43 protein-coding genes and 1 pseudogene (1 of these 44 running past the window's edge) are annotated in these 57,671 nt (G+C 75.2%); 25 read left to right on the top strand and 19 right to left on the bottom strand.

Going from position 1 to position 57,671, the window contains the following annotated elements:
- On the bottom strand, positions 1-1,770 hold the 5' portion of the coding sequence (locus DT076_RS00220) for an ATP-dependent DNA helicase UvrD2 (RefSeq protein WP_233493542.1). It extends 402 nt beyond the left edge of the window; only the first 1,770 of its 2,172 coding nucleotides appear in the window; the start codon lies at positions 1,768-1,770; its stop codon lies off the left edge, out of view.
- A gap of 53 nt (positions 1,771-1,823) precedes the next feature.
- Positions 1,824-2,066 carry a mycoredoxin gene (locus tag DT076_RS00215; RefSeq protein ID WP_114124658.1) on the bottom strand — a complete coding sequence of 81 codons (243 nt, stop codon included), beginning with the start codon at positions 2,064-2,066 and terminating at the stop codon, positions 1,824-1,826.
- 144 nt (positions 2,067-2,210) lie between these two features.
- Here DT076_RS00215 and recC point away from each other — a divergent pair, with 144 nt between their 5' ends.
- Genes recC through DT076_RS00190 form a run of 5 tightly spaced genes read left to right on the top strand, consistent with a single transcriptional unit; the run spans position 2,211 to position 12,757 of the window.
- On the top strand, positions 2,211-5,642 hold the full coding sequence (recC, locus tag DT076_RS00210; RefSeq protein WP_114124657.1) for an exodeoxyribonuclease V subunit gamma: 3,432 nt from the start codon (positions 2,211-2,213) through the stop codon (positions 5,640-5,642).
- Positions 5,639-9,028, top strand: a complete 3,390-nt coding sequence (locus tag DT076_RS00205; RefSeq protein ID WP_114124656.1) for a UvrD-helicase domain-containing protein — start codon at positions 5,639-5,641, stop codon at positions 9,026-9,028. The genes recC and DT076_RS00205 overlap by 4 nt, the downstream gene beginning before the upstream one ends.
- On the top strand, positions 9,025-10,962 hold the full coding sequence (gene recD / locus DT076_RS00200) for an exodeoxyribonuclease V subunit alpha (RefSeq protein WP_114124655.1): 1,938 nt from the start codon (positions 9,025-9,027) through the stop codon (positions 10,960-10,962). The genes DT076_RS00205 and recD overlap by 4 nt, the downstream gene beginning before the upstream one ends.
- Positions 10,963-11,019: 57 nt before the next feature.
- Positions 11,020-11,547, top strand: coding sequence for a MarR family winged helix-turn-helix transcriptional regulator (locus DT076_RS00195; protein ID WP_158547999.1), 528 nt, complete (start codon positions 11,020-11,022; stop codon positions 11,545-11,547).
- On the top strand, positions 11,540-12,757 hold the full coding sequence (locus tag DT076_RS00190; protein ID WP_114124653.1) for an MFS transporter: 1,218 nt from the start codon (positions 11,540-11,542) through the stop codon (positions 12,755-12,757). Before DT076_RS00195 ends, DT076_RS00190 begins: the two co-directional genes overlap by 8 nt.
- A gap of 4 nt (positions 12,758-12,761) precedes the next feature.
- Here the strand turns inward: DT076_RS00190 and nudC are convergent, their stop codons facing one another.
- Genes nudC through DT076_RS00175 form a run of 3 tightly spaced genes read right to left on the bottom strand, consistent with a single transcriptional unit; the run spans position 12,762 to position 20,247 of the window.
- Positions 12,762-13,634, bottom strand: a complete 873-nt coding sequence (nudC, locus tag DT076_RS00185) for an NAD(+) diphosphatase (protein ID WP_158547998.1) — start codon at positions 13,632-13,634, stop codon at positions 12,762-12,764.
- A 56-nt stretch (positions 13,635-13,690) separates the two neighbouring features.
- Positions 13,691-16,975 (bottom strand): ATP-dependent DNA helicase, encoded by a 3,285-nt coding sequence (locus tag DT076_RS00180; protein WP_158547997.1) that lies wholly within the window; start codon positions 16,973-16,975, stop codon positions 13,691-13,693.
- On the bottom strand, positions 16,972-20,247 hold the full coding sequence (locus tag DT076_RS00175) for an ATP-dependent helicase (RefSeq protein WP_233493541.1): 3,276 nt from the start codon (positions 20,245-20,247) through the stop codon (positions 16,972-16,974). Before DT076_RS00175 ends, DT076_RS00180 begins: the two co-directional genes overlap by 4 nt.
- Before the next feature lie 82 nt (positions 20,248-20,329).
- Here DT076_RS00175 and DT076_RS00170 point away from each other — a divergent pair, with 82 nt between their 5' ends.
- Together DT076_RS00170 and DT076_RS00165 are read left to right on the top strand one after the other, a co-directional pair.
- Positions 20,330-20,689, top strand: a complete 360-nt coding sequence (locus tag DT076_RS00170; protein WP_233493540.1) for an MGMT family protein — start codon at positions 20,330-20,332, stop codon at positions 20,687-20,689.
- A gap of 191 nt (positions 20,690-20,880) precedes the next feature.
- Positions 20,881-21,084, top strand: coding sequence for a cold-shock protein (locus DT076_RS00165; protein WP_114124648.1), 204 nt, complete (start codon positions 20,881-20,883; stop codon positions 21,082-21,084).
- A gap of 95 nt (positions 21,085-21,179) precedes the next feature.
- On the opposite strand, the gene moeB is transcribed toward DT076_RS00165, so the two are convergent.
- Entirely contained in the window at positions 21,180-22,364 is a 1,185-nt protein-coding gene (moeB, locus tag DT076_RS00160) for a molybdopterin-synthase adenylyltransferase MoeB (RefSeq protein WP_114124647.1), read from the bottom strand.
- A 39-nt stretch (positions 22,365-22,403) separates the two neighbouring features.
- Entirely contained in the window at positions 22,404-23,135 is a 732-nt protein-coding gene (locus tag DT076_RS00155; RefSeq protein ID WP_114124646.1) for a VOC family protein, read from the bottom strand.
- Positions 23,136-23,183: 48 nt separating this feature from the next.
- Between DT076_RS00155 and DT076_RS00150 the strand changes: the two genes are divergently transcribed.
- The 12 genes from DT076_RS00150 (at position 23,184) to DT076_RS00095 (ending at position 36,952) form a co-directional block, all read left to right on the top strand.
- Positions 23,184-23,795: a TetR/AcrR family transcriptional regulator gene (locus tag DT076_RS00150; RefSeq protein WP_114124645.1), complete on the top strand. Its 612-nt coding sequence runs from the start codon at positions 23,184-23,186 to the stop codon at positions 23,793-23,795.
- Between the two features lie 69 nt (positions 23,796-23,864).
- Positions 23,865-25,298 carry a hypothetical protein gene (locus DT076_RS00145; RefSeq protein ID WP_114124644.1) on the top strand — a complete coding sequence of 478 codons (1,434 nt, stop codon included), beginning with the start codon at positions 23,865-23,867 and terminating at the stop codon, positions 25,296-25,298.
- Complete coding sequence (locus DT076_RS00140) at positions 25,295-26,272, top strand: glutamate ABC transporter substrate-binding protein (protein ID WP_114124643.1); 978 nt, start codon at positions 25,295-25,297, stop codon at positions 26,270-26,272. The genes DT076_RS00145 and DT076_RS00140 overlap by 4 nt, the downstream gene beginning before the upstream one ends.
- A gap of 76 nt (positions 26,273-26,348) precedes the next feature.
- Positions 26,349-28,697 (top strand): serine/threonine-protein kinase, encoded by a 2,349-nt coding sequence (locus DT076_RS00135; RefSeq protein WP_114124642.1) that lies wholly within the window; start codon positions 26,349-26,351, stop codon positions 28,695-28,697.
- Positions 28,698-28,746: 49 nt separating this feature from the next.
- Positions 28,747-29,895, top strand: a complete 1,149-nt coding sequence (locus DT076_RS00130; RefSeq protein ID WP_114124641.1) for a protein phosphatase 2C domain-containing protein — start codon at positions 28,747-28,749, stop codon at positions 29,893-29,895.
- A 100-nt stretch (positions 29,896-29,995) separates the two neighbouring features.
- Positions 29,996-30,877: an FHA domain-containing protein gene (locus DT076_RS00125; RefSeq protein ID WP_114124640.1), complete on the top strand. Its 882-nt coding sequence runs from the start codon at positions 29,996-29,998 to the stop codon at positions 30,875-30,877.
- An 86-nt stretch (positions 30,878-30,963) separates the two neighbouring features.
- Complete coding sequence (locus tag DT076_RS00120; RefSeq protein WP_114124639.1) at positions 30,964-31,188, top strand: DUF3107 domain-containing protein; 225 nt, start codon at positions 30,964-30,966, stop codon at positions 31,186-31,188.
- A 4-nt stretch (positions 31,189-31,192) separates the two neighbouring features.
- The gene (locus DT076_RS00115) at positions 31,193-31,885 is read left to right on the top strand and encodes a ferritin-like fold-containing protein (protein ID WP_114124638.1); all 693 of its coding nucleotides are present in this window, start codon (positions 31,193-31,195) and stop codon (positions 31,883-31,885) included.
- Between the two features lie 404 nt (positions 31,886-32,289).
- Entirely contained in the window at positions 32,290-33,729 is a 1,440-nt protein-coding gene (locus DT076_RS00110; protein ID WP_199538902.1) for a DEAD/DEAH box helicase, read from the top strand.
- Positions 33,726-34,565: a DMT family transporter gene (locus DT076_RS00105; protein ID WP_325048348.1), complete on the top strand. Its 840-nt coding sequence runs from the start codon at positions 33,726-33,728 to the stop codon at positions 34,563-34,565. The genes DT076_RS00110 and DT076_RS00105 overlap by 4 nt, the downstream gene beginning before the upstream one ends.
- A gap of 48 nt (positions 34,566-34,613) precedes the next feature.
- Positions 34,614-35,675, top strand: a complete 1,062-nt coding sequence (locus DT076_RS00100) for an LLM class flavin-dependent oxidoreductase (RefSeq protein ID WP_114124636.1) — start codon at positions 34,614-34,616, stop codon at positions 35,673-35,675.
- Positions 35,676-35,716: 41 nt separating this feature from the next.
- Positions 35,717-36,952, top strand: a complete 1,236-nt coding sequence (locus DT076_RS00095; protein ID WP_114124635.1) for a Gfo/Idh/MocA family protein — start codon at positions 35,717-35,719, stop codon at positions 36,950-36,952.
- Here the strand turns inward: DT076_RS00095 and DT076_RS00090 are convergent.
- Positions 36,940-37,821, bottom strand: a complete 882-nt coding sequence (locus DT076_RS00090) for a PHP domain-containing protein (RefSeq protein WP_114124634.1) — start codon at positions 37,819-37,821, stop codon at positions 36,940-36,942. The genes DT076_RS00095 and DT076_RS00090 overlap by 13 nt on opposite strands.
- A 46-nt stretch (positions 37,822-37,867) precedes the next feature.
- Entirely contained in the window at positions 37,868-42,787 is a 4,920-nt protein-coding gene (locus tag DT076_RS00085) for an NAD-glutamate dehydrogenase (protein WP_233493539.1), read from the bottom strand.
- A gap of 150 nt (positions 42,788-42,937) precedes the next feature.
- Here DT076_RS00085 and DT076_RS19245 point away from each other — a divergent pair, with 150 nt between their 5' ends.
- Entirely contained in the window at positions 42,938-43,411 is a 474-nt protein-coding gene (locus DT076_RS19245) for a DUF2505 domain-containing protein (RefSeq protein WP_114124632.1), read from the top strand.
- Between the two features lie 6 nt (positions 43,412-43,417).
- Here the strand turns inward: DT076_RS19245 and DT076_RS00075 are convergent, their stop codons facing one another.
- The 6 genes from DT076_RS00075 to DT076_RS00050 are packed head-to-tail and all read right to left on the bottom strand — an operon-like array spanning position 43,418 to position 48,565.
- Complete coding sequence (locus tag DT076_RS00075) at positions 43,418-43,696, bottom strand: hypothetical protein (RefSeq protein ID WP_114124631.1); 279 nt, start codon at positions 43,694-43,696, stop codon at positions 43,418-43,420.
- Complete coding sequence (gene pruA, locus DT076_RS00070) at positions 43,693-45,360, bottom strand: L-glutamate gamma-semialdehyde dehydrogenase (protein WP_114124630.1); 1,668 nt, start codon at positions 45,358-45,360, stop codon at positions 43,693-43,695. Before pruA ends, DT076_RS00075 begins: the two co-directional genes overlap by 4 nt.
- Positions 45,361-45,375: 15 nt before the next feature.
- Complete coding sequence (ku, locus tag DT076_RS00065) at positions 45,376-46,434, bottom strand: non-homologous end joining protein Ku (RefSeq protein ID WP_114124629.1); 1,059 nt, start codon at positions 46,432-46,434, stop codon at positions 45,376-45,378.
- Positions 46,435-46,493: 59 nt separating this feature from the next.
- A complete protein-coding gene (locus DT076_RS00060; protein ID WP_147264018.1) occupies positions 46,494-47,000 on the bottom strand; it encodes a DUF6912 family protein in 507 nt (168 codons plus the stop codon).
- A gap of 45 nt (positions 47,001-47,045) precedes the next feature.
- Entirely contained in the window at positions 47,046-47,606 is a 561-nt protein-coding gene (locus DT076_RS00055) for a histidine phosphatase family protein (RefSeq protein ID WP_114124627.1), read from the bottom strand.
- Positions 47,603-48,565, bottom strand: coding sequence for an acyltransferase domain-containing protein (locus tag DT076_RS00050; RefSeq protein WP_114124626.1), 963 nt, complete (start codon positions 48,563-48,565; stop codon positions 47,603-47,605). The genes DT076_RS00055 and DT076_RS00050 overlap by 4 nt, the downstream gene beginning before the upstream one ends.
- A gap of 42 nt (positions 48,566-48,607) precedes the next feature.
- Here DT076_RS00050 and DT076_RS00045 point away from each other — a divergent pair, with 42 nt between their 5' ends.
- Positions 48,608-50,116, top strand: a complete 1,509-nt coding sequence (locus DT076_RS00045; protein WP_407642690.1) for an aminopeptidase P family protein — start codon at positions 48,608-48,610, stop codon at positions 50,114-50,116.
- Positions 50,113-51,183 carry a magnesium/cobalt transporter CorA gene (corA, locus tag DT076_RS00040; RefSeq protein ID WP_114124624.1) on the top strand — a complete coding sequence of 357 codons (1,071 nt, stop codon included), beginning with the start codon at positions 50,113-50,115 and terminating at the stop codon, positions 51,181-51,183. The genes DT076_RS00045 and corA overlap by 4 nt, the downstream gene beginning before the upstream one ends.
- 12 nt (positions 51,184-51,195) lie before the next feature.
- On the opposite strand, the gene DT076_RS00035 is transcribed toward corA, so the two are convergent.
- Positions 51,196-52,209 (bottom strand): hydroxyacid dehydrogenase, encoded by a 1,014-nt coding sequence (locus DT076_RS00035; RefSeq protein WP_233493538.1) that lies wholly within the window; start codon positions 52,207-52,209, stop codon positions 51,196-51,198.
- Positions 52,206-52,709: a general stress protein gene (locus DT076_RS00030; protein WP_114124623.1), complete on the bottom strand. Its 504-nt coding sequence runs from the start codon at positions 52,707-52,709 to the stop codon at positions 52,206-52,208. The genes DT076_RS00035 and DT076_RS00030 overlap by 4 nt, the downstream gene beginning before the upstream one ends.
- A 57-nt stretch (positions 52,710-52,766) precedes the next feature.
- On the opposite strand from DT076_RS00030, the gene DT076_RS00025 reads away from it, so the two are divergent.
- The 3 genes and pseudogenes from DT076_RS00025 (at position 52,767) to DT076_RS00015 (ending at position 55,875) form a co-directional block, all read left to right on the top strand.
- Positions 52,767-54,086, top strand: a complete 1,320-nt coding sequence (locus DT076_RS00025; RefSeq protein ID WP_114124622.1) for a magnesium transporter MgtE N-terminal domain-containing protein — start codon at positions 52,767-52,769, stop codon at positions 54,084-54,086.
- Positions 54,061-54,558, top strand: a pseudogene (locus tag DT076_RS00020) (DUF1003 domain-containing protein); the annotation flags it as partial. The gene DT076_RS00025 and the pseudogene DT076_RS00020, both read left to right, overlap by 26 nt.
- A 132-nt stretch (positions 54,559-54,690) precedes the next feature.
- Entirely contained in the window at positions 54,691-55,875 is a 1,185-nt protein-coding gene (locus tag DT076_RS00015; RefSeq protein WP_199538853.1) for an Mrp/NBP35 family ATP-binding protein, read from the top strand.
- Positions 55,876-55,902: 27 nt separating this feature from the next.
- Here DT076_RS00015 and DT076_RS00010 read toward each other — a convergent pair whose 3' ends face one another.
- Both DT076_RS00010 and DT076_RS00005 read right to left on the bottom strand, forming a co-directional pair.
- Complete coding sequence (locus tag DT076_RS00010) at positions 55,903-56,340, bottom strand: twin-arginine translocase TatA/TatE family subunit (RefSeq protein ID WP_158547996.1); 438 nt, start codon at positions 56,338-56,340, stop codon at positions 55,903-55,905.
- Positions 56,341-56,349: 9 nt separating this feature from the next.
- A partial coding sequence (locus DT076_RS00005; protein ID WP_114124619.1) for a S1C family serine protease occupies positions 56,350-57,671 on the bottom strand: 1,322 nt, incomplete at its 5' end.

The following is a 57,671-nucleotide window of genomic DNA, read 5'->3' as shown; positions in this document are numbered from 1 at the left end:
CGAGGCCGGCAGCACCGGGGCCAGGAACCTCGACGGCGCACGCACCGCACCACCGCTGCTGCGGCTGCGCGCCCAGGAGATCCGCAGCCGCTCCCGCGCCCGGGTGATGCCCACGTAGAGCAGCCGCCGCTCCTCCTCCACGTCGGCCGGTGACTGCGCCAGCACGAACGGCACCGTGCCCTCCTGGACGCCGACCAGCGCGACGGCGTCCCACTCCAGGCCCTTGGCCGCGTGCAGCGTGGACAGCGTGACGCCGTGCGCGATCGGCGCGTGCTGGGCGGCCGCCCGCTCCTCCAGCTCGGCGACCACGTCGGCCACGGTGCTGCCCGCCCCGGAGCCGACCACGTCCTCGGCGACCCCGAGCAGCGCCTGCACCGACTCCCACCGCTCCCGGGCCGCACCGGCCCCGCGCGGCGGCTCCGGCGTCCAGCCCGTCCCGGCCAGCACGTCGCGCACCTGGCGCAGCACCTCCCCCGCACCCTCGGCCGACGGGTCGCCGGCCAGCGCCCGGGCCGCGGCCCGCAGCGCCCCGAGCGCCTGGCGCACCTCGGCCCGCTCGTAGAACCGCTCCGCCCCGCGCACCAGGTAGGGCACGTCGCGGTCGGCCAGGGCGGCCTCGTAGGCCGGGGACTGGGCGTTGATCCGGAAGAGCACCGCCATCTCGCGCCAGTCCACCCCGGCCTCGTGCTGGGCGCGCAGCCACTCCGCGACCTGCTCGGCCTCGGCGGCCTCGTCGTCGGCGACCGCGAGCTCGGGTGCGGGCCCGGGCGGACGCTGGGCCTGCAGGGTGACGGCTTCCAGCCGGCCGGACGCGTCGCCGGCCGGGCGGGCCGCCATCACCTTGTTGGCGATCTCGACGACCTGCGGGGTGGAGCGGTAGTCGCGCACCAGCCGGACCACGGTGGCGCCGGGATGGCGGCGGGCGAAGCCGGTGAGGAAGTCGGCGCGCGCGCCGGCGAAGGAGTGGATGGTCTGGGCCGGGTCGCCCACCACGCAGAGGTCGTCGCGCTCGCCCACCCACAGGCGCAGCAGGCTCTCCTGCAGCGGGCTGACGTCCTGGTACTCGTCGATCACCACGTGCCGGTAGGTGCGGCGCACCTCGTCGGCCACCTCGGGGTGGTCGGCCAGCAGCGAGACGGTGCAGAGCAGGATGTCGTCGAAGTCGATCCGCTCCCGCTCCCGCTTGACCTCCTCGTAGCCGGTGAGCACCCGCGCCACGGCGGCCGGCTCGAGCCCGGCCACCTCCCGGCCCCGCGCCACCGCGACCGCCGGGTACTCCTCGGGCGAGACGTTGGACACCTTGGCCCACGACACCTCGCCGAGCAGGTCGCGCAGCCGGCCGGTGTCGCCACCCAGCTGCAGCCGGCCGGCCGCCTCGGCGACCAGCCCCATCCGGTTCTCCGCGATCGGCGGCAGCGCGGCGCCGGTGACCTTGGGCCAGAAGTACTGCGCCTGCCGCAGCGCGGCGGAGTGGAAGGTGCGGGCCTGGACGGCGGTGGCCCCGAGCGCGCGGAGCCGGCCGCGCATCTCCCCGGCGGCGCGGGTGGTGAAGGTGACCGCGAGCACGCTGTTGGGCGGGTAGGCCCCGACCGCGGTGCCGTACGCGATGCGGTGCGTGATCGCGCGGGTCTTGCCGGTGCCGGCCCCGGCGAGGACGACGACCGGCCCGGTCAGACTGGTCGCGACCGTCCGCTGCTCGGGGTCGAGGGCGGCCAGCAGCCGCTCCGCTCCGGCGCCGTCCGGGGCGCGTCCGGGGTCGAGATCCACCACGGCGACCACCCTACGGAGCGGCACCGACAACCGGCGGCCGTCACCGCCGAGGGCTACAGCGAGGCGAGCTTCGCCGCCACCTGGGCCGCGCTCGGGTTCGTCATGGCGGTGCCGTCGGCGTAGACCAGGGTGGGCACCGTTCGGTTGCCCCCGTTGATCTCGGTGACGGTGTCGGCGGCGGCCGGCGTGCGCTCGATGTCCACCTCGTCGTAGCCGATCCCCTGCCGGTCCAGCTGCGTCTTGAGCCGGGCGCAGAACCCGCACCAGCTGGTCGTGTACATCGTGATCTGGCTCATGCCTGCCTCGTCCTCCTCGGCTCGACGGGACGGGTCGGACCCGCCCCTGCTACCGGCACAACCCGGCCGGGCCGAGGAGGATTCCGTCCCGGCCGTCCGCTCGGGCGGAAACTGTCGGCCGGCTTCCCTAGGGTGGGTCCGACCATGAGCCAGCCCGCCCTCGACCTCCTCCTCGAGCCCGACGCCGACGCCCCGACGCCCGGCGCCGGCAGCGACGCGCCCCCGGGCCTGCGGGTGCACTCCGGGCCCCGGGCCGACGTCCTCGCCGGGGCGCTGGCCGAGCTGCTGGCCGAGCCGATGGACGACCCCTTCGCGACCGAGGTGGTCTCGGTGCCCACGCCCGGGGTGGAGCGCTGGCTGGCCCAGACCCTGGCCGAGCGGCTGGGTCCGGCCGGGGACGGCGTCTGCGCCGGGGTGGCCTTCCCGGGTCTGGACGCGCTGCTGGAGGAGGTGGTCCTCGAGGCCACCGGTGCCGACGACCGGACGGGCGACCCCTGGCACCCCCGGCGGCTCGTCTGGTCCTGCCTGCGCACCTTCGAGACCGTCGCGGCCGAGCCCTGGTTCGCCCCGGTGGCGACCCACCTGCGCGGGGCGGCCGACACCGACGAGCTGGTCGGCAGCGGGCGGCGGTGGAGCACCGCCCGCCGGCTGGCCCGGCTCTTCGCCTCCTACGCCGCCGAGCGCCCCGCCATGGTGGACGCCTGGCGGGCCGGGCGCGACGTCGGATCCGACCTCGCGCCGGTGCCGGACGACCTGGCCTGGCAGCCGCGGCTGTGGCGCGCCCTCGCCGCCGAGGTCGGCACCCCCGACCCGGCGCAGCGGCTCTCCCGGGCCGTCACCGCGCTGCGCGAGCGGGGCCCGGCGAGCACGCTGCCGCGGCGGCTGTCGGTGTTCGGCCCCACCCGGCTCAGCTCCCGCCAGCTGCAGCTGCTGGAGGCGCTGGCCGCGCACCGGGAGGTGCACCTGTGGCTGCCCTTCCCGCTGGCACCGGTGACCCGCTCCGGTCCGCCCGGGCTGCGCGCCGACGACCGCAGCCGGGGACGGCACCGGCTCACCGACCGGCTGGGACGCGACCAGCGCGAGCTGCGCCAGGTGCTGGCCACCGTCCCCACCCGCCACGTCGACCACCCCGCCCCGCCGGCCGAGCCGACCACCCTGCTGGCCCGGCTGCAGGCCGACGTGCTCGCCGACGCACCGCCGCGCCCGCCCGTCGAGCGCGCCGTGTGGCGTCCCGACGACACCTCGGTGCAGCTGCACTCCTCCCACGGCCCGGACCGCCAGGTCGAGGTGCTGCGCGACGTGCTGCTGGGCCTGCTCGCCGACGACCCCACCCTCGAGCCCCGCGACGTCGTCGTGATGTGCCCCGACATCGACACCTACGCGCCGCTGATCCAGGCCTGCTTCGGGCTGGCCGTGCACGACGCCGACCTCACCGCCCACCCGGGGCACCGGCTGCGGGTGCGGCTGGCCGACCGCTCGCTGCGCCAGGTCAACCCGCTGCTGGAGCTGCTGGTGGCGGTGCTCGACCTCACCGTCTCCCGAGCGCCGGGCACCGCGTTGGCCGACCTGGCCGCGACGCCGGCGGTGGCACGCCGGTTCCGCTTCCGCACCGACGACCACCGCCGGATCGCCGAGCTGCTGGAGCAGTCGGGGGTGCGCTGGGGGCTGGACCACCTGCACCGTGGGCAGTTCGGGATGTCGGCCTTCCCGCAGAACACCTGGGCGGCCGGGCTGGCCCGGATGCTGGCCGGGGTGGCGATGAGCGAGGACGGCCAGCCGGTGCTGGGCACCGTGCTGCCGCTGGACGGCGTCGACTCCTCCGAGGTCGAGCTGGTGGGCTCGCTGGCCGAGCTGGTGAGCCGGGTGCGCCGGGCTGTCACCGCCTTCTCCCGGCCCCAGCCGATCACCGGGTGGGTGGCGGCCTCCCGGGAGGCCCTGGAGGCGCTGGTCGCCGTCGGCCCCGACGAGCAGTGGCAGCTCGGGCACGCCTTCGCCCAGCTCGCCGACCTCGTCGCCGACCTCGACCCAGAACGAGCGCCGGAGCTCTCGCTCGCCGACTTCCGCGGGCTGCTCGACGACGACCTGCGCGGACGTCCGACCCGCGGCAGCTTCCGCACCGGCGCGCTCACCATGTGCACCCTGGCGCCGATGCGCGCCGTCCCGCACCGGGTGGTCTGCCTGCTCGGCCTCGACGACGGTGTCTTCCCCCGCCCGGGCGGCGTCGACGGCGACGACGTGCTGGCCCGTGCCCCGCTGGTGGGCGACCGCGACCCGGTCAGCGAGGACCGCCAGCTGCTGCTGGACGCCGTGCTCGCGGCCCGGGAGACACTGGTCGTGGTGCACGGCGGCACCGACCCGCGGACGGGCGCCCGCCGGCCGGACGCGGTGCCGCTGCGCGAGCTGCTGGACGCCGTCGACGAGACGGTGCGCCCACGGCAGCAGGACGGCCCGCCGGTGAGCGAGCGCATCCGGGTGCGCCACCCGCTGCAGCCGTTCTCCCCCGCCAACTTCCTGCCGTCGGCCGGCGGCGGCCCACCGCTCAGCTTCGACCCGGTGGCGCTGCGCGGGGCCCGGGCCAGCCTGGGCCCACGCGAGCCCGCCCCCGAGCTCGACCTCGCCGCGCTGCCCGAACCGACGCCGCCCGACGTGCTCGAGCTGACCGAGCTCAAGCGGTTCTTCGACCACCCGGGCAAGGAGTTCCTGCGCTCCCGCGTGGGGCTCTACCCCGACGAGCAGGAGGACGGCCACGGCGAGGAGATCCCGATCGAGCTGGACGGGCTGCAGCGCTGGGCGGTGGGCAACCGGGTGCTCGCCGGTGCGCTGTCCGGCTCGGACTGGGCCCGGCTCAAGCGGGCCGAGCAGCTGCGCGGCGCCGTCCCGCCCGGCGCGCTGGGCGAGCGGCTGCTGGAGAGCGTCCGCGCCGATGTCGACGCCGTCCTCGGCGCGGCCCGGGTCGACGTCACCGAGATCCCGGAGACGGTGGAGGGCCGGCTCACCCTGGACGTCCCCGTCGCGGGCGGGAGCCGCCAGGTGGGCCTCAGCGGCGCGGTCACCGGCGTCCGGGGCTCCTACATCACCGCGCTGCAGTTCTCCAAGCTGCGCCCGCGCTACCAGCTGCGGCTGTGGCTGGACCTGCTGCTGCTGGCGGCCGCCCGGCCGGAGGTGGACTGGCGCGCCCGCGGGGTCGGTCCGGCGGACCGCTTCAACCCGCCGCTCGAGCTCGGTCCGCTGCCGCCCGAACGTGCCCGCACCCTGCTGACCCGCCTGGTCGGCATCGCGCTGGACGGCCGCCGCCGGCCCGCGCCGCTGCCGGTCGACCCGGCCGCCGCCTACGCCCGCGCCCGGCGCGGCGGGCTGGACGACGACGGCGCGCTCGGCTCGCGCCAGTGGGAGGGCACACTGCGACTCGGCTTCGCCGACGAGGCCTGGACCCGCACCATCGGCAGCTCCCGGGCTGACCTGCTGGCGGTGGACGCCGAACCCGCCGAGCGCGAGGCGACCGGCGTCCGGCACCGCTTCGGGGCGCTGGCGCTGGCGGTGTGGGAGCCGCTGCTGGCGCACCGGGAGGCCCGGTGACGACCCCGCTGCCCGATCTGCCCGCCTTCGACGTGTGCGGGCCGCTTCCCGAGCGCACCTGCGTGCTGGAAGCCAGCGCCGGCACCGGGAAGACCTACACCATCGCCGCGCTCGCCGCCCGCTACGTCGCCGAGGGCCGGTTCCGGCTCGGCCAGCTGATGATGGTGACCTTCAGCCGGGCCGCCAGCCAGGAGCTGCGGGTGCGCACCCGCGAGCGGCTGGAGAGCACCCGGGCCGCGCTCGCGGCCGCCCTGCGCGGGGAGCTGCCTGCCGGCACCGACGAGGTCGACCGGCTGCTGGCCACCGGCCCGGTCGAGGAGCTGCGGGCCCGTCACGAGGCGGTCGCCGACGCGCTGTCGGACTTCGACTCCGCCACCATCGCGACCACCCACGAGTTCTGCCAGCGGATGCTGGACTCCCTCGGCGTGCTCGCCACCCACGACCCGGACGCGGTGCTGGTGGAGAACCTCGACGAGCTGGTCCGCGAGGTCTGCGCGGATGAGTACCTGCGGCGGTTCGGACGCCTCGACGGTGACGGCGCCGCACGTCCGCCGTTCTCCTTCGCCGACGCGATCGAGGTGGCCACCGCGGTGGTGCAGGCGCCCGGGCTGACGATCGTGCCGGCCGACGACCCGTCCCCGCTGGTGCGGGAGCGGGTCGAGCTGGCGCGGGCGGTCCGCGCCGAGGTGGAGCGCCGCAAGCGCCGGCGGCGGGTGTACACCTTCGACGACATGCTCACCGGGCTGGCCGACACCCTCGACCACCCCGACCACGGGGAGGCGGCCTGCGGCCGGCTGCGCGAGCGGTACCCGGTGGTGCTGATCGACGAGTTCCAGGACACCGACCCGGTGCAGTGGCGGCTGGTGCGCCGGGCCTTCCACGGCCACAGCACGCTGATCCTCATCGGCGACCCGAAGCAGGCGGTGTACGCCTTCCGCGGCGCCGACGTGCACTCCTACCTGGAGGCCGTCACCGAGGCCCACACCAGCTCCACGCTGGCCCGCAACTGGCGTTCCGACCCCGACATGGTGCGCGCCGTGCTCGCGCTCTTCGAGGGCGGCGCGCTGGGCGACGACCGGATCCTCGTCCGATCGGTCGAGCCGGGCCTGACCGGGTCGCGCATCCGCAGCGTCAGCGGACGCCACCCCACCGTCCCGCTGCGGCTGCGGGTGCTGGAAGGCGATCCGCAGCGGGTCGGCCCGGTCCGCGAACGGATCCGTGACGACCTGGTCGCCGAGCTGCGCACCCTGCTGGCCGGCGACGCCGAGCTGCGGGTCGACGGTGGGGACTGGCGGCCGGTGCGGGCCAGTGACGTGGCCATCCTGGTGCGGGCCAACGAGCGGGCCGAGCAGCTGCGCGAGGCGCTGGCCGCGGCCGGGGTGCCGGCGGTGGTCAACGGCAGCCAGTCGGTGCACCGCTCCCCCGCCGCGCACGACTGGGCGGTGCTGCTGCAGACGCTGCTCGAGCCGCACCAGCGCTCGGTCCGGGAGGCCGCGCTGACCTCGCTGGTCGGCTGGAGCCTGGACGAGCTGGCCGCCGCCGACGACCAGCAGCTCAACGACCTGCGACGCCGGCTGCGGGTGTGGGCCGGTCTGCTGGAGCACCAGGGGGTGGCGGCACTGGTGGAGGCCATCTCCAGCGAGCAGCGGCTGGCCGAGCGGCTGCTCTCCCGTCCCGGCGGGGAGCGGCTGCTGACCGACCTGCGGCACGTGGCGGAGGGGCTGCACCAGACCAAGGTCCGCGACCACCTGGGCACCGCCGCCCTGCTGGAGTGGCTGCGCACCCGGATCCGGCAGGCAGCCGCCGACGGCGACGAGCGCTCGCGACGGCTGGAGACCGACGGCGCCTGCGTGCAGATCCTCACCTACCACCACAGCAAGGGCCTGCAGTTCCCCATCGTCTACCTGCCCTCGGGCTGGGACCGGCACCTGCGCGACGACGACGGCCGGGTGCTGCGCCTGCACGCGCCCGACGGCGAGCGGGTGGTCGACGTCGGCGGTGAGCAGGCCGAGGGCCGCCGCGAGCGGTTCCTGTGCGCCCGGGAGGAGGACTCCGGGGACGACCTGCGGCTGCTCTACGTCGCGATGACCCGGGCGCAGTGCCAGGTGGTGGCCTGGTGGGGCTCGGCCAGCCACAACACGCCCTCCAGCGCGCTGCACCGGCTGCTGCAGCGCGACCCCGCCGCGCTCCACCCGGCCAGCAGCTACCCCGCCGACGCCTCCCCGCTGCAGCTGACCGGCCACCCCCGCCACCTCGTGCGCGCCGAGCCGGTGGCCCCGCGGGGCGGCGGCGTCGCGGCCGACCCGCCGGCGGCCCCGGCGTCCCTGGGCGTGCGGGTGCTGGAGCGTGAGCTCGACACCGACTGGCGCCGGACGTCCTACACCGCGCTGACCGCCGCGGCGCACCACGCGCCGGTGCCGGTGGCCGGGGTGGGCAGCGAGGCCCCGCCGCACAAGGAGCCGGACGAGCCGGAGCCGGCCACCCCCGCCCCGGACGCGCTCGGGGCTGGCGTGCCGGCCGCAGCCGTCCCCGCCGAGGCCGACCAGCCCTCGCCGCTGGCCGACTTCCCCGGCGGGGTCGCCTTCGGCTCGCTGGTGCACACCCTGCTGGAGTACGTCGACCCGGCCGCCGACGACCTGGTGGACGCGCTGACCGGGCTGGCCGCCCGCGAGCTGCAGCGGCTGCCCGCCACCGGGTTCGGGGCACGGCAGCTGGCCGAGGCGCTGGTGCCGGCGATGCACACCCCGCTCGGCCCGCAGGCCGACCACCGCACGCTGGCCTCGGTCGCGGCGACCGACCGGCTGCCCGAGCTCGACTTCGAGCTGCCGCTGGGCGGTGGGCACCAGCCGGTCGAGGTGGCGGCCACCCTCGCCGACGTGGCCGAGCTGGTCGACCGGCACCTGCCCGCCGACGACGTGCTCGCCACCTACCCAGCGGCGCTGCGCGACCCGGCACTCCAGACCGAGACCCTGCGCGGGTTCCTCACCGGCAGCATCGACGCGGTGCTGCGGGTCGGGCCGGACCGCTCCCGGCACCTGGTGGTGGACTACAAGACCAACTGGCTCGGCCCGCGCGAGCAGCCGCTGCGGGTCGGGCACTACAGCCGGCAGGCGATGGCCGAGGCGATGATCGCCTCGCACTACCCGCTGCAGGCGCTGCTGTACTCCGTGGCGCTGCACCGGTTCCTGCGCTGGCGGCTACCCGGCTACGACCCCGACCAGCACCTGGGCGGCATCCTCTACCTCTTCGTCCGCGGCATGGCCGGGGAGGCGACGCCGCTGAGCGACGGGCTGCCCTACGGGGTGTTCGGGTGGCGCCCGCCGTCGGCGCTGGTGCTGGAGCTGTCCGACCTGCTGGCCGCCGGACCCGGGAGGAGGACGCCATGAGCGCCACGGTGGAGGAGGTCGCCGTCCGCGCGACCGGCGTGCTGGCCGAGTTCAACGCCCGCGGGGTGCTCTCGGTGGCCGACGTCAACGTCGCGCTCACCCTCAGCCGGCTGTGCGGCGAGGCCGACCCCGACGTCCAGCTGGCCCTGGCGCTGACGGTGCGCGCGCTGCGGGGCGGGTCGGTCTGCGTCGACCTGACCACGGTCGACGCGGAGGTGTTCGAGGTCGACGAGGCCACCGTGGAGACCGCCACCCTCCCCTGGCCCGAGCCCACGGCCTGGCGGGAGAAGCTGCGGCAGAGCCCGGCCGTGCGCTACCGCGAACCCACCGCGGAGGGCCCGGTGCCCGGGGAGCCGCGACCGCTGCTGCTGCACGGCGACCTGCTCTACCTCGACCGCTACTTCGCCTCCGAGGAGTCGGTCCGCGACCAGCTGGTGCGACGCCGCGAGGCCACCCCACCCGCGGTCGACCCGAAGCAGCTGGCCGGGCTGCTCGACCGCCTCTTCGACCGCGACGGGCTCGAGCCCGGGGAGCCGAACTGGCAGCGGGTGGCCGCCGCCAGCTGCGTGCTGCACTGGGTGTCGGTGATCGCCGGCGGGCCCGGCACCGGCAAGACCACCACCGTGGCCAAGGTGCTCGCCACCCTGCAGGCCTTGCACGGCGGCCGGCTGCGGATCATGCTGGCCGCCCCCACCGGCAAGGCGGCGGCCCGGCTGGAGGAGGCGGTGCGCACCGAGTCGGCGCGGCTGCCCGCCGACCTCGCCGCACCGGTGGCCGACCTGCGGGCGGCGACCCTGCACCGGGTGCTGGGCTGGCGACCGGACTCGCGCACCCGGTTCCGCCACGACGCCGGCCACCCGCTGCCCTGGGACGTGGTGGTGCTGGACGAGATGTCGATGGTCTCGCTGCCGATGATGGCCCGGCTGCTCGAGGCCACCCGCAGCGGCACCCGGGTGGTCCTGGTGGGCGACCCCGACCAGCTCACCTCGGTGGAGGCGGGCGCGGTGATGGCCGACGTGGCCGGCGCCGCCGCGGCCGCCCCGGCGCTACGGCCCGACGACGTCCGGTTGACCGCGCTGCAGCAGGCCCGGGCCGACGACCGCCCCGACGCCGACGGGGCGCGGCCGGCCGAGGTGGAGCTGGCCCCGGTGGCCCGCGGGGTGGTGCAGCTGCGCCACACCTGGCGGTTCGGTGCCGAGATCGGCGCCCTGGCCGACGCCCTGCGTGCGGGACGGGCCGATGACGCGGTGGCGGTGCTGCGGGCCGGGGGGCAGCACCTGTCGTGGGTGGAGACCGACCTCGCGGCCTCCGCGGTCGGGGGTGATCCGCTGGCCGGGCTGGAGCCGCTGCGGCAGGCGGTGCTGCGCTCGGGGCGGGCGGTGGACGCCGCCGCGCGCGCCGGCCGGGCCGCCGAGGCGGTCGAGGCGCTGGAGCAGCACCGGGTGCTCTGCGCCCACCGCGGCGGGCCCTTCGGGGTGGCCCGGTGGAGCCGGGTGGTCGAGGGCTGGCTGGCCGAGGCCGTCGAGGGCTACGGCGAGGGCGGCGAGTGGTATCTGGGCCGACCGCTGCTGGTCACCGCCAACGATCCCGACATCGGCCTGTACAACGGCGACACCGGGGTGGTGGTGAGCACCGGGCGTGGGCTGCAGGCGGCCTTCTCCCGCGGGCGGGAGCCGGTGCTGCACCCGCTGATCCACCTCGACGCGGTGCAGTCGGTGCACGCCATGACGGTGCACAAGGCCCAGGGCAGCCAGTTCGCCCAGGTCACCTTCGTGGTGCCACCGCTGGACTCCGCGCTGCTGACCCGCGAGCTGCTCTACACCGCCGTCACCCGTGCCCGGGACCGGGTCGAGGTCATCGGCACCGAGGACGCTCTGCGCCGCGCGGTGGAGCGCCCGGCCAACCGGGCCTCCGGGCTGCGCCACCGCCTGTAGCCGTCACCTCTCCGACGAATGGTTGCTTGCGTCAGTCAAGTAGCGCAGGATGGCGCCATGGCCCGTCTGGAGAACCTGCTCGGCGCCTCGGCGCTGGCCCTGACCGACCGGCTCGTCGCCGCCGAGCCCGAGGGCGCCCCCACCACCGGCCCGACCGAGCGCGCCGCCCTGGTGACGCTGCTGGCCCACCCTGACCAGCCGGTGTCCTGGCTGGGTGCCGTGCTCGGGCTGACCGCCTCCGGGGTCACCCGTCTGGTCGACCGGCTGGTGGCCGCCGGCTCGGTCACCCGGGTGGCCGGCACGGACGCCCGCAGCCGCCGGGTGCGGCTGACCGACGTCGGCCGCCGGCGCGCCGAGGCGGTGCTGCACGCCCGCGAGGCGGCGCTGGCCGACGTCGTCCGCGACCTGTCCCCCGCCGACCGCGCCGAGCTCGAGCGGCTGCTCGGCCTCCTCGTCGGCGGGCTGACCGAGGAGCACCTGCCCGCCCTGCGGCTCTGCCGGCTCTGCGACCGGGACGCCTGCGCCTCCGGCGGCGTCGGGTGCCCGCTCGCCCACACCACGCCGGCCGAGGTGGCCCGTGGCTGAGACGACGGTGCAACCGACCGCGCAGCGCGGCCGGCCGCTCGGCCGCACCGTGCTGCCGGGCGCGGCCATGGTCGCGGTCACCTTCGGCCTGGCCCGCTACGGCTACGGGCTGCTGCTGCCCGAGATGCGCGCCGAGCTCTCGCTCAGCCCCGGGGCGGCCGGGCTCATCTCCTCGGCCTCCTACGCCTCCTACCTCCTCGCCAACCTCGCCGTGGTCGGCGTGAGCGGACGGTTCGGGCCGCGGGTGGCCGTCGGGCTCGCCGCCGGCACGGCCGCGGTCGGGATGGCCCTGGTCGCCGTCGCCACCAGCACGCCGCTGCTCGCGCTGGGGGTGCTGGTCGCCGGGGCGGCCGCCGGGTTCGCCTTCCCGCCCTACGCCGACCTGGTCGCCCGCGACGTGCGGGAGGAGCGCCGCGACGTCGCCTGGTCGGCGATCAGCTCCGGTACCGGCTGGGGGGTCGCGCTGGCCGGACCGGTCGCGATCCTGGCCGGTGCCCACTGGCGGACGGCCTGGCTGGTGTTCGTCGGGCTCGCGGTGGTGGTCGGCCTCGCCGCGGTGCTGCTCGCCCCCGGTCGCAGCCGGGCCCCGCTCCGCCGCCCCCAGCTCAGCTGGACCTGGTTCCTCTGCCCGCGCTCGGGGCCGCTGCTGCTCTCGGCGGTGCTGGTCGGCACCGGCAGCGCGGTCTGGTGGTCGTTCAGCGTGGACGCCCTGCGCGACGCCGGCCTGGACCCGACGGCGGCGCGGGTGGTCTACGCCGTCTGCGGCGTCGCCGGGGTGGTGGCCTCGCTCAGCGGGGTGGTGCTGTCCCGGACGGGACTGCGGGTGGGGTACCTCACCGCCTGCGTCGCGCTCGCGGCCTCGCTGGCCCTGCTCGCCGTCGGCACCGGGCAGCTGCCCGTCGCGCTCGCGGCCGCCGTGCTCTTCGGCACCTGCTACAACGCCGTCATCGCCGCCCACGGCATCTGGAGCTCCCGGGTCTTCGCCGACCACCCCGCCGCCGGACTGGCCGCCGTCAACAGCGCGCTGACCGTCGGCACCCTGCTCGGTCCGGTGCTCGCCGGTCTGGCGATCGCCCAGGTGGGCTACGGCTGGACCCTGCTCGGGGCGGCGGTGGTCGTCCTGGCCGCCCTGCTCTGCAGCCCGCCCGGACGCCGCCGGCAGCAGGCCCTGGCCGGGCACCACTGCCGGGCCACCCCGGTGCGGCCCTGAGCGGTCACCCGTCCCCGAGCAGCCGCCCGTCCAACCACGCCCGGATCATCCGGGAGGCGATCGAGGAGCTCATCGGCAGCACCAGCGACCCGTCGGCCACCGCCTGCTGCACCTCCTCGCGGCTCCAGAACCGTCCGGTGACGAGCTCGTCGCCGTCGACGGTGACCTCGCTGGAGGCCGAGCGGGCGGTGAAGCCGAGCATCAGCGACCGCGGCACCGGCCAGGGCTGGCTGCCCCAGTACCGCAGGTCGGTGAGCTCGACGTCGGCCTCCTCGAGGATCTCGCGGTGCACCGCCTGCTCCAGCGACTCCCCCGCCTCGACGAACCCGGCGAGGATCGAGGCGCGGTCCTCCGGCCAGGACGCCTGCCGGGCCAGCAGCAGCCGGTCCTCGGGGTCGACGACGGCGACGATCACGGCCGGGTCGGTGCGCGGGAACAGCTGCTCCCCGCAGCGGGTGCAGCGGCGCGAGGAGCCGCCGTGGAGCACCGTCGTCGGCGCCCCGCAGACGGGGCAGTGGGCGGCTTGGCGGTGCCAGTTGACCAGCGAGACCGCGACCGTCGCGAGCTCGCGCTCCTGCTCGTCCAGCTGGTGGCCCACCGTGCGGAGGCTGCCGGTCTCACCCTCGGGCAGCGACAGCACGGTGAACACCGGCACCTCGGCGACCGTGCCCAGCAGGTAGTGCCGCTGCGGGTCGAAGGCGACGAACGGCCTCGGCAGCCGCAGCCGGCGTCCGCTGTCGCAGGTGTAGAACTCCCCGGTCTCGGTCACCTTGAGCAGACGGGCGTTCTCCTGCTCCCACAGCCGGGCCAGCCACTCCGGGCTCTGCCGGTGGAGGGGTTGGCGGTCCAGCGCGCTGCCTGCGGCCCAGCTTCTCACCGGCGCAAGGGTAGTGCCGCGACCGCGTCCGTCCCACTCGGCGCCGACCACCCCGCTCACCCTGCGGGAGCGGTGATCTCGGGCAGCGGGTCCACCACCTCCAACCGGTCCTCGCGCACCCAGTAGAAGGCGGCCCGCACCCGCTCCGGCGGGACGCCGGCCAGCTCGGCCCAGGCCGCCCGGTAGACCGCGAGCTGGCCCGGGTCGGCCAGGTGGTGCCGGCTGGTCTTCCAGTCCACCACCAGGCAGCACGGCTCTTCCCCGTCCGCTCCCGCACCGGCGGTGTCGTGCGCCCCGTCGCAGTAGACGGCGTCGATCCGTCCGCGCACCAGGTGCCCGGCCAGCCGGGTGGTGAAGGGCAGCTCCAGGTGGGTGGGCCGCCGCTCGGCGAACTGGCCGGCCGCGAAGGCCCGGCACAGCTCCTCCAGCTCCTGCTCACCGGCCAGCCCCTCGTCCACGCTGCCCGGCACCTCGTCCAGGTCGACCAGCGCGGTCGCACCGAGGAACTGCTCGACCCAGCGGTGGAACCGGGTGCCGAGCCCCGCCCCGGGCGAGGGCGGCCGCGGCATCGGCCGGACCAGCGCCGCCGCGAACTCCTGCGGGTCGGCCCGGGCCCGCAGCAGCTCGGTGGCGGTCAGCGAGGTCGGCAACCGCACCTCGCGGCGGCGTCGGCGTCCCTCCCCGACCTCGGTCACCAGCCGCTCCAGGTCGGCGTCCCAGACCGCCAGCTGCTCCTCCTGGTCGAGCAGCAGCTCCGGCGCGGTCTCGGGCTCGTAGCTGCCGGTGCGCCGGAACCGCTCCCGCGCCGCGGCCACGGCGCGGGCGGCCTCACGGCGGCGCGCCAACGCGTCGGGGTCGAGCGGGGCCGGCCAGGGCACCGGGGTCGCCTCGACCGTGAGCGGGTTGACCGCCCCGGGCTCGGGGTCGGGGGCCACGTGCAGCAGCCGCCCCTGCCGCTCGGCCTCGGCGCGGATCGCGGTGAAGTAGGTCGAGGGCCTCCGCGGCTTCTGCACCCCCTCCCGCCAGCGGTGCACCGAACCGACCAGCACCCGCTTGGCGCGGGTCGCGGCCACGTAGGCCAGCCGGTCCTCGGCCTTGAGCGTCTCGGCCTTGAGGTCCTGGGCGTAGCGGGTGAAGGCGGCGTTGCTCACCTCCTCCAGCTGCGGGATCGCCTCGGCGTCGCCCCGCAGCTCGGCCGGCACCACCGCCGGGTTGGTCACCCAGTTGTCGGTCACCCGGTCGCTGGGGAACACCCCCTCGACCAGTGCGGGCAGGTACACCTGGCTCCACTCCAGCCCCTTGGCGCGGTGCACGGTGAGCAGCTTGACCGCGTCGGCGTCCGACGGCACCGCCTGGTCCAGCCCGGTGCCCTGCTCCAGCTCGGCCCGCAGGTAGGCGAGCAACCCGCTGAGCGAGGCGTCCCCGTCCACGTCGACGTAGCCGGCCACGGCGTCGAGGAAGGCGGCCAGCTGGTTGCGCCGCTGCGAGCGGTCCAGCTCGGGGGTGGCGACCAGCTCGACGTCGAGCCCGAGCGCGCCCACCACCCGCCGGGTGAGGTCGAGGACCGGCTCGTCGACGTGGGCGCGCAGCGCCGCCAGCTCGCCGGCCAGCCGCGCAAACCGCTGCCGCGCCTCCTCCGAGTACGGGCCGTCCCCGGGGTCGGCCAGGGCGTCGGCGAGGCTGGTGATCTCGGTCGGGTCGACCTCGGCGACCGCCTCGTCCAGCGCGTCCAGCACGGCGTCCACCCCGGTGCCGCCCGGCCGGCCCGCCCGCTCGGTGGACAGCTCCTGGGCCCGCGCCCCCAGCAGGGCCAGGTCGCGGGCGCCGATCCGCCACCGCGGGCCGGTGAGCAGCCGAACCAGGTCGGGGTTGGCGGTGACGTCGTCCAGCACCGCCAGGGTGCTCACCACGTCGGCCACCTCCGGCAGCGTCAGCAACCCGCCGAGACCGACCACCTCCGCCGGCACGTCCCGGCTGGTCAGCTCGCCGTAGAGCGCGGCGATGTCGGCGTTGCGCCGGGTCAGCACGGCGATGTCGGACCAGGCCGCCACCTCCTCGGCCTCCCGTGCGGCCACCACCTGCTCGGCGATCCAGGACACCTCCTCCGGCCAGGTGTCGAAGGTGGCCGCCCGCACCTGGCCCGCTCCCGCGCTCTCCGGCGCCCGCAGGATGGTGTCGGTCAGGTCGACGCCGGAGTCGCCGCTGCGCAGCGGGACGGCCAGCACGTTGGCCACGTCGAGGATCGTCTGCCCCGAGCGCCGGTTCACCGTCAGCGCGAACGACCGCGCCGGCCGGCCGTCCCGGGTGCGGAAGGTGTCGGCGAAGGCGGTGATGTTGCTGGCCGCCGCCCCCCGCCAGCCGTAGATGGCCTGGAACGGGTCGCCGACCGCGGTCACCGGGTGCCCGCGGCCGTCGGCGGCGTCGCTGCCGGAGAACAGCCCCTGCAGCAGCCGTGCCTGGGCCGAGGAGGTGTCCTGGTACTCGTCGAGCAGCACCACCCGGTACGAGGAGCGCAGCTGCTCCGAGACCTCGGGCACCTCCGCGGCCAACCGGGCCGCGACCGCCATCTGGTCGGCGAACTCGACCACCCCCAGCCGCTCCTTGAGCGCCTGGTAGTCCCGCACCAGGCTGGCCAGCTCGAGCCGCTCCTCCAGCCGCACACCCGCGGCCCGCACCGCGGCGTAGGGACGCCCGCCGCGCGCCAGCGGGGCCTCGGCCAGCGCCAGCCGGGTCTCGCGGGCGTGGGCGTCCAGGTCGGACGCCTCGACCAGGTGCGAGCGCATCTCCGCGTCCAGCCGCAGCACCCGGTCGGTGACGGTGCCGGGGCGGAACCGGCTGATCTGCTCGAACGGCCCGGCCGCTGCGCGCACCACCCGGGAGGCGAGCCGGTAGCGGGTGGCGCCGGTGATCATGGTCGGCTCGGACTCCACCCCGATCCGCAGACCGTGCTCCGACACCAGCCGGGCGGCGAAGGCGTCGTAGGTCATGATCACCTGCTCACCGGCCTCGTCCACGCCGCTGGTGTCGAGCACCCCGGCCCGCGACAGCGCGGCCCGCACCCGGGTGGACAGCTCGGCCGCGGCCTTGCGGGTGAAGGTGAGCCCGAGCACCTGCTCGGGCCGGACCTCTCCGGTGCCGACCAGCCAGACCACCCGCGCCGCCATCACGGTGGTCTTGCCCGACCCGGCCCCGGCGATGATGACGCCGGGCTCCAGCGGCGCGGTGACCGCCTCCAGCTGCTGGTCGGAGAAGGCGATCCCCAGCGCCTCGCAGAGGTCGTCGGGCCCGCGCAGCCGGCGCGGGGTCAGCGCCCGGGGAGCGGGGGTGCTCAGCAGGGTCACCGGACCACCTGCCCGCCCCGGCTGACCGCCGGGCAGCTCGCGGTGAACGCGCACCAGCGGCACGACTCCCCCACCTGGGCGTCGAACCGCTCGGCCCGCACCAGCGCGGCGGCCTGCGCCAGCCGGCCGTGCACCCAGGTCGGCCACGGCTGCGGTCCGGAGCCGGGCGGGTGCGGCTGCTCGTCCAGCGACGGCTGGGAGACCACCACCGGGTACGGCTCGCCGTCGCCGTCCTGCTGGCGCAGGAACACCAGCTCGGCCCCGGCCAGCGCCCGGGTGGGGGCGACGGCGTCGAAGGCGCCGTGCTGGGCGGCCAGCTGGTAGACGCCGAGCTGGTCCATCGAGGCCACCTCGGCCGGGCGCACCGCGCGGCGGGAGGTCTTGAAGTCGACCACCTGCAGCCGGCCGTCGGCGGTGAGCTCGAGCCGGTCCACCGAGCCGGTCAGCACCACCCGCTCCACCCCGACCGGCACCTCGACCTCGAAGCCGACCTCGGTGCCGAGCAGCGAGCGGGTGGTGGCGCGACCGGCCCAGCCGAAGTAGCGCTCCAGCGCGAGCTCGGCCTCCAGCCGTTCACCGGCCTCCATCCACTTGGCGTCGAAGCCGATCTGGCTCCACACCCGGTCCAGCTGGGCGCTGACGTCGGGAGCCCCGATCGTCTCCCGGGCGGCGTGCTCGACCAGGACGTGCACCACCGAGCCGACGCTGGCCGCCGTCCCGCGTCCCGGCTCGGCCCGGGCCCGCCGGGTGAGGAACCACTGCCGCGGGCACTCCAGCAGCGCGGCCAGCGAGCTCCCCGAGACCCGCACCGGCGCGGTCTGCGGCGCCACCGGGCGGTCGGCCCGGGTGAGCTCGTCCATCCCCCACCAGCGTCCGGGCTCGGCGGTGGCGGCCACCGGACGTCCGTCGTCGTCGGTCGCGTCGGCCAGCCGGGCCAGCCGGACCGCAGCCGCCTCGCGCAGCGCCGGGGGCCTGTCGGGGTCGACGCTGACCCGGCGCAGCTCCCCGACCAGACCGGCCAGGGTGAGCGGGCGGCGCGGACGTCCGGTGACGCTGCGCACCGGGACCCGCAGCTCGTCGAGGAACCTCGAGGGCTGGTCACCCTCGCCCTCGGTCCCGGCCACCGCGGTGACCACCAGCCGGCGCCGGGCCCGGGTGCAGGCGACGTAGAACAGCCGGCGCTCCTCGGCCAGCCGGCTCCGGCCGGGGGCCGGCTCGCCCAAGCCCTCCGGGCCGAGCCGGTCGGCCTCCAGCAGCGACCCACGGCGGCGCAGGTCGGGCCACACCCCCTCCTGCACCGAGGCCACCACCACCAGCGACCACTCCAGACCCTTGGAGCGGTGGGCGGTCAGCAGCCGGACGGCCGACCCGCGCAGGTCGGCCTCGCGCTGGGTGTCGGCGGGGATCTGCTGGCCCTCCACCTCGGCCACGAACCCCTCCACGCCGCGGGTGCCCACCACCTCCTGGGAGCGGGCGGCCAGCTCGAACAGCGCGCACACCGCATCCAGGTCGCGGTCGCTGCGCCGAGCCTGCTCACCACCGGCCGCGGCCCCCCGGCGCAGCCGCTGCGGCCAGTCGGTGCCGCTCCACAGCTCCCACAGCGCCTGCTCGGCGGTGCCGCCCCCCGCGACCACCTGCTCGGCGCGGACCAGCAGGCCGGCCAGCCGTCGGGCCGGGCCCACCTCGGGCATCGGCTCCAGCTCCTCCAGCAGCGCCGGCTCGACCAGGGCCTGGCGGAGCAGGTCGGCCGACGGCCGCGGCAGCGCCGCTCCCGCCAGCTCGGCCCGCTCGACCTCCCGCAGCGCGCGTCCCAGCCGCCGCAGACCCAGCCCGTCCAGCCCACCCAGCGGTGAGAGCAGCAGCCGCGACGCCTCGTCGGCGTCCAGCCGGAGCCCGCCCCCGCCGGCACCGCGCCCGGCCACCTGCAGGGCCAGCAGCAGCGGGCGGACGGCCAGCTCGGCCCCCAGCGGGATCTCGTCGCCGGCCACCTCCACCGGCACCCCGGCCGCGGTCAGCGCCCGGCTCAGCGGGGGTAGCCCGAGCCGTCCGGAACGCACCAGCACCGCCATCTCCGACCAGTCCAGCCCGTCGCGCAGGTGGGCGGTGCGCAGCAGGTCGGCGATGTGCTCGGCCTCGGCCCCGACCGAGTCGAAGGTGCACACCTCGACCCGTCCGGCTCCGACGCCGTCGTCGGCGACCTCGGGGTGGCGGAAGGCGCGCACCTCCTCGGCGGGCACCCCGGCCGGCACCGGCAGCCGCTCGGCCACCTGCCGGGTGGCGTGGGCGATCCGGCGTCCGAACCGTCGGCTGGTGCCGAGGGCCAGCACCGGCGCGGGCGCACCGGAGCGGGTGCGGAACCGCTCAGGGAAGTCGGCCAGCATCCGCGCCTCGGCGCCGCGGAAGGCGTAGATGGACTGGTCGGGGTCGCCGAAGACGACGAGGTCGCGGCCGTCCCCGGCCAGGGAGTGCAGCAGCTCGACCTGCGCGGGATCGGTGTCCTGGTACTCGTCGACCAGCACCCCGGACAGCTCGGTGCGCAGCCGCTCCCGCACGTGCGGGTCGGTGAGCAGGATCCGGCTGCGGTGGACCAGCTCGGTGTAGTCGATCACCTGCTCGGCATCGAGCACCGTCAGGTACTCCTCGAAGAAGTGGCCCAGGGCCACCCAGTCCTCCCGACCGGCCGCCTCGCCGGCGGCGACCACCTGCTCGGGATCCATCCCCAGCTGGCGCGCGCGGGCCACGACGGCGCGGACCTCGGCGGCGAAGGCGCGGGTGCCCTGGGCCTGGGCGAAGGACGGCGGCCAGACCACCTGCTCGGTGCCGGCCAGCACCTCGCGCACCCGGAACTCCTGCTCGGGTGCGGTGAGCAGACGCAGCTCGTGGCCGTAGACGTCGACGTCGCCGAAGCGGCGCACCAGCGCCAGGCAGAAGGCGTGGAAGGTCATCGCGGTCGGCGTCACCGTGGAGCGACCCAGCCGGGCGGCGATCCGGCGCCGCAGGTCGGCCGCGGCGCGCCGGGAGAAGGTCAGCACCAGCACCTGCCCGGCGTCGGGAGCGGTCTCCAGCCGCTGGGCGCAGGCCTCCACCAGGGTCGTCGTCTTGCCGGTGCCGGGACCGGCGAGCACCAGCAGCGGACCGTCCCGGTGCTCGACGACCGCGCGCTGGCGCACGTCCAGCGGCGGTCCGACGGGGTCGGGGGTGGCCGGCGGCAGCAGCCGGTAGCGCTGCTCGCCCCGCGACGCCGCCTCCGGCACGGCACTCGTCTCACTCACGCCCGCCATGCAACCAGACCCGACCGACAGCCCGGGCCATCCGGTCGGCGGGACGTGGAGAGGGCGGTGGTTGGATGGGCGGGTGCCCCAGCTCTCCCCGCCGCCGGATGCCGGCCCGAGCGGTCAGCGCGGACCGGTGGACGACGCGTTCGTCGAGGCGGTGCTGGCCGTGGTCGAGCGGGTGCCGCCGGGCTGCTTGGTGACCTACGGCGACGTGGCCGAGCTGGTCGGGCGCGGCGGTCCCCGCCAGGTGGCGGCGGTGATGTCGCGGGCGGGCGCCCCGGTCGCCTGGTGGCGGGTGGTGCGGGCCGACGGGCGGCTGGCCGACCCGGTGCGGGAGCGGGCCGTGCCGGAGCTGCTCGCCGAGGGGGTGCTGGTCCGCGACGGCCGGGTCGACCTGGCCCGGCACCGCTGGCGACCCGACGCCTCGAGCTGGACCTGAGCAGGTTTCTCCGCGTGTTCACCCCCCGCCCGGGTTCCGCACCGGCCGGACATGTGACAGTCTGGTCGTACTGAAGCAAGACGGCTGTGTCGTGGTGAAGGCTGCGTCCGCGGTGGTTTGCGAGGGCGTCGCCCATCAGTCCCGGGCAGTGAAGTGCCGTCCGGAGCAGTTCGTGAAGAAAGAGAACGTTCATGGCACAGGGAACCGTCAAGTGGTTCAACGCCGAGAAGGGGTACGGCTTCATCGCCGTCGACGGTGGGGGCGCGGACGTCTTCGTCCACTACTCCGCCATCGACTCCCACGGCTTCAAGACTCTCGATGAGGGTCAGCGCGTCGAGTTCGAGACCACCCAGGGCCCGAAGGGCCCGCAGGCAGACCGGGTCTCCCCGCTCTGATCTGAGTCACACCCCCAGCAGCACCCGCTCCGCCCCCGGCTCCCGGCCGGGGGCGGAGTGCTGTCCGGGGTGAGGACCCGACGTCCGGGAGCACCTCAGGCGTCGTAGCCGAGGAGGCCGCCGGCCAGGTGGTGCACATCGGTCCAGCCGGCCTCCTGCAGCCGCCGCAGGCTCGCCTCGGAGCGGGCACCGCTGCGGCAGTACAGCACCACCGTCCGGTCGGCGGGCAGCTCCGACAGCCCGGCACCGGAGTCGATGGTCGCCTTCGGCACCAGCACCGAGCCCTCGATCCGGCTCACCTCCCGCTCGGCCGGCTCCCGCACGTCCACCAGCACGAAGTCGCGCTCACCGCGCTCCCGCTCGGCCAGCCAGCGCCGCAGCTCCGCGGCGTCCAGGGTGGGCACCGGCGCGGGCGTGGCGGCCGGCAGCCCGCAGAGCTCCTGGTAGTCCTGCAGCTCGGTGATGGTCGGGGCGCTGCCGCAGAGCGGGCAGTCCGGGTCGGCGGCCACCTCCAGGGTGTGCCAGGACGCCGCCAGCGCGTCGTGCACCTGCAGCCGTCCGACCAGGCTCCGCCCGGCGCCGGTGATGAGCTTGACCGCCTCGGCGACCTGGGCCGAGCCGACCGCGGCGCAGAGCACCCCGAGCACCCCGCCCTCGGCGCAGCTGGGCACCATCCCCGGCGGCGGCGGCTCGGGGAACAGGCAGCGGTAGCACGGCCCGTGCCCGGCCCAGAACACCGACACCTGGCCGTCGAAACGGAAGATCGAGCCCCACACGTAGGGCACGCCGACCAGCGCGCAGGCGTCGTTGACCAGGTAGCGGGTGGCGAAGTTGTCGGTGCCGTCGAGCACCAGGTCGTACTGGCCGACCAGCTCCAGCGCGTTGTCGCGGGTGAGCCGTTCGCGGTGCGCCCGCACCTCCACGTGGGGGTTCCACTCCGCGACCGAGTCGACCGCGGAGTCCACCTTGTGCCGGCCGACGTCGGACTGGCCGTGCACGATCTGGCGCTGCAGGTTGGACACCTCCACCCGGTCGTCGTCGACGATGCCGAGGACGCCGACGCCGGCGGCGGCCAGGTAGGCCAGCGCGGGCGAGCCGAGGCCGCCCGCCCCGACCACCAGCACCCGGGCGCTCTTCAGCCGGCGCTGCCCGACCAGCCCGATCTGGGGCAGCAGCAGGTGCCGGTCGTAGCGCACCAGCTCGGCCGGGGTGAGCTCGGCGGTCGGCTCCACCAGGGGTGGCAGGGACCCCTCGGCGAGGTCGCGGCTGGGCGCGGTCATCGGCTCCTCCTCCATCGGCTCGCGGACGCTGGGGCCGGGTCAGAGACTACGCGCGGGCAGCAGGCAGAGCTCGTTGCCCGACGGGTCGCGCCAGCAGCTCCACGGCAGCTCGCCCCAGTCGTGCTCGAAGCGGCTGCCGCCCAGCTCGAGCACCCGGGCCCCGACCTCCACCGGGTCGTCGCCGGTCTCCAGCCGGACGTCCAGGTGCATCCGGTTCTTGCCCTGCTTGGCCGCCGGCTCGGGGCAGAACGACAGCAGCGGCCCGCGTCCGGACGGGTGGCGCAGCAGCCACTCCCCCTCCGAGCCGGGCCCGGTCCAGCGCTGCCAGCCGGTCAGCGCCGACCAGAACCGCAGGTCGACCTCGGGGTCGGCGGAGTCGAGCGGGATCTCCCCCAGCGGTCCAGCCCCGGCGTGCCGGGTGCGTGGGCCGATCACGCAGAACGGGTTGCCCTCGGGGTCGGCCAGCACCGTCCACGGGACGTCGGGGCCCTGGCCGATGTCCAGGGGTCGGGCGCCCAGGTCGACCAGGCGGCGCACCACGGCCTCCGGGTCGTCGCCGCCGGCCAGGTCGAGATGGAGCCGCAGCGGTTCCGACGGCGGCTCGGGCACCCGCTGCAGGCACAGGTCGAGGGTCGGTCCGCCGGGCACCCGCAGCCGCGACTCGTGCCCGCCAGGCTCGTCGCCCAGCGGCTCCAACCCGAGCGCGGCATCCCAGAACCGGCCGAGGGCGGCCGGGTCCACGGCGTCGAGGACGATGTTCTCCAGGTGCACGGATCCCACGCTACGCCGGGCCGCCGACGGTGCGGATACCCTGCTCCGATGGACACCGCACGAGCCCAGCGCCTGCCCCGCGACCAGCGCCGGGCCCAGCTGCTCGACGCGGCCTACGAGGTGTTCAGCACCCGCGGCTACCACAGCGTCGCGATGGACGAGGTCGCCGTCGCCTCCGGGGTGTCCAAGCCGGTGCTCTACCAGCACTTCTCCTCCAAGCTGGAGCTCTACCTGGCGCTGCTGGACCGGGCCTGCTCGGAGCTGGTCGAGCTGGTCGCCGGAGCGGTCGCCTCCAGCACCCACAACCGCGACCGCGTGGCCGCGGCGATGGGCGCCTTCTTCGGCTTCGTGGCCCAGCAGCGCCGCAGCTTCCGCTTCGTCTTCGAGTCCGACCTGCGCACCGAGCCGGAGGTGGAGCTGCGGATCCGCGCGGTGCACACCGAGCTGGCCGCGCTGATCGGCGCGGTGATCGCCGCCGACACCGACCTGCCGGTGGCCGAGGCCGAACTGCTCGGGCTGTCGCTGATCGGGATGGCCGAGACGAGCGCCCGGTTCTGGGCGGCCGCACCGGGCCAGATCAGCCAGGAGCGGGCCGTCGAGCTGGGCAGCAGCCTGGCCTGGCGGGGCATCCGCGGTTTCCCACGCACCACGGCCGGCTGAGCCCCTGCGGCACACTGTGCGCGGGCACGACGAGCCGGGCGCGGAGCCGGGCGGGGAGGAGGAGCGCGGGTGAGCCAGCACCAGCCCTCGGCGCGTCCCACCCCGCGGCGGGCCGCGACGGCCCCGACCGCGCCGGGCTCCCCCACCGCACCGACGACCGTGCCGAGCACCCGCGCCGTCCCGCCGCCTCCGGCGCTGACCAGCGTGCCGGACTACCTCCAGCAGCGGGTGGCCTTCCCCAGCCGCCCCGCGCCGGTGCCGCCGCGGGTGATCACCGAGCCCGGGCGCACCCGCGGGGTCGGCAGCCGGCTGCAGACGATCAGCTCCCCGCGACTGGTGGTGGCCCTGATGACGCTGTGCACGACGGTGGTGCTGCTGTTCGGGCTGACCGTCGCCACCGTGCTGGTGCAGACCGCGGGGGCCATGCAGCGGGCCGGGCACAACGCCGAGCAGCTGGTGCGGGTGCAGAACATCGAGTCCCAGCTGCTGCGGGCCGACGCGCTGGCCACCAACGCCTTCCTGGTCGCCGGCCTGGAGGACGCCGGTTCGCGCCGCCAGTTCGACGAGGCCCTCGCCGACGCGAGCACGCTGCTGGTGGAGGCCGGCCGGGCCCAGCCGGCCGACCAGGAGGCGCTCCAGGTGGTCGCCGCGGAGCTGACCCGCTACGCCGCCTCCGCCGCGCAGGCGCGGGCCAACAACCGCCAGGGCTACCCGGTCGGGGCGTCCTACCTCGGCCAGGCCAGCACCCGCCTGCGGGAGACCGCGGTGCCCGCGCTGGAGGCGGCCGCGCGGGCGAACACCGGACGCCTGGTGGCCGAGGCGCGCAGCGGCTCGGTGCTGCTCGTGGTCGTGGCGGGGACGTCGACCCTGGCCGTGCTGGCGGTGGCCGGCATCCTGCTGGCCCGCCGGTTCCACCGGACCTTCAACCTCGGGCTGGTGGCGGCCGCGGTGCTGGTGCTGGTCGCCACCGCGGTGGCCGCCGGCACGCTGGCCGCGGTCTCCAGCCGGGTCGACGACCTCGAACGGGCCGAGCTGAGCACCGTCCGCCACCTCTCGGCCGCCCGCGCCGGTGCCTTGGACGCCAAGGCGCTGGAGAGCCTCACCCTGGTCGCCCGCGGCTCGGGTGGGGCGTTCGAGGAGGCCTGGCAGCAGCAGGCCGACGCGGTCGCCGACGCCCTCGAGCAGGCCGGCACCCCCGACCTGGCCGCGGCCTGGCAGCGCCACGTCGAGGCCCACGCCGGGATCCGGACGCTGGACGACGCCGGCGACTGGGCGGCGGCGGTCCAGGCCGCCACCGCCGACGGCCCGTCCAACCGCACGGCCCAGGAGTTCCAGGACCGGTTGGCCCCGGTGCTCGGCGGCGACGTGGTGCAGGTGGTCGACCGGCTCGGCGGGCAGACCCTCGGACTGGTGATCGCCGCCGGGCTCACCGGTCTGCTGGTGCTGGGGGCCGGCACGGCGGTGCTGGCCGGCCTGGAGCAACGCCGACGGGAGTTCCTGTGAACCGGCCGGCCCGGCGTCGCGGCCGACCGGCCGCGATCCTGCTCGCGCTGCTGCTCACCGCGTGCGCGCCGGCCTACGCACCCACCCCGGTGCCAGCTCCGCCCGCCAGCCCGACCCCCACCCCGGTTCCCAGCACCTCGCCCCGCAGCGCGCCGGACTGCGAGGACCCGCTGGCCAGCTACGCCCCGCCGCGGAGCAACCCCGAACCCGGCGAGATGCCGGCGGGCTCGACCATGGCCGAGATCGCCGCGCGCGGCCGGCTGGTCGCCGGGGTCTCGGCCGACACCTACCTGATGGGCTCGCGCAACCCCACGACCGGCGAGATCGAGGGCTTCGACATCGACCTGGTGAAGGCGGTGGCGGAGGCCCTGCTCGGCGAGGAGGACGCCTACGAGCTGCGGGTGATCACCGCCGCCGAGCGGATCCCGGTGCTGGAGTCCGGGGAGGTCGACCTGGTCGCGCGCAACATGACGATCACCTGCGAGCGCTGGGAGTCCATCGCCTTCTCCGCCGAGTACTACCGCTCCGGGCAGAAGGTGCTGGCCCGGACCAGCTCCGGCATCGCGAGCCCCGACGACCTCGCCGGACGCCGGGTCTGCGCCCCGGAGGGCACCTCCAGCCTCGAGCGGCTGCGCACCGAGCTGCCCGAGGCCGAGGCGGTCGCGGCCGCCAACCACACGGGGTGCCTGATCCTCTTCCAGTCCGGCGAGGTCGACGCCATCACCGGCGACGACACGGTGCTGGCCGGGCTGGTGGTGCAGGACCCCTACGCCGAGGTGCTCGACATGGAGCCGCTGTCGGCGGAGCCCTACGGCCTGGGCTTCAACGCCGAGCAGACCGACCTGGTCGCCTTCACCAACCGGGTGCTGGCCGACCGGATCGCCGACGGCAGCTGGGAGGACAGCTACGACCGCTGGCTGCGTCCCTCCCTCGGCGAGGCACCCGACCCGCCGGACCAGGTGTACGGCCGGTGAGCGCGAGCGCACCGACCTGGCCCCCGACCGTGGCCGCGGTCGGGGCCGCCGTGGTGGAGCAGGAGGAGGTGGCCCGATGAGGTGCGCCCGGACCGGCTGCACCGGCACCGTCGTCGACGGCTGGTGCGACGTGTGCGGCAGCCCGGCGCTGCCGTCGGCGGCAGCGGCAGCCGACCCGTCGACGCCGACGCGCGTCCGCGCGCCGTCCTCGCCGCGGCGCGCCCCCGGACCGCACGCACCCGGACCCCCGGCGCCCGGGGCCCTCGAGCCGCACCCGGTCGCCTCCCCGGTCAGCGGACCGCTCGGCGGTCCGGGTCCGGTCGGCGACGGCTCCGGCTCGAGCGGCAGCCGCAGCTCCGCCCGGCTGGGGACCACCCAGCTCGGCTCGGCCCGCGCCCGCAGCTCGGGCAGCCGGGCCACCCGCCGGTCCGGCGGCTCGGGCCGGCTGCGGCACGCCCGGATCGGCGCCGGCCTGACCCAGGTGCCGCCGGCGCCGGTGGTGGACGCCTCGGCGGCGGTGCTGGTCAACCCCTCGGTGCCCGAGCGGCGCCGCACCTGTCCCAGCTGCGGCGCACCGGTCGGACGGTCCCGCGACGGCCGCCCCGGACGTCCGGAGGGCTTCTGCCCGCGCTGCCGCAGCCCCTACTCCTTCACGCCCAAGCTCGCCCCCGGCGACCTGGTCGCCGGGCAGTACGAGGTCGCCGGCTGCCTGGCCCACGGCGGGATGGGCTGGATCTACCTGGCCCGGGACAAGAACGTCTCCGACCGCTGGGTGGTGCTCAAGGGCCTGCTCAACTCCGGCGACGCCGACGCGCTGGCCGCGGCGATCTCGGAGTCGCAGTTCCTCGCCCAGGTCGAGCACCCCCTGATCGTGGAGATCTACAACTTCGTCACCCACGACGGCGCCGGCTACATCGTCATGGAGTACGTCGGCGGACGCTCGCTCAAGCAGCTGCTCAAGGACCGGATGCGGGCCAACGGCGGGCTCTACGACCCGCTGCCGCCCGACCAGGCCATCGCCTACATCCTCGAGGTGCTGCCGGCCTTCCAGTACCTGCACGACCTGGGCCTGGTCTACTGCGACTTCAAACCCGACAACGTGGTGCAGGTCGGCGACGCGCTCAAGCTCATCGACCTCGGCGGGGTGCGCCGGATCGACGACCAGGACTCGGCCATCTACGGCACCGTGGGCTACCAGGCCCCCGAGGTCGCCACCCAGGGCACCACTGTCGCCTCCGACATCTACACCATCGGCCGGACGCTGATGGTGCTCTGCGCGGAGCTGCGCGGCTACCAGACCACCTACCAGTTCAGCCTGCCCTCGCCGGCCGACACCCCGCTGTTCCAGCAGCACGACTCGCTGTACCGGCTGCTCAGCCGCTGCTGCGCCCCCGACCCCGACGACCGGTTCGGCTCCGCCGACGAGCTGCGGGTGCAGCTGCTCGGCCTGCTGCGCGAGGAGGTCGGCGCCCGCACCCCGGGCACGGCGCGCACGTCGGCGGCCTCGATGCTCTTCGAGGCCCCCGACGCCAGCTCCGACACCCTCGGCTGGGAGGACCTGCCCCAGCTGCGCCCCGACACCACCGACCCGCAGCACACCTGGCTGCAGACGGTGGACCTGCCCGACCCGCGGGAGCGGCTGCGGCTGCTGCAGACCTCGGCGCCGGAGCCGAGCGCGGAGGTGCTGCTGCAGCTCGCCCGGTGCGCGCTCCAGCTGGGCGACCGGGAGCTGCTGGCCGAGCAGGTCGCCGAGCTGCTGACGCGCGACCCGTGGGAGTGGCGGGCGGTCTGGGTGTCCGGCCTCGGCGCGGTGCAGGCCGGGGACTGGGAGGCGGCCACCGCCGCCTTCAACGCCGTCTACGGCCAGGTGCCCGGCGAGCTGGCGCCCAAGCTCGCGCTGGCGCTGGCCTGCGAGCAGGGCCCCGACAGCGACCTGGCCGAGACGCTGTACCGGCGCTGCGCCAGCACCGACGCCAACTACGTCTCCCCGGCCGCCTTCGGGCTGGCCCGGATCCGCGCCCGGGCCGGCGACCTCGCCGGTTCGCTGGAGGCCCTCGACCTGGTGCCGCAGAGCAGCCGCGGCTACACCGAGTCGCGCCGGCTGCGGGCCCAGCACCTGGTGGCGCTCGGACGCACCATGGACGACTACGCCGAGGCGATGCGCAGCCTGGAGACGGCCGGGCTCGGCGAGGCCGAGCGGGACCGGCTGACCCTGGACGTCCTCAACGCCGCCCTGCACCTGCGCCGTCACGGCGACGACCGCCGGGCGCCGGTGCCGGTCGGGCCCTGGCTGTCCACCGAGGCCGGGCTGCGCGACGGGCTGGAGAGCACCTATCGTTCGATGGCCCGACGCGCGTCGGACCGCGCCGAGCGGGTCCGGCTGGTCGAGATCGCCAACCAGGTCAGGAAGTGGTCGAGGACATGACGAGACAGCAGCAGCGGCGCGGGCCCGGGTCGCCGGGGCAGGAGTGGTCGTGACGGCCGCCGGTGCGACCGGCGGCGGGGACAGCACCTCCCCGCGGTGCCCGGCGTGCGGCGCCGCGGTCGAGCCGCACGACAGCTTCTGCGAGGCCTGCGGGGGTGCCCTGTCCCCCACCGAGGCGGCCCCGGTCGAGGTCGGCCGGGAGATCCCGGTCAGCCTCAGCCAGTCGGTGCGCTCAGAGGAGGCCGATGCGCCGGCGGACGAACGGCCCGCGGTCGGCCCCGCACCGGTCTGCGCCGGGTGCGGGGGGCAGGTGGGCGCCGAGGGCTCCTGCCCGACCTGCGGCACCCCCGCCGGTCCGTCCCGGGACCACTTCACCGCCCGGCCGACGTCCTGGGTCGCCGGGGTGTGCGACCGCGGCCGGCGGCACTCCCGCAACGAGGACGCGATGGCGCTGGCCGGCGAGGACGCGCCGGTGCGCCGGGCCGTGCTGGTGGTCTGCGACGGCGTCTCCACCGCCCCCGACTCCGACCGCGCCTCGCTGGCCGCCGCCACCGCCGCCCGCGACCTGCTCGACCAGCACCGTCCGGTCGGGCTCGGCACCCCGGACAGCCGGGCGGCGGCGATGGAGGCCACCATGGTCGACGGCGGGCAGGCCGCGCTGCGTGCGGTGGTGGACGGCTCCGACCCCGACGGCGACAACGCCCCGTCCTGCACCTTCGCCGCGGCCGTGGTCGAGGACGACCTCTGCGTGTGGGGGCTGGTCGGCGACTCACGCGTCTACTGGTTGCCCGACGGCGGACCGGGTGAGCAGCTCGGTGTCGACGACTCGGTGGCCGCCATCCGGATCGCCGCCGGCGTGGAGCGCGAGGTGGCGGAGAGCAGTGCGGGGGCGCACGCCATCACCCGCTGGCTGGGCTCGGACTCCCCCGACACCATGGCGCTGACCGGCTCGCTCCCGCTGGACCGTCCCGGCTGGGTGCTGGTCTGCTCCGACGGGTTGTGGAACTACGTCTCCCGCGCCGACCGGGTGCACGAGCTGGTCGGGCAGCTGGTGGCCGCCGGTCACCGCGACCCGCTGCAGCTGGCCGGTGCGCTGGTGGGATGGGCCAACGAGCAGGGCGGGCAGGACAACGTCACGGTGGCGCTGGCCCGGGTGGGGGACGTCCTGCCGGCCACGGCGGCGGCTTCGGCATACTGAGGCCAACCGACTGCTAGGAGCACCATGGCCCGGTTCGGGACCCACGTCCACCACGACCAGTCCTGCCCGACGGACGGACCGAGCCGGATCCGGAGCTGAGATGACCACCTGCCCCCGAGGCCACCTGACCACCGCCGAGGACCACTGCGACGTCTGCGGCGTGCCGGTCCGGGCCACCACCCCCACACCGTCCACCCCCGCACCGTCCACCCCCGCACCGTCCGACGTCCCGGGGACGGCCGGTGGGCGCACCTGCCCGCACTGCTCGGCCGGCAACGCGGCCGACGCCCGGTACTGCGAGGTCTGCGGCCACGACATCACCACCGGCACCGGCGCACCACCGGCCGAGCCACCGACCACCGAGCCGATGCCCGCCGTGGATGCCGGGGTGCCGGGCGAGGAGGAGCCGGCGGAGGAGCGCGGCCAGGAGCGCGCCGCGGTCACGGCGGACCAGACCGCGGTCACCCCCGGCCTCGGCGCGCCGAGCGGGGCACGGGCGGACGCCCCGACCGGGGCGGTACCCGCGGACGCCCCGGCACCGGCCGCAGCCCCGGCCGCCGGTGCGGCGTCGGGCTGGGTCGCCGAGCTGTGGATCGACCCCGACTGGTACGCCCTGCAGAACAGCGCCGACCCGATGCCCTCGCCCGGACCGCCGGAGGTGGTGGTGCTGCGCGACCGCTCGCTGCTGGTCGGACGGGTCTCGCGCAGCCGCGGCATCCACCCCGACATCGCCTGCGAGGCCGACTCCGGGGTGAGCCGACGCCACGCCCAGCTGACCACCGACGGCAGCCGCTGGTTCGTGGAGGACCTCGGCTCGGCCAACGGCACCTTCGTCGGCCCGGCCAGCGGTCCGCTGCCCGAGCACCCGGTCCCGGTCGGCCAGCGGGTCGAGGTGGGGCCCGACGAGTGCATCTACCTCGGTGCCTGGACGCGGATGGTGGTCCGGCGCACCACCGCGGGCGAGGGCGAGGACGCCTCCTGAGCCCGGCTGCGCCGTGGGCGAACACCGCCCCGGGCGCCGCCGGTCGCGTGGCAGGCTGAGGGCCCAACCACACTCAGGAGGACACGGTGGAGATCAAGGTCGGCATCCAGCACATCGGGCGCGAGGTCGCCGTCGAGTCCGAGAGCACCGCCGAGGCGGTCCAGGCGGAGCTGGAGAAGGCGCTGGCCGACGACTCGCTGCTGGCCCTGCAGGACACCAAGGGCCGTCGGGTGCTGATCCCCGCCGCCCGTATCGCCTACGTCGAGATCGGCGAGGAGAACGCGCGCCGGGTCGGCTTCGGCGCCGTCTGAGCCGGTGACCGCGGGGACGGACCCGACGGCGGACGCCGCGGCGGCGCACCGCCGCGGCACCCTCGACCTGCTGGGCGTGGTGGCCTACGGCGAGCTCAGCGCCTTCGAGCGGATGGCGGCCGACGCCGCCACCTCGCCCACCCTGCAGGACCGGGTGCGGATGGCGGCGATGGCCCGGGCCGAGCTGGAGCACTTCGACCAGGTGGCCGAGCACGTCGCCGGGCTGGGCGCGGACGTGGTCGAGGTGATGGCCCCGTTCCGGGCCGCCTTCGACACCTTCCACACCTTCACCGCGCCGCGCTCCTGGCTGGAGGGCCTGGTCAAGACCTACGTCGGGGACGGCTTCGCCGCCGACTTCTACCGCGAGGTCGCCGCCTACGTCGACGGCGGGACCCGGGCCTGTGTGCACGCCGTGCTGGCCAACGAGAGCACCGCGGAGTACGTGGTCGACCGCGTCCGCGCCGCGATCGCCGACGACCCCCGCGTGGCGGGTCGGCTGGCGCTGTGGGGCCGGCGGCTGGTGGGCGAGGCGCTCAGCCAGGCCCAGCGGGTGGCGGCCGAGCGGGAGGACCTCACCGGTCTGCTCGCCGGGACGCCGGCCCGGCCGGGGATGGACCTCACCGCGATCGCGCGGATGTTCACCCGGCTGGTGGAGCGCCACACCGAGCGGATGGCTGCGCTGGGGCTCGCCTCCTGACCAACCGCTAGACTCGACGGCGGCACGCACACCGGTGCGTCCCCGATCCGGCACCGCCGCGAGCCGTCGACGTCCTCGTCCGAGCGCGCGGTGACGTGCCGACCGGGTACCCGAGAACCGGCACCAGACCGGTCGCACAAAGGCTGAAGACGCTGACTGACGAGAACCTGAGCACCGCCGAGCACCCCGAGCACGAGCCCGTCCCCGGGCATCCCGGGCCACTCCCCGTCTCCGGGCACGACGTGACCGTGGTGGCCACCACCGCCGACGACGTGGTCGTCGACTCCAGCGGGGACGAGCCGTCGGCCGACGACCGCGACACCTTCGCCGACCTGGGGGTGCACGAGGACATCGTGGCCGCCCTCGAGCGGGTCGGCATCCGCCACCCCTTCCCGATCCAGGAGATGGCGATCCCGCTGGCGCTGGCCGGTCACGACATGATCGGCCAGGCCCGCACCGGCACCGGCAAGACGCTGGCCTTCGGGATCAGCCTGCTGCAGCGGGTGGTGCTCGCCGACGAGCCGGGCTACGCCGACCTGGGCATCCCCGGCGCCCCGCAGGCCCTGGTGGTCTGCCCGACCCGCGAGCTCGCCTCCCAGGTGAGCAAGGACCTCAGCACCGCCTCGACCGTGCGCCGGGCCCGGGTGCTGACGGTCTACGGCGGCGTCGGCTACGAGCCCCAGCTGGAGGCCCTGGCCGCCGGCGTGGACGTCGTCGTCGGCACCCCGGGACGGCTGCTCGACCTGGTCGGGCGGCGCGCGCTCAACCTCAAGCAGATCCGCATGCTGGTGCTGGACGAGGCCGACGAGATGCTCGACCTCGGCTTCCTGCCCGACGTGGAGAAGCTGCTCGCCCAGACCCCACCCCGGCGCCAGACGATGCTCTTCTCGGCCACCATGCCGTCGGCCATCGTCGGTCTCTCGCGCCGCCACCTCAACCAGCCGATGAACATCCGCGCGGAGTCGGCCGAGGACACCACCACCGTCCCGGCGACCACCCAGTTCGTCTACCAGGCCCACGACATGGACAAGCCCGAGGTGGTGGCCCGCATCCTGCAGGCGGAGGGCCGGGAGAAGATGATGATCTTCTGCCGCACCAAGCGGACCGCCCAGCGGGTGGCCGAGGACCTGGCCGGACGCGGGTTCGCCGCCGCCCCGATCCACGGCGACCTCAACCAGAGCCAGCGGGAGAAGTCGCTGCGCCGCTTCCGCGAGGGCCAGGTCGACGTCCTGGTGGCCACCGACGTCGCCGCCCGCGGCATCGACGTCACCGGCGTCACCCACGTCATCAACTACGAGTGCCCCGACGACGACAAGACCTACGTGCACCGGATCGGGCGCACCGGCCGGGCCGGGGCCACCGGTGTCGCGGTGACCTTCGTCGACTGGGCCGACGTCACCCGGTGGAAGGTCATCAACAAGGCGCTGGGGCTGTCCTTCGAGACCCCCGTGGAGACCTACTCCACCTCCGCGCACCTGTTCACCGACCACGGCATCGACCCCGGCGCCAAGAGCCGGGTCGCCCCGCCCAAGGAGGTCGAGGACCGGCCCGAGGGCAGCCGCCCGCCGGCCCCGGCCGAGCGGGAGCGCCCGCGCGAGCCGCGTCCGCGCCGGCAGCGCAGCCGGCGCCGCACCCACAACGGTGAGGTCGTCCGCGAGGGTGCCGCCAGCGCCCCGACGTCCGCGCAGACCTCACCCAGCAGCCCGCAGAGCTCACCCAGCAGCCCGCAGAGCTCGCCCAACGGCACGGCCGAGGGGTCGGCGCCGCGGCGTCGCCGGCGTCGTCGTCGCGGCGGCGGTGGCGGCGACGGCCAGACCACCGCCGGGCAGGAGCAGAGCAGCTGACGCCAGTCCTGCTGGCGCTCGGGGCCTCGGCGGTCTGGGGCGCCAGCGACACCCTCGGCGGGCTGGCCTCCCGCGGACGGCCCGTGCTGTCGGTGATGCTGCTGACCCGGGCCGCCAGCGTGCTGCTGGTCGGCGTCCTGGTGCTCGGGCTCCGACCCGCACCGGTCGGTGCGGACTGGCCGTTCGCCGTGGTCGGGGCGGTGGTCAACCTCACCGGGCTCGCGCTCCTCTACCGGGCCCTGGCGATCGGGCCGATGTCGGTCGTCGCGCCCATCGCCGCGACCAGCGCGGTGGTGCCCGTGGTCTGGGGCTCGCTGTCCGGCGAGCGGCCCGGAGGGCCCACCCTGCTGGCCCTCGCGGTCACCGTCGCCGGGTGCGTGCTCACCGCCCGGGCACCGGGCGGGCCCGGGATGCGGGTCAGCCGCGCCGGCGTGGCCAGCGCTATCGGGGCCGCGCTGGGGATGGGTGCGGCGCTCACGCTGCTGGATCGCGCCAGCGAGGGCAGCGCCCTCGGGGCGGTGGCGCTGGAGCGGAGCAGCCAGCTCGTCCTCCTGCTGCTGCTCGCCGCCGTGCTGTGGCGTCGGGTCGGCCCCGGCCTCGCCCGGCCCGGGGCGGTACCCCTGGTCGGTCTGCTCGACACCACCGCGATCCTGCTCTACGCCACCGCGACCACCGGCGGGCTGCTGCCGGTGGTGGCGGTGCTGGCCTCCCTCTACCCGGTCGGCACGGTGCTGCTGGCCCGGCTCGTCCTGCACGAGCGGATGAGCCGCTGGCAGGGCGTCGGTGCGGTGGTCACGCTGGTCGCGGTCGGGGCGGTCGTCGCCACCGCGTCCTGACCGCCGCGCACCGGGAATAGCGGCCTCGGCGGGCGGGGTTGGCCTGGTGTGACCACGCCTGCGCTCTCCGTCCTCGACCTCATCCCCGTCCGCCGGGGCCAGACCACCGGGCAGGCGCTGCAGGCCTCCACCCGGCTGGCCCAGCTGGCCGACCAGCTGGGGTTCCGGCGCTTCTGGGTGGCCGAGCACCACAACACCGAGGCGGTCGCCTCGACCAACCCGCCGGTGCTGATCGCCATGCTGGCGGCGGCCACCGAGCAGATCCGGGTCGGGTCGGGCGGGGTGATGCTGCCCAACCACGCCCCGCTGGTGGTGGCCGAGCAGTTCGCCCTGCTGGAGGCGGCCCACCCCGGCCGGATCGACCTCGGCATCGGCCGCGCCCCGGGCACCGACCCCGTCACCAACTGGGTGCTGCGGCAGGGCCTGGACGAGACCGCCGCGGTCGAGCGCTTCGGCCAGGCGGTGCACGAGGTGCTGGCGATGATGCACCCCGGTGGTGCCGCCATCACCCTGCCCGGCCCCGGCGGCGGTCCCGGTCGCACCCAGGCGCTGCGCGCCACCCCGTCGGCGATGGGCAGCCCGCCGGTGTGGCTGCTCGGCTCCTCCGACTACTCCGCGCGGCTGGCCGCCGAGCAGGGGCTGCCCTACGTCTTCGCCCACCACTTCTCCGGCCAGGGGACGGCTGAGGCCCTCGAGCTGTACCGCTCGGGCTGGGAGCAGGCCGGCCACGACGGCTCCCCCACCACCTTCCTCACCGTCAACGTGGTGGTGGCCGACACCGAGGCCGAGGCCGTGCGGCGGGCACGTCCGCACCTGCTGGCCATGGTCGCCCTGCGCACCGGCGGCCGGTTCGGCCCGCAGGCCACCGTGGAGGAGGCCGCCGAGACCGAGCTGAGCGCGACCCACGAGCAGCTCGGCGCGCAGATGAGCGTCCCCTGGGTGGTGGGCGACCCCGCCACGGTGGCCGGGCGGCTGCGGGAGCTGGCCGCGCAGTTCGGCGTCGACGAGGTGATGGTGCACCCGGTCGCCGGTGCCGCCGCGGCCGACCCGCTGGACCGCACCCCCGCCCGCGAGGAGACCCTGCAGCGGCTGGCGGAGGCACTGGCCTGACCGGAGCGCCTCCGGCCGGAGGTGACAAGATCGGGGGCACCATGACCGCCCTGCTGACGGCGTCCGCGACGCACCACGGGCACCACCCACCCAGGAAGGGCGTCACCGTGACCGTCACCATCGGCATCATCGGCTTCGGACTGCGGGCGGGGCTGTGGCGCCACGCGCACCGGCCCGAGGAGGGGTTCGAGGTGGTCGGCGCCTGCGACACCTCCGAACGGGGTCGCGCCGACGCCACCGCCGCCCTCCCCGAGGGCGCCCTGGTCACCGGTGACCTCGACGAGCTGCTCGCCCTCGGGCTGGACGCCGTGCTCGTCACCACCCCCGACAACCACCACCTCGTCCCCACCCTCGCCGCGCTGGAGGCCGGGGCCGCGGCGTTCTGCGAGAAGCCACTGGGCATCAGCGTCGCCGAGTGCGACCAGATGCTCAGCACCGCCCGGCGCACCGGCAGCCGGCTCTACGTCGGGCACAACATGCGCCACATGCCGGCGGTGGTGCAGATGCGCGAGCTCATCCAGCAGGGCCGGATCGGGCAGGTCAAGGCGGTCTGGTGCCGGCACTTCGTCGGCCACGGCGGCGACTTCTACTTCAAGGACTGGCACGCCGACCGGAGCAGGAGCACCGGACTGCTGCTGCAGAAGGGCGCCCACGACCTCGACGTCATCCACTGGCTGGCCGGCGGCTACGCCACCACCGTCTCGGCGATGGGCGAGCTGGCCGTCTACGGCGACATCACCGACCGCCGCGACCGCTCCGGGGAGCGGATGCACGACTGGTACAGCCTGGACGCCTGGCCGCCTCCCGCCCAGACCGGGCTGCACCCGGTGGTCGACGTCGAGGACCTCTCGATGATGACCATGCGGCTCGACAACGGTGTGCTCGCCTCCTACCAGCAGTGCCACTTCACCCCCGACTACTGGCGCAACTACACCGTGATCGGCACCGAGGGCCGGCTGGAGAACTTCGGCGACGGCCCAGGCGGCACCATCGGGCTGTGGAACCGCCGGCACGCCAGCGCCGCGGACCCGGACGAGTCGTTCCCCATCGAGGAGGCCGAGGGCGGCCACGGCGGGGCCGACCCGCGGCTCATCGCGGAGTTCCTCCGGTTCGCCACCGAGGGCGGCAGCACCCAGACCTCCCCGGTCGCGGCACGGATGGCCGTCGCGGCGGGGGTGGTGGCGACCGAGTCGCTGCGCTCCGACGGCTCGGCCCGGCCCGTCCCGCCGCTGCCGGCCGACCTGGTCGACTACTTCGAGCGCGGTCAGACCGCCTGAGCCGGGGGCCGGTCGACTCCCGGCCCGGCTCGGCGGCGCTCGGCCATCCGGCGGCGGATCTCGGCGTACACCTCGGGCGCGGTGGTGTGACGGGCCAGCTCGTGGTCGACCTTGCCCAGCCCGTGGTGGTCGCTGGAGCCGGTGACCAGCAGACCGGCCCGGTCGGCGAGGGCGTGCAGCCGCTCCCGCTGGTCGGGCCGGTGGTCGAAGTGGTCGACCTCGATGCCGTCCAGGCCCTGGCCGGCCAGCTCCACCAGCACCTCCGCCGGCAGCTGCTGCTCCCGCTCCCGGCCCCACGGGTGGGCGATGACGGTGACCGCGCCGGCGCCGCGCAGCAGCGCGATGGCGGTCTCCAGCGGGGTGGCGTAGCGGGGCACGTGGGCGGGGCCGCCGTCGGCCAGGAACCGGTCGAACGCCTCGGCGCGGTCGGCGACGTAACCGGCGGCCACCATCGCGTCGGCCACGTGCGGACGTCCGATCGAGGGGCTCTGCCCGACGTGGAGGAGCACCTGCGCCTCGGTCAGCGGCATCCCCAGCTCGGCCAGCCGGTCCAGCAGCGGGCCGAGCCGGTCGTCGCGGCCCGCGCGCACCCGGGTCAGCTCGGCCACCAGCGCGGGGTCGTCCTCGCGGGGGCCGTAGCCGAGCAGGTGCACGCTGTGGCCGTCCCGCTGGGTGGACATCTCGATCCCGCGCAGCAGCACGATCCCGACCTCGGCGGCGGTCCGCTCGGCCTCGTCCAGCCCGTCGAAGGTGTCGTGGTCGGTCAGCGCCAGCACGTCCAGCCCCTGCTGGGCCGCCTTGGTCACCAGCCCGGCCGGGCTGTCGGTGCCGTCGGAGACCGAGGAGTGGGTGTGCAGGTCGATGATCACCCGGCCATCATGACCGACCCGCAGCCCCGGCACCGCGCCGACCGGCTCAGGACGGTGTCGGCAGCAGCGAGCGCACCATCCGCAGCCCCACCGACATCCGGGCCAGCGTCGGGTCGGCGTCGCAGATCTCCTCCAGCGAGGCCACGGTGGCCTCGGCGCCGGGGTTGGCCTGCCACCAGGCCTCCAGGGCCTCGGCGCCGTCGGCGGAGCCGGAGCGGGCCAGCACCTCGCTGGTCAGCTGGCTGTGCACCGTGCCCAGCTCGTCGCGCAGGGCGTTGCGGGCCATCGCGTCCCACTGCTCCGAGCGCGGGAGCGCCGCCACCCGCCGCTGCAACCGGTCCAGCCCGAGCCGCTCGCTCAGCCGGTAGTGCACCCCCGCGACCGCGACCGGGTCGCGCTCGACCTGCTCGGCGATCTGCACCACCGCCAGCGCCCCCTGCAGGTAGGGCAGGCCGGCGACCGCCGCGGCGAGCTCCTCGCCCACTCCCAGGCCGCGCAGCTCCTCGAGCCGACGGGCGTAGACCTCGCCGTCACGGCCCGACAGCAGCTGCGGCATCGCCTCCCGGACCCGCTGCACGCCCTCGGTGAACTGCCCGACCACCGCGGCGACGTCGATCGGCGCCCGCCGGTGGCTGAGCACCCAGCGGGTGCCGCGCTCCACCAGGGTGCGCAGCTCGATCCGCAGCCGGGTCTGCAACGCGGCGTCGACCCGGTGGTCGAGCTGGCGCAACTGGGTCTCGTGGCGCCCGGCGGAGAAGATGGCCCGGGCCGCGAGCTGGGCGCGGATGACGTCCTGCGGCGCGGCCTGGGTCTCCTCGCCCAGCCGGTGCACCGCGGTGATGCCGGCGGAGTTGACGAAGCGGTTGACCGCGACGGTGGTGATGATCTCGCGGTGCAGCCGGTGCTCCGGCATCACCGCCGCCTGCTCCTCGCGCAGCCGGGGCGGGAAGTACTGGACCAGCCGATCGGCCAGGTAGGGGTCGTCGGGCAGGTCGGTCCCGAGCACCTCCCGCTCCAGCCAGATCTTGGTGTAGCTGAGCAGGGTGGCCAGCTCCGGTGCCGTCAGCCCCTCCCCGGCGGCGACCCGGCGGGCCATCTCCTCGCTGTCGGGCAGGAACTCGATCTGCCGGTCCAGCACACCCAGCCGGGTCAGCCGGCGCATCCAGCTCTCGTGCACCGGGGCCATCGAGACCGCCTGGTGCAGCCCGTTGGCCAGCGCCAGGTTCTGGTCGTAGTTGTGCTCCAGCACCAGCGCCGCGACGTCGTCGGTCATCGAGGCCAGCAACGGCTCGCGGTCCTCGGCCGCGAGGGTGCCGGCGGCGATGGCGGCATCCAGCAGGATCTTGATGTTGACCTCGTGGTCGGAGGTGTCCACGCCGGCGGAGTTGTCGATGAAGTCGGTGTTGATCCGCCCGCCGCCGCGGGCGTACTCGATCCGCCCGCGCTGGGTGAGCCCGAGGTTGCCGCCCTCGCCGACGCAGCGCACCCGCAGGTCACGGCCGTCCACCCGGATGGCGTCGCCTGCCTTGTCCCCGACCTCGGCGTGGGTCTCGTCGGAGGCCTTGACGTAGGTGCCGATGCCGCCGTTCCACAGCAGGTCGACCGGCGCCCGCAGGATGGCCGAGATCAGCTCCGGCGGCGACAGCGCGGTGACGTCGTCGGCCAGCCCCAGCCGCTCGCGCACGCGGGGGTGCACCGGGATCGACTTGGCCGTCCGCGGGAACACCCCGCCGCCGTCGGAGAGCAGCGCGCGGTCGTAGTCGTCCCAGCTGGAGCGCGCCAGCCCGAACAGCCGGCGCCGCTCGGCGAAGGAGGTCGCCGGGTCCGGGTCGGGGTCGAGGAAGACGTGGCGGTGGTCGAAGGCGGCCACCAGACGGGTGTGCTCGCTGAGCAGCATGCCGTTGCCGAACACGTCGCCGGACATGTCGCCGATGCCGACGCAGGTGAAGTCCTCGCGCTGGCAGTCCACCCCCATCTCGCGGAAGTGCCGGCGCACCGACTCCCAGGCCCCGCGGGCCGTGATGCCCATCCCCTTGTGGTCGTAGCCCACCGACCCGCCGGAGGCGAAGGCGTCACCCAGCCAGAACCCGCGCTCCAGCGAGATCGCGTTGGCCAGGTCGGAGAAGGTGGCGGTGCCCTTGTCGGCGGCCACCACCAGGTAGGGGTCGTCGGCGTCGTGGCGGACCACCTGCGGCGGGTGGCGCACCTCCCCGCCGTCGCTGTCGCCCAGGCTGATGTCATCGGTCACGTCGAGGAGGCTGGAGATGAACACCCGGTAGCAGGCCTGCCCCTCCGCGAGCCAGGCCTGGCGGTCGGAGGGGTCGGGCAGCTGCTTGCAGTAGAAGCCGCCCTTGGCACCCACCGGGACGATCACGGTGTTCTTCACCATCTGCGCCTTGACCAGCCCCAGCACCTCGGTGCGGAAGTCCTCAGGACGGTCCGACCAGCGCAGCCCGCCGCGGGCCACCGCGCCGAAGCGCAGGTGCACGCCCTCGACCCGCGGGGAGTAGACGAAGATCTCGAAGGCCGGCCGCGGCGCCGGCAGCAGCTCGCGCAGCCGGCCCGGCAGCAGCTTGAACGCCAGCGCCTGCGCGTCGTCGCGGAAGGCGTTGGTGCGCACCACCGCCTGGACCACCGCGAGGAAGGCCCGCAGGATCCGGTCCTGGTCGAGGCTGGCCACCTCGTCCAGCCCGGCCCCGATCTGCTCGACCAGCTCGGCGACCTCGCCCTCGCCCGGCGGGGAGCAGTCGGCGTCGCGGGTCGACGGGTCGCTCGTGACCTCGCGGGGGCGGAAGCGCAGCTCGAACAGCCGCACCAGCAACCGGACGAGCCCGACGTTGGCCACCAGCGCCGAGGCGATGTAGCTCTGGCTGAAGTTGGTCCCGCCCTGGCGCAGGTAGCGCGAGATCGCCCGCAGCCACGACACCTGCTCCCAGCCCAGCCCCGCGGCCAGCACCAGCCGGTTCAGCTGGTCGCTCTCGCAGCGCCCGCTGTGCGCGGCGGCGAAGGCGGCGGTGAACCGTTCCCGGTCGGCCGGGCGCCAGCGCTCGTCCAGCGCCTCCGCACCCCCGGGCACCCGGAGCCCGAAGTCGAGCACGTAGGCCCGGCGGTCGCCGGGCAGCCGCACCTCGTAGGGCCGCTCGTCCAGCACCTCGATGCCGAAGGAGCTGAGGTGCGGCAGCACCTGCGACAGCGGCATCGGGGTGGTGCGGAACACCTTGAGCCGCAGGTCGGCGGTGTCGGTGGGCTCGTCGGGGACGTACATCGCCTGGGCCATCTGGCGGTGCTCGTCCAGCGTCAGCAGCTGGGTGAGGTCGAGCACCCCCTGCCGCGGGGCGAAGTCCTCCTTGTAGCCCTCGGGGAAGACCTGCTCCAGCTCGGGGACGCCGACCAGGTCGGGGTGCTCGGCGACCTGCTCGAGGAGCAGGTCGTTCCAGGACCGGGTGGCGTCGGTCAGCGCCCGCTCCAGCGCCGGCACGTCGTAGGTCCCCAGGCGGCGGTCGGCGGGCATCCGGGCCACCAGGTGGAGGCGGGCCAGCACGGATTCGGTGACGGTGGCCTGGTAGCCCACCGACTCCGCCCGCAGCGCCTCCGACAGCACCCGCTCGATCCGTAGCCGGACGGCGGTGGTGTAGCGGTCGCGGGGGAAGTACACCAGGCAGGACAGGTAGCGTCCGTAGGGGTCGCGCCGGGCGAAGAGCCGCACCTGGCGGCGCTCCCGCAGCCGGGAGATCTCCTCCACCGTCGGCGCGAGCTCGGCGGCGGTGGTCTGGAACATCTCGTCGCGCGGGTAGGAGCTGAGCACCCGCATCACGGCCTTGCCGCCGTGGCTGTCGGCGGCGTAGCCCGTGCGGGCCAGCACCTCGGCCGACTTCTCCTTCAGCACCGGGATCCGGGTGACCGGCTCGGTGTAGGCGGAGTGGGCGAACAGGCCGAGGAAGCGGCGCTCCCCCAGCACCCGGCCCTCGGCGTCGAAGAGCCGCACCCCGACGTAGTCGAGGTAGGAGGGCCGGTGCACCCGGGAGCGCACGTTGTCCTTGGTGACGACCACCAGCACGGGCCGCTCGGCGGTGGGCGGGTTGGCGTGGAAGCGCTGCGGCTCGTCCTCGCGGTCCGGCCTGCCGTCGGAGAGGATCCCGAGCCCGGTGCCCGGCACCGGCACGTAGCGGCGGCTGGCCTCGCCGACGTCGAGGCGGTACTCCTGGTAGCCGAGGAAGGTGAAGTGGCCCTCGGCGAGCCAGCGCAGCAGCTCGATCGAGGAGCTGCGCTCGGAGTCGCTGACCGGCATCGCCCGTCCGGCCAGCTCCTCGCAGGTCTCGCGGACCCGCTCCTGCATCGGCTCGTAGTCGTCGACGACGACGCGGACGTCCTCCAGCACCCGCAGCAGCCCGTCGCGGAGCCGGTCGAGGTCGTCGGCGGTCATCCGGCGGCTGCTGCCGGGGGTGAGCTCGATGTGGATCCAGGACTCGGCCACGGCGCGGGAGTCGGTGGCGGCCTCGGCGCCGTGCAGGACGTCGGTCAGCCGACCGTCCTCCTCGCGCCGCACCCAGAACTGGGGGTGGAACAGCTCACCGATCGCCCAGCCCTGGCGGATCACCTCCATCGTCACCGAGTCGACCAGGAAGGGCCGGTCGGCGTTGACCAGCTGCAGCACGACCGCCTCGCCCGGGGCGGCCCAGCCGTCGTCCTCGCGGTGCGGGGTGGACAGCCGCAGCACCGGTGTGTCGCCGGGACGTCGGCCGGCGGCGCGGAAGTGGGCGGCGACCAGCCCGACCACGTCGTCGGCGTCGCGCTGCAGCACGCCCTCGTCGACATGGCGGAAGTAGTGCTGCAGGAACTCCTCGGCGCGGGCCGGGTCCTGACCCACCGACTCCGCCAGCCGGGCACCGTGGCGGGCCAGCTCGGCGACCCTGCGCCGTCTCAGCTCCTCGGCCGTCTCCTGAACCCGTGCTGCTGTGGTCGTCACTGCGCTGCCCGGCCCTCTCGCTGTGGAACCCGTCCGCGGGCACGGCGGCGTGCCCCCACCCCCCACACTAGGGGACGTCCGGGGGGCGTCGCGGGACGGCTGGGGGCGCTGCGCGCACCCCGACGGCACGGCACCCGGCATGATGTGGCCATGGACATCTCCACGCGTGCCGAGTTCCCCGCCGACCCCGCCGAGACCTTCACCATGCTGACCGACGAGGCCTACCTGAACGAGGTGTGCGAGGCCAGCGACGCCCGCTCCTACAGCGTCGCCGTCGACGGCACCACCACCCGCACCACCCGTGTGCTGGAGGCCCCCTCGGCCGCCGCCAAGTTCACCGGCCCCACCCTGGAGGTGGTGGAGGAGATCAGCTGGGGCGCCGCCGAGGCCGACGGCAGCCGGCGCGGCACCGTCTCGATCACCGTCCCGGGTCAGCCGGTGGTGATGAACGGCAGCGCCGTGCTCGCCCCCGGGGGTGGCGGGTCGGTGTTCGAGATGTCGGGCGACCTCAAGGTCAACATCCCGCTGCTGGGGCGCAAGCTCGAGCAGTCGGCGGCGCCGGCGGTGCTGGCCGCGGTGCAGACCCACGAGGAGGTCGGCCGCCGCTGGCTGGCCCGCGGCTGACCCGGCTCAGACCCCGTCGGCGTTCCGGTCCTGCGTCGGGACCGGGGCGCTGACGCCCGACATCGGGTCGGCGACCTCGAGCGCGACCCCCTCCTCTGCGGCGAGCTCGCGCAGCAGGTCCACCGGTGCGTCGGTCTGCACCACCTGGTGCCAGCCGCGCCCGTCGGCGGTCGGCTCCTGGCCGGCGTCGGCGGCGTAGCCGGCCGCGGTCAGCGTCGCCGCCAGCTCGGCGGCCACCGCCTCGTCGGTGGTGACCAGCCGGCCGACACCGGCCTCCCGGCTCACTCGGCCTCCCCCGGGTCGACCGCGTCCGCCGTCTCCGGTGCCATGTGCGGGTACTCCACCGTGGTCGGCGGCACCAGCGTCTCCTTGACCACCCGCGGGCTGACCCAGCGGATGAGGTTCCACATCGAGCCGGCCTTGTCGTTGGTGCCGGACGCCCGCGAGCCGCCGAAGGGCTGCTGGCCGACCACCGCACCGGTGGGCTTGTCGTTGACGTAGAAGTTGCCGGCGGTGTGCCGCAGCCGCTCGCTGGCGATCCGCACCGCGTCCCGGTCCTCGGCGATGACCGCGCCGGTCAGCCCGTACGGGGTGCCGGTGTCGACGGTGTGCAGCACCTGCTCGAAGTCGCCGTCGTCGTAGACGTGCACCGCGAGCAGCGGCCCGAAGTACTCGGTGGTGAAGACCTCCTGGGTGGGGTCGTCGGACTGCACCACGGTGGGCCGGACGTACCAGCCGGTGCTGTCGTCGGTGGTGCCGCCGGCCAGCACGTCGACCGCCGGGTCGGCGTGCGCCCGGCGCAGCGCCTCGTCCAGCCGGGTGAAGGCGCGCTGGTCGATCACGGCGGAGGTGAAGTTGCTGAGGTCGCGGACGTCGCCGACGGTCAGCTCCTCGGTCTGGGTGAGGAGGTCGTCCCGGATCCGCTGCCAGACGCTGCGGGCGACGAAGGCCCGCGAGGCCGCCGAGCACTTCTGCCCCGAGTACTCGAACGCGCCGCGGACCAGCGCGGTGCGGGCCACGTCGACGTCGGCACTGGGGTGCACCACCACGAAGTCCTTGCCGCCGGTCTCGCCGACGACCCGGGGGTAGCTCGCATAGCCGGCGATGTTCTCCCCGATGGTGCGCCACAGGTGCTGGAAGGTGGGCACCGAGCCGGTGAAGTGCAGCCCGGCCAGCGACGGCTCGGCCAGCACCACCTCCGAGACGGCCAGGCCGTCGCCGGGCAGCATGGTGATCACCCCGTCCGGCAGCCCGGCGGCGGTGAGCAGCTCCATGGTGAAGGAGGCGGCCAGCTGCTGGGTGGGGCTGGGCTTCCAGATCACGGTGTTGCCCATCAGTGCCGGCGCGGTCGGCAGGTTGCCGGCGATGGCGGTGAAGTTGAACGGGGTGACGGCGTAGACGAAGCCGTCCAGCGGGCGGTAGTCGACCCGGTTCCACACCCCCGGCGAGGACACCGGCTGCTCGGCGTGGATCCGTTCGGCGAAGGCGACGTTGAAGCGGAGGAAGTCGACCAGCTCGCAGGCGGAGTCGATCTCGGCCTGCTGCACCGTCTTGCCCTGGCCGAGCATGGTGGCGGCGTTGAGGGTGTCACGCCACGGCCCGGCCAGCAGCTCGGCCGCGCGGAGGAAGATCGCGGCCCGCTCGTCCAGGCTGGTGCGGGCCCACGCCGGCGCGGCGGCGGTGGCGGCGCGGACGGCGTCGCGGGCGTCGGTCTGGTCGCTGTGCCGGGCCCGTCCGAGCACGTGGTGGTGGTCCGAGGGCATCGTCACCTCGAACGCCTCGCCGCCGCCGAGCCGGCGCTCGGGCCCGATCGCGGCGGTCAGCTCGACCGGGCCGGCCGCCACCAGCTCCTCCAGCCGGCGCACCAGGCTGGCCCGCTCCGGCGACCCGGGCGCGTACCCCCGGACGGGCTCGTTCACGGCCGGCGGGACGGTGGTGCGCGCATCCATGGCCGCGACCCTAGCTCAGCTGGCCTTCTTCGCCGCCGTCGTGCTCTTGCGGGTGCCGGTCTTCTTCGCCGCGGGCTGGGCGGTCTTCGCGGCCGCCGTCTTCTTGGCCGTGGTCTTCGCCGCCGTGGTCTTGGCCGCCGTCTTCTTCGCCGGGGTGGTCTTCTTCCCGGTGCCGCCGCCGGACGACGCCGACTTCCGGGTGCTCGTCCGGCTCCCGCTGCCCCGACCACCGGAGGCGCCGGTCTCGGGCTCGGCCGCGGCGGCACCGTCGCCGGCGGACCCGCCGCCACCCTCGCGCCGCTTGCGGGCCGCCTCCACCGAGGCCCGCAGCGCGGCCACCAGGTCGACCACCTCGGCCTCCCCACCGGCGTCGGCCTCCTCGGTCGGCATGGCCTGGCCGCTGAGCTTGGACTCCACCAGCGTCTCCAGCGCCTCGCGGTAGGCGTCGGTGTACTGCTCGGGCTCGAACGGGCCGGAGAGGGCGTCGATGAACGAACCGGCCATGGTGATCTCGGCGTCGCTGACCGAGATCTCCTCCGACGGCGCGGCGAACTCCCCGCTGCGCAGCTCGTCGGGCCACAGGATGGTGTGCATGAGCAGCAGGTCGTCCTTGGCCCGGATCATCGCCAGCGTCTCCCGCGAGCGCAGCGCCACCTTGACGATGGCCACCCGTCCGCTCTGCACCAGGGCGTCGCGCAGCAGCACGTAGGGCTTCGCGCCGGGGCCGTCGGCCTCGAGGAAGTACGTGCGGTCGATGTAGGTGGGGTCGACCTCCTCGGCCTCGACGAACTGCACGACGTCGACGGCCTTGGTGGTGCGCAGCGGCAGCTGGTCGAAGTCCTCCTTCTCCAGCACCGCCAGCCGGCCGTCGGGGGTCTCGTAGCCCTTGGCGATCTCGGCGTAGGGGATCTCCTTGCCGCACACGTCGCAGACGCGCTTGTACCGGATCCGGCCCCCGTCCTCGGGGTGGACCTGGCGGAAGGAGATGTCCTTCTGCTCGGTCGCGCCGTACAGCTTGACCGGGATGCTGATCAGCCCGAAGGAGATCGCGCCCTTCCAGATCGAACGTGGCATGGGCTCAGTCTGGCACCCGGCACCCCCGCTGTCTGCGGCACGGCGCCGGGGCCGCCGGCTCAGCGGGCCAGCACCGCCGAGACGGCCTCCAGCTCGGTGGGCAGGTACCACAGCAGGGGGTGCTCGGCGAGCAGCTCGGCCACGGGACCCGGGCGCTGCGGCTCGGCGAGGGCGACCGGGTCGTCGGCCAGCACCGACCGGGCCCGCTCGACCGCCGGTCGCGCCTCGGCCTCGTCGACGAAGACCGCGGTCACCTGCTCCCAGTCGAAGGGCCGCAGCCGGACCAGCCCGCTGCGCTCGTCCACCACCTCGACCGCCTCGGCGTCGGCGTCGACGGCCAGCACCACCCGCTGGGCGGCCCCCTCGAGCAGGCTGTCCAGCGAGGCGAGCTCCTGGGCGAGGTAGTCCAGCTCCTCGGTCGCGCCGGCGGCCAGCCCGTGGCCGCGGGCCAGCGCCCCGGTGGCCGTCCGCCCGCCCAGCTCCTCCAGGGTGCCGGCCGCGGCCAGCAGCTCCAACCGCTGCGGCACCGTCGCGCAGAACACCATCCGCCGTTCCCGTCCTCGCACGGTCGGCCAGCCTAGTGCGGTCAGCCTAGTGCGGTCGGGCCGCGGTCAGGCGTTCCAGCTGCGCAGCGCCGGCAGGCCCTTGTGCTCGCCGAGCACCGAGACGGTGCCGGTCTCGAGCGGGAAGGAGTCCCCCCGCTCCAGCGGCAGCTCCAGCCAGAGCAGGGCCAGCGCGCGGGAGGCGTGCCCGTGGCCGAAGCAGATCGCCCGCTCCACCCCGCTGCTGCGCACCCGCTCGATCACGCGGCCGAGCCGGACCGTGATCTGCTCGGCGGTCTCCCCGCCCGGGGAGGGATGCGTCCACACCGTCCAGCCGGGGACGTCCTCGCGGATGGTCGCGCTGGTCAGGCCCTCGTAGTCGCCGTAGTCCCACTCGACCAGGTCCCCGGTCAGCTCCACCTCGTCGAACCCGGCCAGCCGGGCGGTCTCGGTGGCGCGCGAGCGCGGGCTGGACAGCACCAGCCCGAAGTCGATCCCCGCCAGCCGCGGGCGGACCGCCTCGGCCTCCTGCCGTCCGACGTCGGTCAGCGCCAGGTCGGTGGTGGACGTGTGCCGGCCGTCGCGGCTCCACTCCGTCTGCCCGTGCCGCACCAGGTAGAGCTCGGTCATCGTGCCTCCGGGGTCGGGTCGGACGGGCGACGGTCAGGGAGGTCCGCGTGGCCCTCGACGCTGCGCCAGCCACGGCCGTCGCGGATCCGCTGCACCACCAGCCGCTGCAGGCTGGTCTGCTGGGGCAGCGTGTCGAGGTCGACGTCGCCGCGCCGGCGGAAGGTGAAGAAGAGCGCGTCGCCGTTCCCGGGCCAGCTGCGCCCGGTCGGCGTCCAGCGCTGCTGGAAGGCGGCCATGTTGGAGCCGGGCAGCCCCTCGGCCAGGGCCGGGTCGAGCAGCCAGGAGGAGCAGTGCAGCGCCTCGACCCGGTGGTCGGGGTGGTGGCGGGCGAAGAAGTCGCGGGCGCGGGCGAAGGAGTCGTCGACGACGTCCGCGCTCAGCGGTCCGCTCTCGGGGATGTGCACCGACAGCACCCACCGGCCGGGTTGGACGGTGCCCGTCCCGTCGGTGCGCTGGCGCAGGTTGAGCTGGAGCCGCCCGAGCCAGTGCAGGGCGCCGGACCAGGCCCAGGTCAGCCACTCGTGGGTGTGCAGGCCGAAGGCGCCGAAGGTGCGCCGGTGCACCCACACCTGCTGGCCCAGGTCGGACAGCGTGCGCCAGGTCTGCTCCTCGCCGATCCCGTGCCGCTCGTGGAACGCCCGGACCTCCCCGGTCGCGGCCAGCAGGGCCACCAGCGCCAGCCCGGCCTGCACGGTCGTGCCGTCGGGACGGGTCAGGTCGAGCCGGGCGGGGTCGTCGCCGAAGACCGACCCGCGGGTCTCGGCGAAGTCGCCGACCACCCCGGCCAGGGCGGCCAGGTGGTCGGCGACGACGTCGCGGGCGGCCGGGTCGCTGAGCACCTGCTCGACGAGTGCGGCGGTGTCGGCGGCGTCGTCGGGACGCAGCCCGAGCCGCTCGGCCAGCCGCGGGGCCGTCCATCCGGCCAAGAGGTCGTCCAGGTGGTCGGTGGAGACGCGCACGCGCCCACTCTAGGGGGAGCCGGCGGTGGCAGAATGCCGGGAGTGAGCGAGAAGCAACCGAAGCTGCCCAACCGCCAGACCCCCTTCTCCGACGCGTTCAAGGCGTTCATCCCCACCGGGTGGGCCCCCTACGACGCCACCCCGAAGGACCGGCTGCCCGCCTCGGTGGCCGCCGAGGACCGGCGCGCCGCGCTGTCCCGGCTGTTCCCCGGTGAGCGGCTGGTGGTGCCGGCCGGCGGGCTGAAGGTGCGCTCCAACGACACCGACTACCGCTACCGGCCGCACTCGGCCTTCGCCCACCTGACCGGTCTGGGCACCGACCGGGAGCCGGACGCCGTGCTCGTGCTCGAGCCGGCTGCTGATGGCGACGGCCACGAGGCGGTGCTCTACTTCATGCCGCGTGCCCCGCGGGAGGCCGAGCAGTTCTACGCCGACGCCCGCTACGGCGAGATGTGGGTCGGGCAGCGGGAGTCGCTGGAGGAGATGGAGCAGCTCACCGGGCTGCGCTGCGTGCCGGTCGGCGAGCTGGCCGAGGCGCTGGCCAAGGAGGCCGACAGCGTCCGGCTGCGGGTGCTGCGGGAGGCCGACCCGGCACTGGCCGCCCAGGTGGACGCCATCCGCGAGCGCTCCAGCCAGCAGCAGGACCAGACCGAGCAGACCGAGTCCGCCCAGCAGGCCGACGAGGAGCTGGCGGTCGCGCTGAGCGAGCTGCGGCTGGTCAAGGACGCCTTCGAGGTCGAGCAGATGCGCACCGCCTGCGCGGTCACCGCCGAGGGCTTCGAGGCCGTGGTGGCCGCGCTGCCCGAGGCGGTCCGGCGCGGACGCGGGGAGCGCTGGGTGGAGGGCGTGTTCGCCCTGCACGCCCGCCACGCCGGCAACGCCGTCGGCTACGACACCATCGCCGCGGCCGGCGACCACGCCAACACGCTGCACTGGATCCGCAACGACGGCGAGCTGGCCGAGGGCGACCTGCTGCTGCTGGACGCCGGCGTCGAGCTGGACACCCTCTACACCGCCGACATCACCCGCACCATGCCGGTCTCGGGCCGTTTCACCGACGCCCAGCGCAAGGTCTACGAGGCGGTGCTGGAGGCCCAGGAGGCGGCGATGGCGGCCGCCCGCCCGGGGGTCACCTTCAAGAGCGTGCACGCGGCGGCGATCGCGGTCATCGCCCGCCACCTCGAGGAGTGGGGGCTGCTGCCGGTCAGCGCCGAGGAGAGCCTCGGCCCCGACGGCGGTCAGCACCGACGCTGGATGGTGCACGGCACCTCCCACCACCTCGGCATCGACGTGCACGACTGCGCCCAGGCCCGCACCGAGCACTACCGCGAGGGCACCCTGGCCGAGGGCATGGTCATCACCGTGGAGCCGGGGTTGTACTTCAAGAGCACCGACCTGCTGGTGCCGGAGGAGCTGCGCGGGATCGGGGTCCGGATCGAGGACGACATCCTCATCACCGCCGACGGCTGCGAGAACCTCTCGGCCGCCCTCCCCCGCACCCCCGACGAGGTCGAGTCCTGGATGGCGCCGCTGCTGGAGCGGGGGCGGTGAGCTCCCCGGCCCGGACACCGCGGCTCCGGCAGACCGCCGCGACCGCCCCCGCATCCGGGCCGGGACGCACCCCCGACGGCGTGGTGGCCTGGGGCTGGTACGTCGACGGTCGGCTGCAGGACTGCGCGGACCTGGCCGAGGCGACGGCGCACGCCCAGCAGGGGCACGGGTTCGTCTGGCTGGGACTGCACGAGCCGGGCGACGCCGACATGCAGACCTTCGCCGAGCAGTTCGACCTGCACCCGCTGGCGATCGAGGACGCCGTCGAGGGCCACACCCGTTCCAAGGTGGAGCAGTTCGGCGACACCGTCTTCGTCGTCGCCTCCACGGTCGCCTACGTCGACCACGAGGGCGAGCTCACCGCCAGCTCCGAGCTGGTCAACACCGGCCAGATCATGGTCTTCTGCGGCCGGCACTTCGTGATGACGGTCCGCAGGGGCGGCCACGGCCACCTCGGCGACCTCCGGCGCCGGGTCAACACCGACCCGGGTCTGCTGGCGCACGGTCCCACCTCGGTGCTGTACGGCGTCCTCGACCTCGTCATCGACACCTACCTCGAGGTCGTCGCCGCCATCGAGGAGGACGTGGACGAGGTGGAGGAGGCAGTGTTCTCCCCCGACAGCCGCGACGACGTCAACCGCACCTACCGGCTCAAGCGGGAGCTGATCGAGTTCAAGCGGGCGGTGGTGCCGCTGGGCGCCGCCCTGCAGGCGCTGGCCACCCGGGAGGAGCTGGCCCTGCCGCCGGAGTCGCGGGCCTACTTCCGCGAGCTGGCCGACCACCACGTGCAGGCCAAGGAGTCCATCCTCAGCTTCGACGAGGTGCTCACCTCGATCCTGCAGTTCGCCCAGGCCCGGGCCAGCACGGTGGACAACCAGGACATGCGCCGGCTGTCGGCCTGGGTGGCGATGGTGGCCGTGCCCACCCTGATCGCCGGCGTCTACGGGATGAACTTCACCTTCATGCCCGAGCTGGGCTGGCGGTTCGGCTACCCGATGGCGCTGGCCCTGATGGTCGGCTCGGTGCTCGCGCTGCTGGTCTACTTCAAACGGAAGCGCTGGCTGTAGGCCGTCGGCGTCTCAGGCGCTGCGGGCGAGCTCGCTGCGCCGCACCGGACGGGCCAGCGGCTCGCCGCGGGTCAGCCGCTCCAGCTCCTGCAGCGCCCCGTCGGTCATCCGGCGCGCCTCGGTGTCCAGCGAGCCGGCCACGTGCGGGGTGAGCATCACGTTGGGCAGGTCGTACAGCGGGGAGTCCGCCGGCAGCGGCTCGGGGTCGGTGACGTCGAGCACGGCGTGCAGCCGGCCGCTGACGCACTCCCGCTCCAGCGCGGCGGTGTCGATCAGCGCCCCCCGGGCGGTGTTGATGACGGTGGCGTGGTCGGGCAGCGCGGCCAGCTGCTCGGCCCCGACCATGTGCCGGGTGCTGGGCAGGTCGGGGGCGTGGATCGACAGCACGTCCAGCCGCGGCAGCATCTCGGCGAGCCCGACCAGGCTGGCGCCGGCCGCGCGCACCTCGTCGGGGTCGGCGTAGGGGTCGCAGACGAGCACCGTCGGGTCGTGCAGCTGGCGCAGCAGGGCCGCCACCCGGCGTCCGACCCGGGAGAACCCGACCAGCCCGATGGTGAGCCCGGAGTTGCTCAGCCGGCCGCGGGCGTGCCGGTAGGACCAGTCGGTGCGGGAGGTGCGGGCGTCGGCGGCCAGGAACGGCGCCTTCTTGCCCGCCATGATGATCGCAGCCAGGGTGAACTCGGCCACCGGCTCGGCGTTGAGGTCGGCGCTCGTCGACACCTCGACGCCGCGCTCCCACAACGCGTCGGTGACGAATCCGCGGACGCTGCCCGCGCAGTGCAGCACCGCCCGCAGCCGCGGCATCCGCTCCAGTGCGGCGGCGTCGAGGACCGGTGCGCCCCAGCCGGTCAGCAGCACCTCGGTCGCAGCCAGGTCGGCGGCCGCGGCGCTGTCGAGGTCGGGCACCCACGGCTCGGCCGGCACCGTGGCCAGGGAGCGGAACCGGGCCACCCGGGCGTCGTCGAACTGCATCTCCCAGGCCCGGCGGCCCATCACCGCCAGGGCCCGTGGCGCGGCCCCGCTCACTCGAAGGCCCGGGCGCGCTCGCCCGGCATGGTGTCGAGCAGCTCACGCGCCTGCTGGGCCACCTTGTGCTCGCACATGAGCTCGTAGCGGGTGGCGACGGTCTGGCTGAGCGACTCGAAGTCGCGGCGCCCGCCGCTGAGGCCGTAGGCGACCGCCTGCATGACCACGTTGAGCACGATGCCGAGCAGCACCGCGACCAGCACCACCACCAGCGCGTTCGGCGACGGGACGAACAGCATGAACAGCAGCCCGAACAGCAGACCCACCGAGATGCCGGCGGTGACCCCGCGGAGGATCACCGAGCCCCAGGTGCGGCGTCCGGTGACCCGCTCGACCGACTTGAGGTCGGTGCCGACGATGGCGAGGTTCTCCACCGCGAACTTCTGGTCGGCCAGGAAGTCGACCGCCTTCTGGGCCTGCGCGTACTCGTCGTAGATCCGCACCGACTGGGGGAACTTGAGCTTGAAGAGCGAGCCCATCGACGGCTGGTTCAGCGACATGCGGTCAATCTAGCCGACCGCTCTGCCGGCCGGCTGGGGCGAGATAGTGTCCTGGACGTGAGTGGCTCCTCCGTCTTCATCTCGCGGATCCGCGGGCTGCCGGTCGTGGACACCGACGGTGACCAGATCGGCAAGCTGCGCGACGTCGTGGTGGGGTTCCGTCCGGGCGGGCAGGCCCCTCGGGTGCGCGGTCTGGTGGTCGAGCTGTTCGCCCGCCAGCGGATCTTCGTGCCGATGCTGCGGGTGCACTCGGTCGACGCGGTGCAGGTGGTCATCTCCGGCGTGGTCAACACCCGCCGCTTCTCCCGCCGCGACGCCGAGACGCTGGTGGTCGACGACCTGGTCGACCGGCCGGTGCGCCGTCGCGGACACCCCGAGCCGCAGGTGGTCTACGACGTCTCCATGCGCGAGGTGCGCAACCGCGAGTGGGAGCTGGCCGAGGTGGCGGTGCGCGAGCGCTCCGGCGGCCGCTTCCGCCGGCGCAGCCACGTCACCATCGTCGACTGGCGCGACGTCGTGGTGGGCGGCCAGCAGCACGGGCAGGAGACCGAGCAGCTGGTGGCCCGGATGGAGGAGATGAAAGCCGCCGACATCGCCCGCGAGCTGCACGACCTGTCCCCCGCCCGCCGCGCCGACGTGGTCCGCGCGCTGTCGGACGAGGTGCTGGCCGACGCCCTGGGCGAGCTGCCCGAGGACGAGCAGGTCGAGCTGATCTCCTCCCTGGAGACCGAGCGCGCCGCCGACGTGCTGGAGGAGATGGACGCCGACGACGCGGCCGACCTGATCGGCGAGCTGGCCCCTGACCTCGCCGAGCGGCTGCTGGGCGAGATGGAGACCGAGGACGCCGAGGACGTCCGGCGCCTGCTGCGCTACGAGGAGTCCACCGCCGGCGGTCTGATGACGCCGGAGCCGGTGATCGTGGCCACCGGAGCCACCGTGTCGGAGGCGCTGGCGCTGGTGCGCGCGGAGGACCTGACGCCGGCGCTGGCGAGCATGGTCTACGTCTGCCGCAGCCCCTACGAGACGCCGACCGGGCCGTTCGTCGGCGGGGTGCACTTCCAGCGGCTGCTGCGCGAGCCGCCCTCGACGCTGGTCTCGGCGCTGGTCGACTCCGACCTCGAACCGCTGCAGCCGGGATCGACGCTGGCCGAGGTCAGCCGCTACTTCGCGACCTACAACCTGGTCTGCGCGCCGGTGGTCGACCCCGACAACCACCTGCTCGGCGCCGTCACCGTCGACGACGTGCTGGACCACATGCTGCCCGCGGACTGGCGCGGCGACCAGATGGACGGGATGACGCCGGTGGACGACGAGGCCGCCCCGGCCGGACCTGCGGGAGGGAGGGCCATCGATGGCCAGAAGGACCGGCTCGGCTGACCGGTTGAACACCCCCGGACGCCGTCGGCGCAGCCTGCTGCCGCGGTTCCGGCTCGACCAGGACGCCTTCGGCCGCTTCGCCGAGGGCTTCGCCCGCTACATGGGCACCGCGCGCTTCCTCGCCTGGATGACGGTGATCATCATCGTCTGGCTGGTGTACAACCTGACCGCCGGCGAGACCGCACCCGACCCGTTCCCCTTCATCTTCCTCACCCTGCTGCTCTCGCTGCAGGCCTCCTACGCCGCCCCGCTCATCCTGCTGGCGCAGAACCGCCAGGAGGCCCGCGACCGGATCAGCCTGGAGGACGACCGCCGCCAGGCCGCGCAGTCCCGCGACGACATGGACTTCCTGGCCCGCGAGATCGCCGGGCTGCGGATGAGCGTGGGCGAGCTGGCCACCCGAGACTTCATCCGCGCCGAGGTCCGCAACGAGCTGCGGGCGCTGCTGGCCGAGCTCGACGCCGAGGACGCCGAGCGCGCCGAGGGCGGCCAGCCGCGGTCCAAGGGTGGGCGCAAGAAGGGGCGGAAGAAGGACGCCGCCCGCGCCGGTGAGGAGCCGGAGGAGGGATTCGGGACGGGGAGCACCGGCGGGTAGCCTGGCTCGGTGCCCGAGCGTCTGACGAACTCCCCCGACCACCCCCTGCTGCCCGCGATCGACCGGGCCCTGGCGACGGTCCAGGACCCCGAGATCAAGCGACCCATCACCGAGCTGGGGATGGTCGCGGCCGTCGACGTCGACGCCGACTCCCGGGTGCGGGTCGAGGTGCTGCTGACCATCGCCGGCTGCCCGCTCAAGGGCACCCTGACCCGCGACGTGACCGAGGCCGTCGGGGCCGTCCCCGGGGTCGCCGCGGTGGAGGTCGAGCTGGGCGTGATGAGTGCGGAGCAGCGGGCCGAGCTCAAGCAGCTGCTCACCGCCGGCCAGGGCGACCGGGAGATCCCGTTCGCCCGTCCCGACAGCCTCACCCGGGTGATCGCGGTCGCCTCCGGCAAGGGCGGGGTGGGCAAGTCCTCGGTGACGGTGAACCTGGCGCTGGCGCTGGCCCGCCGCGGCCTCAGCGTGGGGGTGCTGGACGCCGACGTCTACGGCCACTCGGTGCCGGCCATGCTCGGCGTCGCCGACTCCCGCCCCACCTCGGTGGAGGAGATGATCCTGCCGGTCCCGACCATGGGGCTGAAGGTGATGTCGATCGGCATGCTGAAGCCGCGGCGCGACCAGGTGGTGGCCTGGCGCGGGCCGATCCTGGACCGGGCCATCCAGCAGATGCTGGCCGACGTCTACTGGGGCGACCTGGACCACCTGCTCATCGACCTCCCGCCCGGCACCGGCGACGTGGCCATCTCGCTGGGCCAGAAGCTGCCCAACGCCGAGGTGCTGGTGGTGACCACCCCGCAGCAGGCCGCCGCCGAGGTGGCCGAGCGGGCCGGGACGATGGCCTCGATGATGAACCAGCGGGTGGTGGGCGTGGTGGAGAACATGTCCGGGCTGGTGCTGGACTGCCCGCACTGCGGCCACAGCCACACCACCGACGTCTTCGGCACCGGGGGCGGTGAGGAGGTGGCCGCCGCGCTGACCACGCGGATCGGCTACGACGTGCCGGTGCTGGCGCGCGTGCCGCTCGACCCGAGGTTGCGGGTGGGCGGTGACGAGGGCTCCCCCGTGGTGGCCGAGGCCGACCCGGACCCGCGCGGAGCGGCCGCGCAGCTGCTCGCCCTGGCCGACCGGCTGGCCTCGCGCTCGCGCCCGCTGCAGGGTCTGCAGCTGGGGCTCAGTCCCGTCGGTCGCTGACGCCCGGGCCTCGTCGGTCGGGGCGGCTCAGGTGGCGTCGGGGTCGAACGGGGCCCCGGAGCGCACCGGCGCCTGGGCCGGCGGGCGGCTGCCGTTGCCGGCCGGGGCGTCGTCGCGCAGCCCGTCACCGGCGCTGCGCAGCTCGTCGCGCACGCTCGCGAAGTCGGCAGTGGTGTCGCTGAAGGTCGCCTTGGTGGCGCTGATCTCACCCTTGACGTCGGCGGTGATCGGATCGAGCTGCTCGTCGATCTTGCGCCGGATGAAGCCCTTGGGGTCACGGATGTCGAAGTCCTCGAAACCCGGCCCGAGCTCGGTCTGGATCTGCTGCTGGGCGTTGTTGGCGATGTTGCGCAGGTAGTTGATCACCCGCGCCGCCTTGCGCGCCAGACCGGGCAGCTTGTCCGGCCCGAAGAGCAGGATCCCCAGGATGACGAGCACCAGGGTCTCCCACGAGAACAGGTTCACGCGCAGACCCTACCCAACCTGCCCGGCCAGCTCGACCTCCACGTCGAGAGCCCGGGACCCCCGTCGCACGCTCAGCGTGATCAGCTCCCCGGGGCGCCGGCTGCGGATGTCGACGATCAGCTCGACGGTCTCGCCGACCCGCTCGCCGTCGACGGCCTCGACCACGTCGCCGACCCGCAGCCCGGCCTCCTCGGCGGGCCCGCCGGGCACCAGCTCGACGAGCTCGACGCCCTCGCCACCGGGCTGGGTGCGGACGTCGGCCCCGATCACCGGGTACTCCGCCTCGCCGTCTCGGACCAGCAGCGCGCCGATCTCCATCGCCTGCTGGATCGGGATGGCGAACCCGACCCCGATGTTGCCGCCGACGGTGCCCTCCTCCGCACTGCCGCCGAGGCTGAGGATGGCCGAGTTCACCCCGATCACCTGGCCCGAGCTGTCCACCAGCGGGCCGCCGGAGTTGCCCGGGTTGATCGGGGCGTCGGTCTGGATGGCGTTGATGTAGGCGGTGGCGCCCTGGGCGTCCTCGCCGCCGCCGACCACCACCGGACGGTCGACGGCGGAGACGATGCCCTCGGTGACGGTGCCGCCGAGCCCGAGCGGTGAGCCGACCGCCACGGCGACCTCGCCGATCTCGACCTGCTCGGGCGGGCCGACCGTGACCGGCACCACCGGCGCCTCGTCGGCGTCCTCCACCCGGATCACCGCCAGGTCGTAGCCGGGGCTGCGGCCGAGGATCTCGGCCTCGGCGCGGGTGCCGTCGTCGAAGACCACCCGCACCCGCCCGGACCCTCCGGCCGCCGGCTCCACGACGTGGTCGTTGGTCATGATGGTGCCCTCGGCGTCGATGACGAAGCCCGACCCGGTGGCCTGCCCGGCCTCGATGGTCACCGTGCTGGGCAGCACGGCCGCGGCCACGGCGACGGTCGGCTGCTGCGGCGTCGATCCGGACGGCCCGGGGGCGGGCGGCGGCACCGGCACGGACGGGGCCGGGCTGGCGGCCGGCTCCCCGACCAGCTCCGCGCCCAGCACCGCACCGCCCACCCCGGCCGCGCCGCCGACGAGCGAGGCGACCAGCGCGGCCAGCAGCACGGTGCCGGCCCGGCCGCCACGCTGGGGCTGCGGGGTGCCGGCTGGTGTGGTGCGCACCGGCGCGGAGGTCAGCGGGCCGGGTGGCGGCCAGGACGGGCTGGGCGGGAGCTCCCGCGGCGGCGCACCGGCGCCCGTGGTCGGGCCCAGCACCGGGCGGCCCAGCGGCTGGGCCCAGTCGTCGGGACGGCCGTGCGCACCGATCCCCGGCCGGGGCTGCGGCCCCCAGCCCGGCAGCGCACCGG

Origin of the sequence: Desertihabitans brevis, from assembly GCF_003327535.1 — a bacterium.
Lineage (GTDB): Bacteria > Actinomycetota > Actinomycetes > Propionibacteriales > Propionibacteriaceae > Desertihabitans > Desertihabitans brevis.
The sequence above is the reverse complement of the archived record's forward strand: the minus strand, read 5'-3'. Positions and strand labels throughout refer to the sequence as shown.

Excerpts from the sequence above, each read along its gene's own strand:
- DT076_RS00055 (WP_114124627.1), bottom strand. The coding sequence starts at position 47,606 with ATGACCGAGCTCTACCTGGTGCGGCACGGGCAGACGGAGTGGAGCCGC.
- DT076_RS00150 (WP_114124645.1), top strand. The coding sequence starts at position 23,184 with ATGGACACCGCACGAGCCCAGCGCCTGCCCCGCGACCAGCGCCGGGCC.
- DT076_RS19245 (WP_114124632.1), top strand. The coding sequence starts at position 42,938 with ATGGACATCTCCACGCGTGCCGAGTTCCCCGCCGACCCCGCCGAGACC.
- DT076_RS00135 (WP_114124642.1), top strand. The coding sequence starts at position 26,349 with ATGAGGTGCGCCCGGACCGGCTGCACCGGCACCGTCGTCGACGGCTGG.
- recD (WP_114124655.1), top strand. The coding sequence starts at position 9,025 with ATGAGCGCCACGGTGGAGGAGGTCGCCGTCCGCGCGACCGGCGTGCTG.
- DT076_RS00215 (WP_114124658.1), bottom strand. The coding sequence starts at position 2,066 with ATGAGCCAGATCACGATGTACACGACCAGCTGGTGCGGGTTCTGCGCC.
- ku (WP_114124629.1), bottom strand. The coding sequence starts at position 46,434 with ATGCCACGTTCGATCTGGAAGGGCGCGATCTCCTTCGGGCTGATCAGC.
- DT076_RS00125 (WP_114124640.1), top strand. The coding sequence starts at position 29,996 with ATGACCACCTGCCCCCGAGGCCACCTGACCACCGCCGAGGACCACTGC.
- DT076_RS00110 (WP_199538902.1), top strand. The coding sequence starts at position 32,290 with ATGGCGATCCCGCTGGCGCTGGCCGGTCACGACATGATCGGCCAGGCC.
- pruA (WP_114124630.1), bottom strand. The coding sequence starts at position 45,360 with ATGGATGCGCGCACCACCGTCCCGCCGGCCGTGAACGAGCCCGTCCGG.
- moeB (WP_114124647.1), bottom strand. The coding sequence starts at position 22,364 with ATGACCGCGCCCAGCCGCGACCTCGCCGAGGGGTCCCTGCCACCCCTG.
- DT076_RS00165 (WP_114124648.1), top strand. The coding sequence starts at position 20,881 with ATGGCACAGGGAACCGTCAAGTGGTTCAACGCCGAGAAGGGGTACGGC.
- recC (WP_114124657.1), top strand. The coding sequence starts at position 2,211 with ATGAGCCAGCCCGCCCTCGACCTCCTCCTCGAGCCCGACGCCGACGCC.
- DT076_RS00095 (WP_114124635.1), top strand. The coding sequence starts at position 35,717 with ATGACCGCCCTGCTGACGGCGTCCGCGACGCACCACGGGCACCACCCA.
- DT076_RS00030 (WP_114124623.1), bottom strand. The coding sequence starts at position 52,709 with ATGTCGCTGAACCAGCCGTCGATGGGCTCGCTCTTCAAGCTCAAGTTC.
- DT076_RS00195 (WP_158547999.1), top strand. The coding sequence starts at position 11,020 with ATGGCCCGTCTGGAGAACCTGCTCGGCGCCTCGGCGCTGGCCCTGACC.